The following is a 57,671-nucleotide window of genomic DNA, read 5'->3' as shown; positions in this document are numbered from 1 at the left end:
CGAGAGTCGCCGGTAGAGATCTCGCCATAGTTGGTGATCGTCGCATTGGCGCCGGTCTTCATGCCATCGCTGGCGTCCCCGCGAATCAACCCGCCCGCACGGTTAATGATTGTGGTTTTGACTCCCGCACTGCGCAGCGCATCCAGGTCCAGCCCTTGACCGGTAGTGGAGCGGATGATGCCGCTGTTGTCGATCAGCAAACTGCCGCTGGCGAAGTTGCTGTCGATGCGCAACGCGTCGTTGAAACCGAGGATCTGCCCGCCGGCTCGGTTGTAAATACTGTAGTTGCGCGCTTGCGTCAGGTCGCCGCTGCTGTCGATCGCCCGGCCGCCGGTCGAGATGATCTTGCCCGAGTTATCGATCACCACACCGGCGCCGCTGGTGCTGTCTTTGAGGCTCACAGTCTTGCCAGCGTTGGTGATGCTGCCCGGCGCGGAGATCGTCAGGGTATCGCCACCACCGAGGGTTTGAGCGGCGGTGGTCGGCGTGTCGATTTGCACATTTTTGAACGGGGCGGCGTGGGCGCCGGCGCTGATCAATAACGCAATGCTGAGTGCCAGGCGCTGGGGGGAGAAGGGCATTTGAGACGGCCTTTTTGTTATAAGCGGGCCGTCTTGTATAGCGGAGGGTTTTTACAGAATGATGTCCGTGCGTCACCTACATCTGCATTATTTTGCATTTTTTAGCTAACTAAAAATCCTACATCTGCATTTTAATGCGCTTAAGAAGATGTCTAGGGCATAACAAATGCACTATATTGCATTCAAGGTTTAAAAAATCTCCAAAGAATGCATTTAAATGCAGGTGATGACGGCATGTACAACCTGACTTTACAGATCTTCATTACCGGGAAATGGCACGACGCCATGGTGTTGAGCTTCGACAGCCCTGAAAAAGGATTCGAAAGCCGATGCAATTTCGGCTACGAAACACACTATCTCGTCGAAAATATTGAGGACATTGGTGCTCCATTTTCCAAGGCAGTGAGTGCCCGGTTTCCTCTGGAATGGGAGGGTAAGCGATCCAATGCACCAGCATTTCTTCACGACATTGCACCTGCCGGTGCCGCCAGGAAATTTCTGCTGACACACGTAGGTCGCGACAAACCTGCTGACGTCAGTGTCGACCTCTATTTACTGGCCAGAAGCACTCCGGCACCGATTGGCAATATGCGCATAAAGGAATCCGCTGAGGCAGTCGATCAGCGCGAGCCTATAGGGTTTAAACGCCAGGACGTCATTAGTCGTGATAACCGGTTTCTCGAATATGCCTATGAACAGGGCGCCGCAATTGGTGGGGCAACGGGGGCGGGTGGCGAGGCGCCCAAACTTTTGTTAGTTCAGGGTAAGGATGGAAATTTATACCCCGACGCAGTATTGGACGACGCAGACGTTACCCAACACTGGTTCGTGAAGTTCTCTCGCAACAAAGGGAGCAGGAACGATCAAGACATCCTCAGAAGCGAATACCACTACTACAAGGCACTACAAAAACTAGGCATCGAAACGGTGACAGAACAGGGTTTGGCATTGGAAGAGGCGACCAAACCCAGTCTTTGGATGCAGCGTTTTGATCGACAAGTGACCGCTCAGGGTGTCGAGCGTTTTGCCGTGGAGTCGATCTACTCTTTGGCACAAATAACTACGCCCGGTAGCTCAATGGACCACATGGAAGTTATCCGGCTACTTGCGAGACTCTGGCGTGATGCGGGGCAGGCGGACCAAATCCCGAATCTTGTTGCTGACTACCTGCGTCGGGATCTGCTCAATAAAATCCTCGGCAACTCAGATAACCATGGCCGCAACACCGCAATCATTCGGGACACCGCTTCGTTTCGTTTAGCACCGATCTATGATCTGGCGCCTATGGTGATGGACGACGAAGGTGTGACACGCACTACCAAGTGGCCAAAAGAGCTGGAGAGAGCAGGTGACGTTGATTGGCGTGGCGTATGTCGAGCATTGGCCGACATTGCCGATCCGAATGATCCATTAGCAGCGTTGAGGGGTGCGCCGAACTCTTTCGAACGATTGCGCGAGGATGCCGAACGTCTGGCAGCACTTCCCGACATTTTGACCGCTAGTGGTTTGCCTGACGCGACAATGAATCACCCACGAATTGGCTTGAAAAATCTGGAGCAGCGTTTGAAAGAGTGGGACTTGAAATGAGCATGACCGTTGCTGAGCGCACTGTACTCATCGAAAGCATCCAGGAAGCGCTGGCTCAAGGCACTCTTGAGATAAGCGAGGCGGTCCGTCGATTGCGAGTCGAGGTCACAGGACTTCACCAGACCCAATTCGCAAAAATGTGCAAAATTTCGGTGCGCACGCTGGTGCATATCGAGCATGGCGAAGGGAATCAGACGCTGAAATCCCTGAATGCAGTGTTCAGACCGTTTGGATTGAAGATGGGCGTGGTGCGGATTCGACGCGATTTGAGCTGATTCTGCACCGTGTACGGGCGCTCCATTAAAGATGGCATCTACAGGGATTTACGGTTATTCGGAGGCAGCGATTGTTCACTGACTCCGACTCACATACGCCTTCCCATAATGCCGCTCCATCCTTGCCTGAATCAGCTCCAGCCCAATCGACATTACCCAGTAAATAATCGCCGCCGTCGTCAGCATCTCGATATACCGATAGCTCGAGCGTCCATACGATTGCGCCAGGAACATCACCTCCCAAACCCCCATCACCGAGATCAGCGAGGAGTCTTTGAGCATCGAGATGAATTGGTTGGTGGTCGGCGGGATGATCGTGCGCATGGCTTGGGGCAGGGTGACGCGCCAGAAGATCACGGTTTCGCGCAGACCCAGTGCCAGGGAGGCTTCGCGTTGTCCGTGGGGGACGCCGAGGATGCCGGCACGGAAGATTTCGCTCAGGTATGCGCCGTAGTTCAGTGACAGGGCGATGATGCCGGCGGTGACTGCGCCGGGGACGACGCCCAGTTGTGGCAAACCGAGGTAGATCAGCAGGATCTGGATCAGCAGCGGCGTGCCGCGAAAAAAGGAAGCATAGAAACTCGCGATGCCGAAGGCCACGGCGCTTTTCGACAGCCGCGCCAGGGCGGTGATGAAACCCAGTAGCGACGACGCCACAATCGAACACAGGCACAGAAACAGCGTCAGTGCCGCGCCTTGCAGAAAACCGTTCGGTGCCAAGTGCAGGCCGATCAGGTTGGGCAGTTTGTCGAGGATGATCGAGAACTTCAGGTCGAAGCTCAGAAAGAAACTGGCGAACAAACCAAGCATCGCCGCCCACGTAAGGTACAGCCGCGTGCGGAAACCGAAGATGCGTTGCAGTCTCGACTCAGCCACCGGTTGCGGCGGCTGTGGAGGTTTCGGGAAAGAAGTCATTGACTGATGTCGGCGCCGATCCATTTTTGCGAGAGCTTGCTCAGGGTGCCGTCCTGTTTCAATTGAGCGAAGACGTCACGTACCTTGGCGTCCCATTGCGCGTCGCCTTTTTCAATGGCGACCGAGTTCGGCTCCGAGTACAGCGGTTCGCCGGCCAGCTTGAAGCGTTTGTCTTCGGTCAGGCGCGGTTGCGCGGTGACGAGGTTGGTGAGGATCGCATCCAGGCGCACGCCGGCGCCCAGGCCCAGGTCCTGAAACGCCACGTTATCGGTGTCATACGGCGCGATTTGCACTTCCTCGAACGGGTACTGCAGTTGGGTGTCTTCAGCACCTTCGATCACCAGGTTTTTGTTCAAGTAGCTTTCGTAGCTGGAGGCGCTGGTGAGGCCGACTTTCTTGCCGCTCAGGTCCTTGGCGCTGTGAATGCGATCATCCTTGGCATTGACCACGATCACGGCTGGCGAGGCGTAGTACTCCACCGGGAAATCGAAGACTTCGGCGCGTGCCTTGCTCGGCGTCATCGAGCAGACGCAGATGTCGTAGCGGCCACTCCAGCGACCGGCGGCGATGACGTCCCAGGACGGCGTTTCCAGACGCAGTTTGACGCCCAATTTGTCTGCCACGGCTTTGGCCACATCAACGTCAAAACCGTCGAGCTGGTTCTGGTCGTTGAGGAACGAGAACGGTGGATAGCTTTCCATCAACACGCCCACCAGTTCTTTCTTTTGCTCGATGCGGTCCAGGGTGGCGCCGCCAAAGGCTTGGGTGGAGGCAGCCAGAATCGTCAGGCCCAAGGCCAGAAGCGGTTGAATTTTCACAGTCGATCCCTGATAAAAAAGTGGTTGTTATTAACCGGATGGTGCGTATTAAATAGTTATAAGAACTACGTTGGTAGTGAGTTATTTTCATAAGCATATGAGTGAAAAGCATATGAGCGCAGGAAGCACAGTAATTCTGGATGGCGGCATGGGTCGTGAGCTGCAGCGCGCAGGAGCGCCGTTCAGGCAGCCCGAGTGGTCGGCGCTGGCCTTGAGCGAAGCGCCCCGAGCCGTAGAGGCGGTACACACGGCTTATATCGACAGTGGCGCCAACGTGATCACCACCAACAGTTACGCGGTGGTGCCGTTTCACATCGGCGAAGAGCGTTTTGCAGCAGAAGGGCAGGCGCTCGCTTCGCTGGCCGGCGAGTTGGCGCGACGGGCGGTGGATGCTACGGGCAAGGCCGTGCGTGTTGCCGGTTCTTTGCCACCTTTGTTCGGCTCCTATCGTCCAGACCTGTTTGACGCTGCTCGGGTGACTGAATTGCTGACGCCGCTGGTCAACGGGCTGGCGCCTCATGTCGACCTGTGGCTGGCCGAAACACAGAGTTCAATCGTTGAGGCGCGGGCGATTCACGCCGGTCTGCCAAAGGACGGGAAGCCGTTCTGGCTGTCATTTACCTTGAAGGATGAAGACACGGACGAAGTGCCGCGTTTGCGTTCCGGTGAGCCTGTGGCCGAGGCCGCTGCAGTGGCTGCTGAACTGGGTGTCGAGGCGTTGCTGTTCAACTGCAGCCAGCCAGAAGTGATCGGCGCTGCTATTGATGCAGCGCGGGAAACCTTCCGGCGTTTGGGGGTGACGGTTCACATCGGCGCGTACGCCAATGCGTTCCCGCCACAACCGAAAGAGGCCACGGCCAACGACGGGCTGGACCCGTTGCGTGAGGACCTTGATCCGCCGGGCTATCTGCAGTGGGCAGCCGACTGGAAAGCGCGCGGCGCCAGTCATTTGGGCGGGTGCTGTGGGATTGGGCCGGAGCATATTGCGGTGCTTGCCCAGACATTAGCGTGAAGCCAATCGCGAGCAAGCTCGCTCCCACACGGTTTATGTGTTGATCACAAACAGTGTGGTCAACCGAAAACCTGTGGGAGCGAGCCTGCTCGCGATGGCGTCCACCCAGGCAGCGATGATTTACCCGCGGCACTCAGCCAGTGTTTTCACCTGCCCGGAATCTGTATGGTTTTCATCGGATAGCCACCGCTCAAACCCCGCGCCAATCGCCGGCCATTCCGAATCCAGAATCGAATACCACGCGGTATCCCGGTTCTGCCCCTTGACCACCATGTGCTGACGGAATACGCCCTCAAAACTGAACCCCAAGCGCTCTGCCGCATACTTGGAGCGGGCGTTGCCGTTGTTGCACTTCCACTCCAGACGCCGGTAGCCCAGCGCAAAGGATTCCTTGGCCAGCAAGTAAACCGCCTCGGTACTTTTTGGCGAACGCTGCATCGGCGCGCCGAAGGTCACGTGGCCGATCTCGATACGGCCTTGCGCGGGGACGATCGACATCAGGCTGAGAATGCCCTGCACCTCACCGCTGGCACGGTCGATCACGCTGAAGAAATACGGGTCGTTGTTGGCTGCATGGTTGTTCAGCCAATCGTTGAAAGCGCTGCGCTCCGGGAAAGGACCGTACGGCAAATAGTCCCAGAGTTTCGGGTCCGATCCCGGGCCTTGCAGGGCTTTCCACAAACCCTCGGCGTGACGCGCCGGGTCGAGTTTTTCCAGGCGGATGAAACGCCCTTCGATGGTTTCAACCGAAGGCGCCGGGACGCCTTTCCAGTCTGCGAGTGAAGTCGACATGCTGTTCTCCTTGAACTTTAAAGGGCTTTGCGAAACTGGATGAAACCGGGGTGTTCGGCGATGCGCTCGTAGAGCTGGATCGCGGTGGCGTTGGTTTCGTGGGTCAGCCAGTGGACCTTGCAGCAGCCGTCCGCTTTGGCGGTGGCATACACGTATTCGATGAGCTTGCGGCCGATGCCTGTGCCGCGAGTTTCTGGCGTTACCAACAAGTCTTGAAGGTAGCAGGAGTTTTCGATGCTCCAGTTCGAGCGATGGTAGATGAAATTCACCATGCCGACCGCGTTGCCATCGACCCACGCCAACGCCGAATGAGTCGGTTCATTGCGGTCGAGCATGCGCTGCCAGGTGCTGTCAGTGACAGCCTCGGGCAACTCGGTGTTGTAGAAGCGCAGGTAGGCTTGCCACAGCGGCAACCAGGCCGCGTGATCGTCGGCCGTGACCTGGCGGATTCCAATCTGACTCATGTTCATTCCTTAACGCATCAAGTGGGCGAGGGCCTGGTCGTGCACATCCGGGCTGGCGGCAAGCCCCTCGCGCACACCGGCGATATCTGCAGTGCTGCGGTTCTGGCTGAGCTTGCGTTTACCTTCCAGGCGCTGGATCGGCAGGGCGAATCCGACGATGGCTTTGAGCATGCCGTCGATGTAGTCGGCGGGCGCATCAGCAACTTTCCACGGTTGCGCGCGGCCGGCTTCATGACGATCGGTCAAAGCGCTGACCAGGTTGAGCAGGCGATCGGCATCGGTGAACACTTCGGCTGTTCCGTAAGCGTGCACCGCGACGTAGTTCCAGGTCGGCACGACTTTGCCGTGCTCGGCTTTGCTTGGATAAAACCCCGGGCTGACGTAGGCATCGGCACCGGCAAAAATCACCAGGGCTTCGGCACCGTTTTGCAGTTCCTTCCACTGGGGATTGCCCCGGGCGAAATGGCCGTAGAGGGTGCCATTCGGGCCCTGCTCAGGATCGAACAACAAAGGCAGATGACTGGCTTGCAGCCCTTGCTCGCCGTGGGTAACCACCATGGCGAGACGGGTGCCCATTATCTGCTCGTGCAGTTCATGCAAATCTTTGATGGCAAAGCCACTGGGGTTGTACATGGAAAAACTCCTTGGCGAATGCCTTCATCCTAGGCAGGCTATTGGTCTGTTGTAAGAGCCATTAATGACCAATTTCATAGGTCCATTGCCATGAGCGAAGCGCCGCTTTCCCTGTCATTCAACCCAGCCGGAATCGAACTCGACCGTCGCCAGGGCCTGAGTCGTCAGCTGTATCAGGCATTGCGCCTGCGGGTGCTCGACGGACGATTGGCCAGCGGCACGCGGCTACCGGCCAGCCGGGATCTGGCTGCCGCGTTGGCGATTTCCCGCAACAGCGTGGTACGGGCCTACGATCAACTTTACGCCGAGGGGTTCATCGAGGGGCGTGTCGGCGACGGTACGTACGTGGCGCAATTGCCCCAGACCGTGCTGCCGGCGAAAAAATTATCCACAAAAGTGTCCACAGGGTTATCAACAGGGTTACCCACAACCTTATCCACAAATTGGCTCGATTTGCCTGTGGTTTCATCCAGTAAAGTTATCCACAGGGGTGCGTTGGGGCGGGTTGAGAATAACCATTTGCCAACGCCGCCAAGTGGTCCGCCGCGAGCGTTTCGGGTGGGTGTTCCGGCGTTTGATCTGTTTCCTTTCGAGGTCTGGGCCAAGCTGAATGCGGCTTTCTGGCGCAAACCGGATTTACAGCACCTGTGTTATGGCGATCCGGCGGGTGACCAGCGTTTACGCGGCATGATCGCGGCGTATTTGCGCAGTTCGCGAGGAATGCAGTGTTCGGCTGAGCAAATAGTGATCACCAGTGGCGCGCAGCAGGGGATTAGCCTTTGTGCACAGCTGCTGGTGGAGCCGGGCGACGGGGTGGCGATTGAGAATCCGGGGTATCGGGCGGCAGGTCATGCGTTCGCCGTGGCCGGTGCGCAATTGCATGGCGTGGCGGTGGACAGTGAGGGCATCGACTGCAACGAATTGAACGGCCTCAGCGATTGTCGGCTGGCGTATGTCACGCCGTCCCATCAATACCCGACCGGGGTGGTGATGAGCCTGGCGCGACGCCTCGAATTGCTGGCCTGGGCCGAACGCACCCAGGGCTGGATCGTCGAGGACGACTACGACGGCGAATACCGTTACAGCGGCGCGCCATTGGCGCCGTTGGCCGCACTCGACCGGCAGGGGCGGGTTTTGTACGTCGGGACATTTGGCAAAGTTGCCTTCCCGGCGCTGCGTCTGGGTTATCTGGTGTTACCGCCAACCCTGGTGCAGGCGTTCTCGCAACGTCGAGCGGTGGACGTTCGGCATTCCGAGGTGAGCACCCAAGCGGTCATGGCCGAGTTCATGGCCGCCGGGCATTTCCAGCGGCATATCCGCCGCATGCGCCGCGCAGCCCTGAGCCGACGCAATACCTTGCTGGCCGGTTGGCCGCAGAACATTCCCGGCATCGGCAGCCTGCCAAGTGTCGCCGCCGGGCTGCACCTGACGGTGGCGGTCGACTCACAGGCCCGCGAGCGCGAACTGGTGGAGCAGGCGGACAGCGTCGATGTCGAGATCAATGCGCTGAGCAGCTACTGGTTGCCGGACTCGACAAAACCTGTGGACCAGCGCGCCGGGCTGGTCCTGGGTTTCGCGGCGGTGCCCGAAGCGGCCATCAGCGCCGCGCTCGGGCGACTGGAAAAGGTCTGGCGTCGTTAAGGGTTCGATGCGGCTTCTGCCTGTGGTTCCAGGTCCAGAAACAGTCTGCGTAACCCGGGATCTTCGATCTTTCGGAACACCCCATCGATGGGCTCGAAGGTCGTCAACGCCTGTTGAAGTTCGGGTGTCAGCGTTTTCAGATAGTCATCTGAAACCTTCAAATGGGCCGCGGTGGGCGTGCTCGCCGGGCTCGTCAGGGTCTCATAGTGAAAATGCGCAACCCATAACGGCTTATTGTGGGTCTTGTCGAAAATCCGGTATTCCTGGAAGAAGTCGCCGAGCCCCTTGGTCTGGATGCGCCCTCGTTTATCGCGACTGATGACGAGCTGCCCGTTTTCATGCATCCATTTGAAAATACTCTGGGTGGGTTTGCGCCGCGTGTACAGGTCGGCTCGAACGCTGACACCTTCCCTGCGCATACGGCTGGCCGCTTCGCGTAGTTCATCGCTCAGCGAGGCAACCGGGATCGGGGTTCCTGTGGCCTTCCTGCTGTTGATCACGGCTTGATCAACGCTGCTGGCAACCTGTTCCAGTTTCAGTGCCCGCTGATCAAACACATCTTGTATGTCGGCAGGGATGCGTCTTGGGAGCAAAGCGTCTTTACGGGTGCGTATGATGAACGCGTTTGTGTCCAGGCTCAGCTCTATGCCGGCCTCGACCGTTTCTGGATCGTCCAGCACTGGAACGGGTTCCTGGTAAACGGCAGGGGTAAATGGCTTGAGAGGATCCACTGTGGTTTTTTCGGGTTCATTTTTGCCAGGGTCGCGTGGCCGGGTCTTGCGCACTTTGATCGGTTGTCGTGACGTGCCCGGTTGCACGCGTTCTACTGAGGGCTGCGCGGAAATGGGCTCTGGCGCTGGCAGCAACGCCTGTAACCGGTTTTGTGCCAGTTGCGCGAACTCGTTGATGAGCGATTGCAGATGTTCGAGTCTGGATGGCTTGACCAGGCCGGGGTACGTGCCGGGCAACTCCTGAATGCGCTGGTCGGCGTCGGCGAATGTCTCTACGAGGCTGTTCAATTCCTCGACATGCTGCATATCGGCGTGTTCACCGCCGACGTGCATCATTTCCGCCACTTGAATCGCGGCCTTCGCGGCGCTCACAACGATATTTCCCACAGCAGTACGAGCCTGCTGCATCAGGGGGCTGGCCTGTTCATCAAGGCACAGCTCCTGCGCCATGCCGATCTCGTTGGCCTTGATATCCAGCGCGGTAAAAGAAGGCGCCAGTTTTCTGATTTCCATCGCGCGTTCAATGCCGGGTCGTCCGGCCATGTGCATGCCATCAAGTGTCGAAGCCGACAGGGTCAGCTTTTCAACCATCTCCTCACCGATGTCGGACGCTTTCTGGACATCGTCGACGAAAGTCTGCCTCGGGACGGGTTCGTTCTGTCCGGCCTTGGTCATGCCACGGGTGGCCTGCGTATACTCGGATCGTTTCAGGACAAACCACAAAGACAGATTCTTCTGCAGCACCACGCTCATGCGAAGCAGGTCTTCCCTGTAGTTTTCCGTCCCGCCAAGGGTTCGCCATTCGCGTAATTGTTCCAGCGCGTGGCGATATTCGTCGATCGTGGCATCCAGTTTTTCCATGTACGCCGCCGTTCGCTGATCGTAGTTTTCAGCGCTGGCCTGCCGGAGGCTGTCATGAAACTTTGTCAGCTCGGTTTCCTTTGCCTTTTCGAGGCTTTTGAAGGATTTCAGTGCATCCCCCAGATTGACCCTGCGCTGCTCGTTAGCCGCCTCCTGGTGGCGGCTGAACGCATTCCCGGCACCGCCTCGCAAGCGCAGACGCAGGTCGAGCACCCATTGCCCATGGCCGTTATCCATCACCAACGGACCGTTTCGCTCAGGCTGATCCGGGTAAACGATATGAACCTCTTCGTCGCCTTTCACGTCGACGTAAAACCACCGATCACCCACCTGTGCATAGTTTCTGAGGTTCTGTTGGTAAAGATGCGGAGGCGCTTCTTTTACCTTCGTCACGCTGGCGCTGGAAATATCCGGGGCCGTGACTTTGAGCGTGTCCAGGTAGACGCCCAGCGCTGTCGGTGTTCGGCGTGGAACCGAGCCGGCCAGCTCCAGCGAGGAAAGGTGACTGGGCGGAAGATCCGGGGCCAGCGGGTCAGGATTGAGCGTGACAGTTACGGGCTCGACGACGGCGTCTGGGGCTTTCTCCCTCCACACCTGCTCAATTCGAGGTTTGCTCGAAACCCTTTTACGTCGCATCACCGCGTGATGGCTGAGGACAATGCCGATCGCCAGCAGAATATCCGACACCGACGTCCATTCGATGAAGCGGTCATCCCGGTCATGGGCATCAAGGGCCTGTTGAATCTGATTGATGGTTTGCCAGACCCACACGGCTGTGCCGACCGCACCGCTGAGGAAATTTGAGGCAACGTTGAAGAGCGCCCAGCCACTGTCCTTCAAAACACTCCAGCGCCGTTCGGCATTGGATTGCGATTGGCGGTCGGCGAGGTTGACCAGCATCCGCGCGTTGCTTTTGAACAGTGCAGACAGAATGTCACCGGTGATCTCGACACTTTCGAAAACCACGCGCCCGAACTTGTCTGCCCGCTGCAATGGATTGACGACTTGTTCCGCGATCAGCCACGGAGAGGGCAGTCCGGTGGGGAACACATACTGGGCATATTCAAAGCTCAGGTTTTTCTCGGGCAGCCAGGCCAGTACCGAATCCCTGAGGTTGCCGGGTTGATGCAACGCGTACAAAAGGTTTTGCCTTGAAGGGTATTGCAGCAGCGGTTCATCTAGCATCGGCCGATAGAGCAGGCAAGGCCCGCTGTGGGCTTCTCGGGGGCTGATGATGAACATGTTATCGACGGTGTCGCTGCTGCTGATCAAACGATATTGCGGCGTCATCGTCAGCGGGTAGAGGGCGATGGTTTTGTTTAAGACATCGGGATCGAGTAGCTCGCAGACGTATTGATAACCGCGTTCGTCCACACCGGTTTCAGGCTTGAATCTGGCCTCTAATGCCTGAAGTGGCAGCAAAGAACGCAGTTGGTCACGATAGAAGTTTTCCTGACGTCGGGAGGCGACCGGATCCTCCAGCAGCTTGGGCTTGATCAGTTCGGGATACGTTTTGCCAACGTCCACTCGCGCTGACACGGTGGTGAGAAATTCAGCTGTGAGCCAATCCGGCACCGTCTCCCCACCCTTGAAAAACACGCTCGCCATATAGGGCGTCTGGTTCTCGAGAGCGAAGTCGGCCAGCGTTTCAATGCGTTGATCGAGGGGGTTGGGAAGCGTGAAATTGTCGGCGGAAAAACTGTTGGTGATTTTGATCCGCAGATCATCCAGCGCAAGAGTCGCGACGCCTACCGCCAGTGGATCCGCGATGATCGCTTCACGCATCCGCCGCTGAGCGTAATCGGTAAGCGAGGGAATCTCGGTTCTGGCCAGTTCGCTGTCCGGTTGACGATACAACTTGCCGAGCGCCCTGATGTAACGGCCGTAGTCATGAATATCCTCGGGGGATGCGTTGCGCAACCAATCGGGAATCGCTTTGTTCAGTTGCAGGAATCGGGCTTTTTCGTTGATGTCGAGCCCGGCTTCAGGCTCGACATCGTCTGGCGGTGACTCCAGAAACTGCAATGAGTTGATCGCATCCATTTGTGACGACACCAACGCCCAGGCCATGTGATCGAAGACGTTGCCTTCCGGCTCGTAAAGCCGCCACGTCAGACCGCTTCCTGACAATTGTTCTTCCAGCCGTGTGGGGAGCGAGTTACCCAGTTCTACCAGCGAACTGAACGACTCGTATGCGCGCTCGATGGTGTACATCACCAGCAGTTGGCGCTTGCGGTACGTAGCCTTGAGCACCAGCGCGCCGCCGATCAATAGATGGTGAGTGATGTCATTCTCGGCGGTATCGATGTCGAGCAGGCACGCCTGAATGACGGAAAATTCGCTGTTCACATTTTTACGGGTGGTTTTGTCCGGGGCGCTGAAGACTTCTCGGGCCATCGCGCATTCATCGGCGTCCCAGCCTTTGACCGCCTGCACGTTCAACGCATTGCGCAGGGTGTCTGAAAGCTCCTGCCAGCGGGGAATCGCATGCCCCTTGGCATTCCAGAACGCCAGTTGCTGTGCTTGAGCCTCGACAAACAGTATCGACGCCGAGCCATTGAGCATCTGTGCGATGTCCTCAATGCTGACGGCGAGGTGAAACGGGTTTTTGCTGTCCGGCTCGAGGGTCAGGAAATGCTCGCCTTCGAGATAATTGGCCGTTGTTCCATACAGGCCCTGGCGCATCAATGCCAAGGTCAATGATTCGAATCCGGTCGGGCCAGCCTCGACGTGGTCGTCCACGATGAGCCATTGAGGCGTGGCGACGAAGGCTTTGTCAGGATCGATTTGCAACTCTGGCCAGGACTTTTCCAGCGTCTGGCGCAACAGGTGCGAAGCCACTTCGCTGAGCGCCGGGCCGTGGCTGGTCAGACTCACCAAGTCACTGGTCTCCAATAAGGGTGTCGAATCAATCTGCGGCGATGAAGTGTTGTTGGTCATGGCGAATACCCGGGGCAATGACGAGGCCAGAAAGCCTCTTGGTGCACCGAAGGTAATCAGGCGTCCGCCCCCTGGGGTGGTAGATATATATCGCGGAAAAAAAGACCCGCGAATGCGGGTCTCGGGTTCGGCACAACGTACGGCTTACGATCCTGAGGCCGAGGCCGGCACTTTTGCGAAGAACAGGGTGGTTGCCAGTTGCGGACTGATCTCGCTGCGGTAGATCGAAATCGCCTGGAGATCGTCATTTGCGCCGCGGGCTTCGGACGCGCCGCCCAACAACCGTTGCTCCGCGGTTTTCAGGTGCGCCGCCGTGAAGGTTTGTGCAGGCGATGCGGACTCTGAGTAGTGGAAATGGGCATACCACAACACTTTTTTTGTGCTGTGATCACGGACCTCATATTCCTCGAGGTAGTCTCTTTTACGGCTTTTGAGCAAGCGGCGGCCGGGGTTCTTGACGATGTCGACCTGACCCTCGCTTTGCAGCCAACGGACGCGCTCCGCTGTCGGTGGTTGCAGTTTGGTCATGCTGATTCGGGTCACGCGTCCCTGGTTGTAAAGTCGGGTTGCCCCGTCGTTCAGTTGTTTCGCCAGTGTGACGGCGGAACCCGGACCGCTTTCGGTGGCATTAACGGTAGTCAGCGCTTCTTCGATTGCGTTGGCAGCCTCCTGTAGGCGATGGGCATGCTGATGAAACATTTCCTCTATTTCCACGGGAATTCGCCGCGTCCCTTTTGAATGGGCCTCTGTTCGACGAATGAACGCATCCAGCCCGTTCAGCAATGCCTGGGCTTGAGCAGTGCTTGCACTCAAGTCGGGTCGGACGACGGGGGAGTCCGGTTTCGGGGCCACTCTTTCAACCCAGACACCCGGGGTTTTCTCATGAAAGGTCGAGATGACTTTGCCGGTCAACGCCGAGGTCACGTCGATCAGATCAGACCCTTGCGTCACGGAGTCCGCACGTAGCTGGCCCACGACGGTACCTTTGTAACGAGTCTTGATGATTCGCTTGGCGGGAGCGGTCGGCAGGCGGGAAGGGCCGGGTTGCGGTTCCAACGCCTGGCGTTCCCGCAGCAAGCTCGCCAGATGCTTCACGGTGCGCTGTTGAAAACCATCGAGACGCTGGCGCATCGAGTCGAGCGCTGGTTGCAGGAACTGACCGGGAAATTCGGTGGGCAGATCGACGATGTGCTGGTCGGTGATCGTGAGGCGCTCCACCAGATCGCTGAGCCCATCGATCCGCTCCGGTAGCCGCCGTACCTCTTCGTCAGCGGCCAGGTCCAGTGAAGCCTGAATGGCGAGGGCTGCGTTTTCGACAACGTTCTCCAATGCCTGGCGGGCTCCAGGCGTGGACGCAAAGCTGTCGTCGAGGCACAACTCTTGCCCCAGTGTGATCTGGAACAGTTTGAGGTCCTGTAAGTTGAACGATGGCATGTGAGCCTTGACGTCGCGGATCACTTCGACGGCTTCCTTGCCAAGCAGGTTCAGTTGCTCGAAGCGCGAATGCGCAAACTCGATTTTGCTGACGTAGCCTCCGGTCAAATCGCTCGTGAGTTGATGGGTTTGCCGGGCGGCCTGGGTGTTTTCCGTGGGCGGGTTGTCGAGAAGATCGAGGGAAAGGCGCATCTGAGTGCCGAAAACCGGCTGCTGGTGTTCGAACCATTTTTGCAGCAGCGAAAGCTGGAAATCCAGGCGACTGATCATCGCCTTTCGGTAATTGGGAATGGCCTCGCGAGCATTGAAGGCTTTCATTTGCTCCATGTTGGTGCTGATGAGTGACATCTGCGCGTCGAGCATTTCAAGGTACAAGCGGCGATGGGTGTCGGTCGCTGTTGCTGCCTTCGCGTTTTTTTCTGCTTCCTTGAGTTCGGTCTCCCGACTGCTGGCTTGGCGTTCGAACGCTGTCATTTGCTGTTTCAGATCTGCCTGGCGCTGCCGGTTTTGTTGTTCCAGCCGTTTTTTCTCCTTGCCCCCGGCCTTTAGCCTCAGCCGCGTATCGATGAACCATTCACCCCTGGCGTTCTTGATCAGCAACGGCCCGGTGCGTGCGGGAGACTGGCGTGAGTCAATGATCTGTACATCGTTATTGTCGTTGAGGGTGACTTCGAACCATCGCTGATCGACCTTCGCGTACCATTTTTCCTTGAGTGAACGGAGGTGTTGGTGAGGGCCGGGTTCGTTGGCGGCGGCTGCCAATCCCTTGGGTTCGGCGATGGCGAGTTCATCGAGCAAGACGCCCAGGGACGTAGGCGGCAACGTAGCGATGGCGTGCAGCGACGTCTCATGGGAGGGGGGGAGCAGACTGAGTTCGGGCAGACCGGTGACCGTGATTTTGTGAGCCGGTTTGCTTTCGGGTGTTACGGATGGCGGCTCGACCTTTTCGGGCAATCGCGAGACAGGCTTGTTGCGCGTGGCAGCCCGATGGGCCAGCACCATGCCGAGCGTCAACAGCAGATCGGTCAGGGCGGACCAGGCGAGTTGGCTGTGGTCGTTCTCTGCGGCATCGGTAATGTCCTGCAAGTCATCCATGATCTGCCAGATCCACGCGGCAACCCCGGCAGTGCGACCGAGGAAGGGCAACGCGACGTTGAACAGCATCCATGTGCCTTGCTTGAGCGTTGCCCAGCGAGCTTGTGCATTGGACACCGATTGACGATCCGCCAGGTTGATCATCGCGTTGGCGTTGGCTTTGAACAGGGTCGCCAGCGGCGCGTCATCAAGGGTTGTCGCACTGAACGTCACCGCGCCCATCTTGCCCAGGGCTGAAGTGGGATCGACCAGCAATTGAGTCAGCGTCCAGACCGAAGGCAGTTCCCCGGAAAATACATATTGGGAGTAGTTGAAGCGCACATCGTCGGACAGCCAGGCCAGGATCGATTGGCGAAAGGGTTTTTCGTGCTTGATCGCATACAGCAGATTGGCCTCGCTTGGGTACTGCGTCAGCGAGGGGGAGAGCAATGGCCGATAGAGCAGGCACGGTCCTTTTTCGGTGAGCCGCGGACCGATGACGAACATGTTGGCGACTTCATCGCCTTTGCTGTCGTTGTTGTCACCGGTAATAAAGGCCAAGGGTCGAATGACAATTTCCTGTCCGTTCACCCAGCGGTCGGCAGCGTTTTCCTGCATGACTGCATTGACGTATTGATACCCGCTTTCATCAATCGCGGCCTCGCCGCGCATCTTGTGCTGCAGCGCCTGCAAGGGCAGCTGGACGCGCAGATGGCGGGTGTAGAGCGCCTGCCGTCGTAACGATTCTTGCGGATCTTCAACCAGCTTGCGCTTGATCAGCGCCGGGAACACCGCACCGATATCGACTTGCGTGACGAGCGTCTCCAGATAGGCGGGGGTCATCCACGCAGGCACCGCGTCGCCGTTTTTGAAGCGCACCGTCTTGTTGCCCAGCGGAACGGCAATCAGGTTTTGCAACGCCAGTTCGATCAGCGACAGCGTGCTGGTTTGCGTCTTGCCGGGTACCACGACTGCGCCCAGCACCACGACGCTGGTGATGCTGATTTCAATGTCTTTCAGGTCCAGGTTCGCTGCCGCCGGGTGATCCTTGACCATCTGCTCTTGCAGGGTTTGCAGCGCAAATTGCGGCAGTGACGAGATACCTTCGTCGAAGGTTTTTCCCGCGTCCTGTTCCCGCAGCTGCGCCAGGTCCATCAAGTGTCGGCTGTAACGGGTGAGGTCCGCTGACGAAGCTTCTTTCAACCAGCCTGTCAGTAACCCCTGAACCTTGTTGAAGCGAGACGACGGCAGGGCTTCGAATTCAGTGAAGCTTTTTGCGGCGGCACTGATTTGGGGTGAAAGACTCGTAAAAGAAGCGCGCTGAAACGTGTTGAACGTACCGATGGCTTCGACTTCGAGTGCAATCAGCGCGCAGGCCTGATGGTGAAAGAAGTTGCCTTCGGGTTCATACAGACGCCATTGCAGAGTCAGCTCGATGCTTGACGATCCCGGCTGGGCGAACAATGTTTTACCCAGGGCCTCAACAGAGTCGTAACGCCTGAACCCTTCGGCGATCGAGTGCGTCAGCACCAGGGTGCGTGTGCCCAACGTGCCCACGAACACGGCGATATCCAGGATCCGCAGATGTTCGCTCACCGCGTTTTCAACCCGATCGGTGTCAATCAGGCAGGCCTTGGTCAGGTATTTGTCCTGTGACCGCCGGGTTGCGCGATCCGGATGATTGAACACGGCTTGGGCCATTGCTTTTTCATCCGCATCCCAGGTAGAGGCGGGATCGGGGCTCCAGATGTCCTGCAGCGATTGCGAGAGCGAATGCCAGCGCGGGGTCGAAGGGCTTGTCTCGTGGTTCCAGTAATCAAGCTGCTGTTGCTGATAGTCGATGAACAGTTGCGGTGCGAGGGTGTTGAGCAGGCAGCCGATGGCGTCGATTTTCACCGGCAATTGAGCCAGCGGTTCAGCGCCCGGTTGCAGGGTCAGGAAATGTTCGCCATCGATGAGCGTTACCGTCGATCCCGACCAGCCGAGCCGCACCAGCACATCGGTGAGCGACTCATACAAATTATGGCCAGGCACGACCTCGGTGCCGGTATCGACCCAGGTCGGGGTGACGACCGTGGCGAGCGTGGGATCAATCTTCAACTGCGGATAAAGCGCATTGAGCGCAGGACTCAATGCGTTCGCTGCGACCTCCCTGATCGAGGGGCCGGTGACCAGTTGGGTCAGTACCTCTTCTGCACTCGGGGCAACGGTTTCGGGCATGATCGTCTCCTGACTGAGGACGCGCCGCTGTTGAGTGCGCAGCGCTGGATCAGGAAAAGGTATCGGGCGGCCGAACGTGCCTGGCGGTACATATATATCGCAGGCAAAAAAAAGACCCGCACTCGCGGATAAAGCCAGTCAGTTAAGCTGTAACGCGATCTGTAGCAGCTGGCGAAGCCTGCGTTCGGCTGCGCAGCAGTCGTGAAATCAGACGATGCGGTGTTTCAGGAAGACCGCAAATTCAGGTTTTACGACTGCTGCGCAGCCGAACGCAGGCTTCGCCAGCTGCTACAAAAAATGCGTAAGCAACTTATCGGCATTACCCGCAAGAGCGGGTCTTTTTTTCAGGCGTGGTTTCAGGTCCCTGATTTGATCTTGGTCCAGGCTCGGGTCCGCGCACGTTCGGCATCCCGTGGCAACGGTTGCAGGGTGTACAGCGTGCCCATCGCCGTCTCGGTCGGGTACAGGTTCGGGTTGTTGCGGATCGCCGGGTCTACCAATTCCGTGGCGTCCTTGTTCGGGTTCGGGTAGCCGACGAAGTCGCTGACCGGCGCGATGACTTGCGGTTGCAGCAGGTAGTTGATGAAGGTGTAGGCGTCTTCCGGGTTCTTCGCGCCTTTCGGAATCGCGAGCATGTCGAACCAGATCGGCGCGCCTTCTTTCGGCAAGCGCATGTCGACGATCACACCGTTCTTGGCTTCCTTGGCGCGGTTGGCGGCCTGGGAGAAGCTGCCGGAATAGCCGACCGCGACGCAAATGTCGCCGTTGGCAATGTCGGCCATGTATTTGGAGGAGTGGAAGTAGGTGATGTACGGGCGGATTTTCATCAACAGCGCTTCAGCCTTGTCGTAATCCGCAGGCTTCTTGCTGTTGGGGTCCAGGCCGAGGTGTTGCAGAGCCAGCGGCAGGATCTCCGACGGCGAATCGAGCAGGGCGACGCCGCACTGCTTGAGCTTGCTGATGTTCTCTTCCTTGAAGATCAAATCCCAGCTGTCCACTGGCGCGTTGTCGCCCAGCGCGGCTTTGACCTTGTCCGGATTGAAGCCGATCAGGATGGTCCCGTACATGTACGGCACGGCGAATTTGTTACCCGGATCGTTGCCTTCGAGCAGCTTCATCAGCTTCGGATCGAGGTGGTTCCAGTTCGGCAATTTGCTGCGGTCCAGCGGCTGGAAAACACCGGCTTCGATCTGCTTGGCGAGGAATACGTTGGACGGCACCACCACGTCATAGCCGGAGTTGCCGGTCAGCAGCTTGGCCTCGAGTGCTTCGTTGGTGTCGAAGATGTCGTAGACCAGTTTGGTCTGGGTGTTCTGCGCCTTGAAGTCTTCCAGCGCTTTGGGGGTGATGTAGTCGAACCAGTTGTAGACGCGCAACGTTCGCTCTTCAGCGTGGGCGGCGCCACCGAGCACCGTGGCGCATAGCACCGGTGCGATAAAACGCTTGAGTCTGTTCATTGTTTTAATTCCTCATTGGGCGCTTTCAAAACCTTCGAGAACGTTCACGGCATTGATGCCGATTTCCTCTACCGCGTAACCGCCTTCCATCACGAACAGCGTCGGTTTGCCGAGCTTCGCGATGCGCTCGCCCATGGCCAGGTAATCCGGGCTGTCGAGCTTGAACTGGGAGATGGGATCGTCCTTGAACGTATCGACGCCCAGGGAGACGACGATGATGTCGGCGCCGTATTTCTCGATCTCGTTGCAGGCTTGATCCAGCGCAGCGCTCCAACTGTCCCAGCCGCTGCCGGCCGGCAAAGGGTAGTTGAAGTTGCAGCCTTCGCCGGCCCCTTCGCCGAGCTCGTCTTCATAGCCAAGGAAAAACGGAAACTCGGCTTCCGGATGGCCGTGGATCGAGGTGAACAGCACGTCGCTGCGTTCGTAGAAAATCGATTGAGTGCCGTTACCGTGGTGGTAATCGACGTCGAGGATCGCGACTTTTTTGTGACCCTGATCAAGGAACGCCTGAGCGGCGATGGCGGCGTTGTTGAGGTAGCAATAACCGCCCATCAAATCGCTGGCGGCGTGGTGTCCCGGTGGACGGCACAGGGCGAAGGCACTGCGGGCGCCGCGCTGGATCGCGGCTTGCGCGGTGAGGGCCACTTGCGCTGCGCTGTACGCCGCTTGCCAAGTGCCGGCGGTGATCGGTGCGCCGCCGTCGAAGCTGTAATAGCCGAGCTGGCCGTGCAGGCTGGTGGGAATGATCCGACGCAGAGTACGGGCCGGCCAGGTGTAGGGCAGCAAGTCGCCGTCGGTATTGAACTCGGTCCAGCGTGCCCAGGCACCTTTGAAGAAGTCCAGGTAGTCGCGGCTGTGGATGCGCGCGATCGGGTCCAGGCCGAAATCCTGCGGCGCTTCGACCGGGCCGAGATTCTGCGTTTGCACACGCTGCAACACATGGTCGGCCCGCGAGGGCATTTCGAAGCAGGGCATCAATTGCCCGTCCATCAATTCACAACGGCCGTGGTGCAGGTGGTGATCGTCCGAGTAGATCGTCAGCATTTCTTGTTCTCCGCAGGCTGATTCGGTTGAACACAGTCTTGCGGGAGGCGGCGTTTGGGAGAACGGCAGGAAAGGCCAAAAGGGGATTAATGCGGCCAAAAGGTTTGACCGAAAATCGCCCCAGGTTGGCGGATAGCACGCGGATTCGGGCGCGTGGGCAGGCACGCTAGTGCCGTTCTTTTCCCCCTGCGTTAGCTTCATGACCTCATACTAAACAGATTGCGCCCGGTAACCTTGTTGTTTGTCATTTAATAGTTGTAATTAGTTGTATGTATTAATTGGTCAGAAACTTCCGTTTGGTTAGGGTAAAACAATCAGACCCGGCTGGCTACTGTCAGAAATAACAGGTTTTAATCATTGGAATAACCATTTGTCGGATATTTTGTGTTGATCTAATCAGGCAGAAAAATCTGGGTTTAAAGTTTGACGTGCCCTTTTTTTAGATCTAGTTTTCCATCGTTGTTGACTAAATATATCGAAATAAATCGAAATAAACGGAGAGGTTTTTTTATGGAACAGTCAAAGGACAAAACACAGCAAAATAACACCCTGACTGCACCCGCCGCCCAAGGGTTGAAGGCGAAAGTGAACGGCGTGGCTACCGAATTTCCTGCATTCAGATTGTCGGACGGATTCATGATCAACGCTTTTTTTGGTTCCGGTGATGATGGCGTTTTCCTGAATGGCGTGTCATTTATTGTTTCAGAAGACGACATTGGTAAGCCTGTGGTTCCAGGCGAAGGCTTAGTAAATGTAAATTTTTTTAAAGATGGCGAACTCCATGATTGGAGTGTCGGTAAACTAACGGTGCACAAGGATGCCGTGGGTGGTCTTTACTATGGGGATTTGACGGCTGAATTTAAAGTTGGTGATTATCCCTACAGCCTCACAGAAGGTATTTTTAGTATCGCTAAGCAATGATGGCTCTTCCTCCTCCAATCTATTGTTAGAAAGGGGGGGGACCCAGGACATTAGGGATCGTAAATAAGATTCGCACACTTTATCGGGTTGTCTACTCGCCCATTTGTACTTCATGGGGATTGAGTTTAATCGTCACGGTCTGAAGCGACTCGGCGCCACACCACTCCAGCGCACAAACGCATGGCGGAAACTCGCGGTTTCGCTGAAGCCCAACGCTTCGGCGATGCGGTAGATCGGCAGCTGATCTTTGCAAAGCATTTGCTTGGCCTGCTCGAAGCGTAATTCGTCGAGCAACTCCTGATAACTGCACCCCAAGTCCTTGAGATGTCGGCGCAAGGTGCGCGCCGAGCAGTTCATCTGTAGCGCCAAACCGTCCAGCCCAGGCGCCGCATTCAATTGCGAACGGAGCAATTCTCGAATCCGCCCCAACCACGCCTGGCGCCCGGTGAATTCGGTGTTCTGCTTGCGACAGCGTTCGACCATGGCCTGATGGGTGATGACATCGGCCAGCGGCAAGGGTTGGTCGAGCCAGCGCTTGTCGAACGCAAAGGCGTTATCCCGCGCGCCGAAGTGCAATGGGCAGTTGAAGTGTTCGGCGTAGGTCGCCTGGTAGTCCGGCGCGGCATGTTCCAGACGCGCTGCGAGTAAGGGCAGCGGGTGCCCGAGCAGGTCATCGCAGATGACTTTCAACGACACCAGACAGAACTCGGCGTTGAACACGGCCAGCGCCGGGTTCTCCCGGTAATCGGCGGCCACGAACCAGATGCGCTCGCCGTCGTCCTCAAGGCTCAACTCGAAAAGTGTTCCCAACAGCGCCGGATAACGCATCGCCAGCCGCAAAGCGTCACCGAAGGTGGCACAGGTGAGCAGTGCATAACCGAGCATGCCGTAGGACGAAACGTGCATCCGCCGCCCCAGTTCCAGGCCGATATCACGCTTGAGCGCAACCGCGTTGGCGCAGACCTGCATCTCCTGATTGGTGGTAATGCGCGTGTCCGCCCGGCTCAGATCCGCCGCGCTGATGCCACTTCCCGCCAACAGCGCTTCGCTCGACAAGCCTTCGGCCTTGAAGGTGTTGAGCACCAGGGAGACGGCGTTGAGGGTGGTGAGGTGGGAGTGGAGCATGGCGGCGTCCGGGTTTTGGATATATCTGAATGAGGCAAGTTGTGTGCCGGGTTGGGTTGATGTGCCAATCCGGTTCAGTAACTTCGGGTAAGAGTGTAGAAGCTTGCGGGGTATGGGGTGTAAATGAAGTTTATGGCTCCCGCCTATTTAACTTAGAGCGTTTTAATGGGTGTGTCTACTGTCAGAAATGTCAGGTTTTTAGTAAGTTTGCTGCCATCTGTCGGTTAGTTTTCTAAATAAAGAAAAGTTTGAGTTTCACGGTGTTTTTGTTTGACCTGTCTCTTGTCAAGGACTAGCGTTGAAGTGAGCATTAAGCGGTTTGATGTCTTTTTATAATGGATAGAGGGTGATTATATGGATCGGCAGGAACTAAAAGAAACTCTGAGAAAGTCGTCGCGCAAGGCAGGCTTGACAGGAGAACTAAAAGTTTCAAAGGATGAAAAACCGATTACCATTCTGCCTCCAGATTGGTTCGAACATGGTCCTGGTGGACTTGCTATGGCTTTTGGTGAACGCGCATCTTCTGGTGCGCTTGAAAATGGGATTGCATTCGTGATTAGCAGGAATGACTTTGGGAAGGAAATTACATTCCCTAATGGGGGTTCTTTTTCCTCATTGGAACTGATTTATAACAATGAATATTATGGAGTGAAAAGCGGGAAGTTAACAGTCTATTACGATGAGGCTCAAAAACAAGCTAATGGAATTTTTGAAGTGGAAATGGAACCTGGGTCCCCAATTGCCACATTAACCAAAGGAACTTTTCTTGCCCGTGAAGCCTGAGTAGGTTATGAAAGCCCTCTCTTTTAGGGAGGGCATCTATTAGTAACGGATTAGGCAAGATTGTTATCTTTATAAACGCCCGTGCTTAACTCCCCGCAGAGGTCAAGTTCCACTAACTGTCGAACCTGAATATTGTCAAGGCTCGCACCCAACAGCGCATGCAGTTTGCCAAACGCCGCTTCACGCGTCATCCCGCCACCGGACAACACGCCAACACCACGCAACCGGCTACCGGCCTCGTACACATCCAGCTCAACACCACCTTCATGGCACTGCGTAACCGCCACCACCACAACACCCTTGCCCCGCGCCCGTTCCAGGCTGGCGAGAAACTCAGGGTTGTCACTCGGCCCGGTGCCGCTGCCGTAGCACTCGAGGACCAAGCCTTGGATGCCGCTGTTCAGCACGCCATCCAGTTGCTCGGCGCCGATGCCGGGGAACAACGGCAACACCGCGACTTTCGCCAGTTGCTTACTCTGGTTGTAATTCAATTGAGCTGGCAGCGAAGTGGCCTTCACACCACCGCCCTGACGCTCCAGCCGCTTGAATGGATGACGGCCGAAGCTGCGGACTTTCGCGCAACGGGTCGGGTCCAGCAGTTCACCGTGGAAGTACAGATGAACGCCCGGCGCCAAGCCATGGCCCAACGCAACCAGCGCACCGCTGAGATTTTCCCAGGCATCGCTGTCGGTCACGCCGGCCGGCAGCATGGAACCGGTGAACACCACGCGGGCCTGCAGGCCGAGCAGTTGAAAGCTCATGGCTGCCGCGCTGTAGGCGAGGGTGTCGGTGCCGTGCAGAATCAGCACGCTGTCGCAGCCCTGAACATCAACGGCGTCGACCACCGCTTCACGCAGTTGCTGCCAGTACGCCGGGCTCATGTTGGCGCTGTCGATCAGCGGCGACATTTCGCGAAAGCGCCACTGTGGCACCACCAAGTCAGGTTGGCTGTGCAGGTATTCGCGCATCCGCGCTTCGAAACCGGACGCCGGGGCCAGGCCGTGAGCACTGGCTTGCATACCGATGGTCCCGCCGGTGTAGAGCACCATGACGTGCTGGGCGGCAGGAAAGGAATTGGGAACCATGGGAAAGTCTCCGCAAGAGATGACATGTGGGAGCGAGCCTGCTCGAGATGGCGGTCAATCATTCAACATTGATGTCGACTGGTTCACCGTCATCGCGAGCAGGCTCGCTCCTACAAGTTGTGCACTTTAACTGACGGGCGCAGGGGATGCGCCCGTCATTCACCCATCAGCGTTGCGCTGCGGGTACGCCTTGCGGCTCAGCTTCGGCCTTGGGGGCGGCGGCTGGCGGATTGGCTGGCCAGGCTTTCAGGTCCAGGTCCAGATCCGGGAACTTGCTCGAATCGAACACCGGGGTCTTGATCCCGGCAGCACGCTGGTCATCGTAGTCACGCAGGATGCGCATGCCGACCTTGAACAGCAGGAATAGCGCGATCAGGTTCACGAACGCAAGCAGGGTCATGGTGATGTCGGCGAACGCGAACACCGTACCCAGGTTTTCGATCGCACCCCAGAAGATCAGCACCAGCACCAGCGCGCGGTAGCCGATCAGCGCCTTGCGGTTTTCACCGATCAGGAAGCGCAGGTTGCTCTCGCCCAGGTAGTAGTTGTAGAGGATCGAGGTGAACACGAACAACGACAGGGCCACGGAGATGAAACTGCGGCCCCAGTCACCGACCACGGCGGCCAGGGAGTTCTGGGTCAGGGCAATGCCGTCGCCTTCGAAGCCCGGGGTGTAGAAGCCCGAGAGCAGGATCAGCAACGCGGTGCAGGTGCAGATCACGAAGGTGTCGAGGAACACGCTGAACGCCTGAACCACGCCCTGTGCCACCGGGTGCTCGACCGAGGCGACTGCGGCCACGTTCGGCGCACTGCCCAGGCCCGCTTCGTTGGCGAACACGCCACGCTTCACGCCCATGACGATGGCGCTGCCGATAAGGCCGCCGAAGGCTTGATCCAGACCGAAAGCGCTTTTGACGATGGTCATCAGCATGGCTGGAACGTGGTCGAATTGCAGCACGATCACGTAGATGGTCACGCCGATGTACACCAGGGTTTTGACCGGCACCAGAAGGTCAGCGACCTTGGCGATGCGCTTGATCCCGCCGATGAACACCATACCCAGCAACACCGCCAGGGCCAGGCCCGTGTAGGTGGTGTCGAGGCCGAACGCGTTGTTCAACGAGTGAGTCACGGCGTGGGCTTGCAGGCCGTTGAAGGCGAAGCCGAAGGTCACCAGCAGCAGGAACGCCATGACCATACCCAACCAGCGCTTCTGCAGGCCGTGCTGGATGTAGTAGGACGGGCCGCCACGGTAGGTGCCGTCGGCATCCGTACGTTTATAGAGCTGACCAAGGGAGCATTCGAAGAAGCTGCTGGACATGCCGACCAGCGCGGTCACCCACATCCAGAACACCGCACCCGGGCCACCCAGGGTCACGGCGATACCGACACCGGCAATGTTACCCGCGCCGACACGGCCGGCGAGGCTGAGCATCAACGCCTGGAACGAACTGAGTTGCCCGGCGCTGCTTTTCAGGCTGTCGCGGAACACCGCGAACATGTGGAAAAAGTGGCGCAATTGAACGAAACGCGAGCGGATCGTGAAGTAGCTACCGAGCCCGACAATGAGCACGATCAGTACTTTCCCTGAGAGGAAGTCGTTAATGACTTCGAGCATGGATTATTCCTCGCTGTTTTTTGTGTAGGCAAATACTGGGCAGGTAGAAACATCGCGTTACACCGGTGTGCACGTGGCACAACAGTGAGGCGAGTGTTCGTCCCGGGCCCATATCGCAGGTTTGTTATTAGTTCGGGTTTCGCATGGGTTTGGGCCTCGTTACCGACGACCGCCCACGCGAAGAGGGGCGGCACTATACCTAGGAGAGTGCCGTCCGTCTGCACAGTTGTGGTGCATTCGGTGAAACGAAGCCTTTGAAACACCCGGCGTTGATGGCGTCGGGCTCTTGTGGGAGCGAGCCTGCTCGCGATGCAGGCACCGCGGTTTTTCAGGTAGACCGCGTTATCGTTTATCGCGAGCAGGCTCGCTCCCACAGGGTCGGTGTTGTCGCTAAATGAGTTAAAAAAAAGGGCCTGGGGATAAATCCCCAGGCCCTCAAAAGGTGAGAGGTGTCTAGTCCCTCGACCTGGTGAGCGGTGCTACAAGTAACGCGTCGGATCAGGCTTTAAGCGGAACCAGACGCGGAGCAATCATGTTTTCCGGGCGCAGGATGTCGGCGAGCATTTCGTCGTCGAGCAAGCCTTCTTCGCGCACCAGCTCCAGCACGCCGCGGCCGCTTTCCAGCGCGATACGAGCGATGCGGGTGGCGTTTTCATAGCCGATGTACGGGTTCAGCGCGGTGACCAGGCCGATCGAGTGCTCGACCAGTTCACGGCAGCGCTCTTCGTTGGCGGTGATGCCGACGATGCAGTGCTCGCGCAGCATGTCCATGGCGCGTTGCAGCAGGCGGATCGAGTCGAAAATCTTGAACGCGATCAGCGGCTCCATCACGTTCAGTTGCAACTGGCCGCCTTCGGCCGCGATGGTCAGGGCCAGGTCGTTGCCGATGATCTGGAACGCCACCTGGTTAACCGCTTCCGGGATTACCGGGTTGACCTTGCCGGGCATGATCGAGCTGCCTGGCTGACGCGCCGGCAGGTTGATTTCGTTGATGCCGGTGCGTGGGCCGCTGGACAGCAGGCGCAGGTCGTTGCAGATCTTCGACAGCTTGACCGCGGTGCGCTTGAGCATGCCGGAGAACAATACGAAGGCGCCCATGTCGGACGTGGCTTCGATCAGGTCGGCGGCTGGAACCAGCGGTTGACCGCTGATCAGTGCCAGACGTTGAACGGCCAGGAGCTGATAGCGCGGGTCGGCGTTGATGCCGGTGCCGATCGCGGTGCCGCCGAGGTTCACTTCGGTCAGCAGTTCAGGTGCCAGTGTTTTCAGGCGCGCCAGGTCTTCGCTCAGGGTGGTAGCGAAGGCACGGAATTCTTGACCCAGGGTCATCGGCACGGCGTCTTGCAGCTGGGTACGGCCCATCTTCAATACGTGGCTGAACTCGACACCTTTGGCGGCGAACGACTGGATCAGGCTGTCGAGGCTGGCCAGCAGCGCATCGTGACCCAGCAGCAGACCCAGACGGATCGCGGTCGGGTAGGCGTCGTTGGTCGACTGCGCCATGTTCACGTCGTTGTTCGGGTGCAGGTATTGGTATTCGCCTTTCTGGTGACCCATGGCCTCCAGCGCGATGTTGGCGATGACTTCGTTGGCATTCATGTTGGTCGAAGTGCCAGCGCCGCCCTGAATCATGTCCACCACGAATTCTTCGTGGAAATCGCCGCGGATCAAACGTGCACAGGCTTCGCTGATGGCAGCGTGCTTGGCTTCGCTCAGGTGACCCAGCTCGCGGTTGGCGTCAGCGGCGGCCTGTTTGACCATCGCCAGACCGACAACCAGCTTCGGGTAATGCGAAATCGGAACGCCGGAGAGACGGAAGTTGTTCACCGCTCGCAGGGTCTGGATGCCGTAATACGCTTGAGCAGGTACTTCGAGTACGCCAAGCAGGTCTTTTTCTGTGCGGAAAGATGCAGCGGAGGACATGATAGAAATCATCTCGATATGGACCCGGTCTGTGCCGGAACACTGCAAATGCTAGGCTTGTGGAGAATTTTCGGCCAATGCTGTTAAACACTGGCCTATGCACATTCGGCATAATGCCCATGTGACGCCGTGTGTGCGGCGAGCGTGTGACCTAAATTGGTGCGTGTCCGGGAGGACGTGATGAATCTGGAAAGTAAATGGCTCGAGGACTTCAGCGCCTTGGCCGCCACCCGCAGCTTCTCCCAGGCTGCGGAACGACGTTTCGTAACCCAGCCCGCGTTCAGTCGCCGAATCCGCAGCCTGGAAGCGGCGCTGGGGTTGCAACTGGTCAATCGCTCGCGCACGCCGATCGAGCTGACGGCGGCAGGGCAGTTGTTCCTGGTAACCGCGCGGACCGTGGTCGAACAGCTCGGCGAAGTGCTGCGCCACCTTCATCATCTGGAAGGCGGGCAGGGCGAAGTGATGCAGGTTGCCGCCGCTCACTCGCTGGCGTTGGGTTTCTTTCCGCGCTGGATCGCGCAGTTGCGTAACGAAGGCCTGAACATTGCCACGCGGTTGGTGGCGACTAACGTCGGCGACGCGGTGCATGCGCTGCGTGAAGGCGGCTGCGACTTGATGCTGGCGTTCTATGACCCGGACGCGGCCTTGCAGATGGACCCGGAAATCTTCCCGTCGCTGCACCTCGGCCACACCGAGATGCTGCCGGTGTGCGCGGCGGATGCCGATGGCAAGCCGTTGTTCGACCTGGAGGGCGAAGGCAGCGTGCCTCTGCTCGCGTACAGCGCCGGTGCGTTTCTCGGGCGTTCGGTGAACATGTTGCTGCGCCAGCGTGCGCTGCGATTCACCACCATCTATGAAACTGCCATGGCCGACAGCCTGAAAAGCATGGCGCTGGAGGGATTGGGGATTGCCTGGGTGCCGCAACTCAGCGTTCGCGCCGAACTGGCGCGCGGTGAACTGGTGGTCTGCGGCGGCCCGCAATGGCATGTACCGCTGGAGATTCGCCTGTATCGCTGCGCGCTGGTGCGCAAGGCGAATGTGCGGTTGTTGTGGCGCAAGCTCGAAGGCGGAGCGGCCCAGACACCCACCGGACTGTAGGAGCCGGCTTGCTGGCGATCCAGTCGATGCGGTCCGTCTGATACACCGCGTTGACTGGATCGCCAGCAAGCCGGCTCCTACAGGGGATTGGTGGTGTATTTGCTTGACCTTCAAGTCAATAAAACCGGGACTTTACGCCGTATGACAGATGGTCGTTTCAGGGGCTGTTTATCTGCTTCATTGAGGTATACTGCGCGGCCTTCGGCCGGTTCGACTGGCCATAATTCGTACAATCAAGCCACGCATTTGCGTGGCTTGTTGTTTTTTGACGCGCCTGCGGGCGCCCAGAGAGAAGAGGCACGACGATGAGTGCACTGGTTGGCGTGATCATGGGCTCCAAGTCCGATTGGTCCACCCTTAGCCACACCGCCGATATGCTGGAAAAGCTCGGCATCCCTTACGAGGTGAAAGTGGTCTCTGCCCACCGCACCCCGGACCTGCTGTTCCAGTACGCCGAAGAGGCCGAGGCGCGTGGCATCGAGGTGATCATCGCCGGTGCCGGTGGCGCGGCCCACCTGCCTGGCATGTGCGCGGCCAAGACCCACCTGCCAGTACTGGGCGTTCCGGTGCAGTCGTCGATGCTCTCGGGCGTCGATTCGCTGCTCTCGATCGTGCAGATGCCAGCGGGCATCCCGGTAGCCACCCTGGCCATCGGCAAGGCCGGCGCGATCAACGCCGCCTTGTTGTCGGCGAGTATCCTCGGCGCCAAGCACCCGCAGTTCCACGCGGTGCTGAAAAAATTCCGCGCTGAGCAGACAGACAGCGTCCTGGAAAATCCAGACCCACGCATCGCCTGAGGTTGTTGACGATGAAGATCGGTGTAATCGGTGGCGGCCAGTTGGGTCGCATGTTGGCGTTGGCGGGCACTCCGCTGGGCATGAACTTCGCTTTCCTGGACCCGGCACCGGATGCTTGCGCAGCCGCGTTGGGCGAACACCTGCGGGCTGATTATGGCGATCAGGATCACCTGCGTCAGCTCGCCGATGAAGTCGATCTGGTGACCTTCGAGTTCGAAAGCGTCCCGGCCGAAACCGTGGCGTTCCTGTCGCAATTCGTCCCGGTCTACCCGAGCGCCGAGGCCCTGCGCATCGCCCGTGATCGCTGGTTCGAGAAGAGCATGTTCAAGGACTTGGGGATTCCAACCCCGGCGTTCGCCGACATTCAATCGCAAGCCGATCTGGATGCTGCTGTCGCTTCGATCGGTCTGCCTGCCGTGCTGAAAACCCGCACCCTGGGTTACGACGGCAAGGGCCAGAAAGTCCTGCGCAAACCGGAAGATGTGGTTGGCACGTTCGCCGAGCTGGGTAGCGTGGCCTGCCTGCTGGAAGGCTTCGTGCCGTTCACCGGTGAAGTTTCGCTGATCGCCGTGCGTGCTCGTGACGGTGAAACGAAGTTCTATCCGCTGGTTCACAACACCCACGACAGCGGCATCCTCAAGCTGTCCGTGGCCAGCACCGATCACCCGCTGCAAGCACTGGCCGAAGACTATTCCAGCCGCGTGCTTAAACAGTTGGAATACGTCGGCGTGATGGCGTTCGAGTTCTTCGAAGTCGACGGTGGCCTCAAGGCCAACGAAATCGCCCCGCGCGTACACAATTCCGGGCACTGGACCACTGAAGGTGCCGAGTGCAGCCAGTTCGAAAACCACCTGCGGGCCGTTGCTGGCCTGCCGCTGGGGTCGACGGCCAAGGTCGGCGAGAGCGCGATGCTCAACTTCATCGGTAAAGTGCCGGAGACCGACAAAGTCCTGGCCATCGCCGATTGCCATCTGCACCACTATGGCAAGGCGTTCAAGGTCGGCCGCAAGGTCGGTCACGCCAACCTGCGTTGTGCCGACAAGGCCACGCTGGAGCAGCAGATCCTCAAGGTCGAAGCGCTCATCGCCGAATAAACAGTTTCATGTGGCAGCGGCGGAACCATTCGGTTGCCGCCGTTCTCTGATGGCAGGATGCCAAAGTCTGACTAGGCTTTGGGCATTGCCATTCAATCAGAGGGAAATGCCATGGGAATTATCGGAACCATCTTTATCGGCTTGATCGTCGGCCTGCTGGCTCGGTTCCTGAAACCGGGCGATGACAGCATGGGCTGGATCATGACCATCCTGCTCGGTATCGGCGGTTCGCTGGCGGCCACTTACGGCGGTCAGGCTCTGGGCATCTATCGCGCGGGCGAAGGTGCAGGCTTCATCGGTGCGCTGGTTGGCGCGGTGGTGTTGCTGGTGATCTACGGCTTGATCAGAAAGAACTGATTCAAGCGACAAAGTCCTCTCTGCGGCGCACGCGGGGAGGGCTAGAATGCTCGGCGTTACACGTCCTTTCCTTACCGAGCACCTCCATGCGCCGTCTTTTATTGACTCTCTTCCTGTTGGCCAGTGGTTTGGCCCATGCCGGCGAACTGCCGGAAACCGACTGGCTCGAACTGATGCCCAAGTCGGACCAGAAGGCCCTTGAGGCCATGCCCGAAATCGACCACAACTCCCCTGAAGGCGATGGCACCTTTACCGAAAAAGGTGGCATGAAGCAGAGCAAGGGCTTGCCGGCGGTGATGTATTCGACCAAAACCGTGCCGTCGATGAACGACAAGAACATCCGCATCGGTGGTTATCCGGTGCCGCTGGAGTCCGACGCCAAGGGCCGCAGTACGCTGTTCTTCCTCGTGCCGTACCCGGGCGCCTGCATCCACGTGCCGCCACCGCCACCGAATCAGCTGGTGCTGGTGCGTTATCCGAAAGGCTTGAAGCTGGACGATATCTACACGCCGCTGTGGGTGACCGGCACGCTGAAGATCGAGAAGGTCAACAATGACCTGGCCGATGCGGCGTATGCGCTGGATGCGGCGAAAGTGCGGGTAGTGCAGGAGTCCGATCTCTAACAGGCACTCGAAATAACTGTGGGAGCCAGCCTGCTGGCGATAGCGGTGGGTCAGATACTTTCAAGTTGACTGACACGACGCCATCGCCAGCAGGCTGGCTCCCACATTTCGTATTGCGGTATGGTTTAGAGCGGTTTTGCGCCGACGCTGACACCCAAGGTATGACTCGCACCCGGCGCCAATGTCACCACATCGTCCATCACATTCGCCGTTTCGATGCACAGCATCCGCTGCCAGCCATCGTCCGCCATGTCACTGAACGCCGCCGCGCGATCAATCCAAGGATTCCAGATCACTGCCGAGCGTGAACCGCTGCTGGTCAGCTCGATGCGCCGTTCCCATGCCGGGTCGACAATGCTCAGCTTCTGCGGAGGATTGAGGTAGATGCGATCAGTCTCGCCGGTAAAACGCAGTTCACCGGTCTGAGTCCTGGTTTTCCAGTCATCCAGGGTTTCGATGTAGCTCAAGCCATCCAGCCCTTCGACATGCACATTGCGCACATCACTGACCGCGAAATAGCTGTGCAGCGCCTGGCTGATGGTGACTTTGTCAGTGCCGCGATTGTGGCTGGTCAGGTTAATGTGCAGTTGCTCATCCAGACGAATGCTCAGCTTCAAATCCACCTGATGCGGCCAGCCAGGGAAGCCGCCTTCAGGGTAGGGCAGGATGAATTCCACCTTCAGGCTCTCGCCCTCGGCTTCGATACCGCCCAGCTCCCAATCCATCGCCCGGACAAAACCGTGGGCGGATGGCGGTTCGGTGCTCACGCGCATCGCCTGGACGCTTTGCGGGTTGCGCGAAAAGTTGCCGAACCACGGCCAGCACACCGGCACACCGGCGCGAATGCTCTTGCCGGTCTTGAACACAGCCTCGTCGTTAAGCCAGATCAGCGGCGGTTGGCCGGCCAATTGATAACTGAGGATGTGCGCGCCTTGCTGGGCTACCAGCAGGTCGGCCTGGCCGTGGCGGATGCGCCAGCAGTTCAGTTCATCCAGTTTCACGGCTTCAACGTTGGGCGTGCTCATGGGGTAACTCTCGATCAGGAACAATGACTGCAATGGACCGCAGAAAGGTCGCGGTGTTTAACGCGCGCGCGGAGGAACCGAACGGGTACGGCCGCTGCCATCAATCGCGACAAACACAAACACGGCCTCAGTCACTTTACGCCACTCGCTGGACAGCGGATCGTCGCTCCAGACTTCGACCATCATCTGAATCGAGCTGCGGCCGATTTCCAGCGCCTGGGTATAGAAGGAGAGCTGAGCGCCCACCGCTACCGGGACCAGGAACGCCATGCGATCAATCGCGACGGTCGCCACGCGTCCGCCAGCGACTTTGCTGGCCATTGCGGTGCCGGCCAAATCCATCTGTGCCACCAGCCAGCCGCCGAAGATATCGCCGAAGCCGTTGGTTTCACGCGGAAGCGCGGTGATTTGCAGGGCCAGATCGCCTTGCGGGATTGGATCTTCTTGTTCGAGCTCTATCATGCCGGGGGTGCCTCTGACCCGTGACTCATCGTAGGTGTAGCGGGGTGAATAGCCGTCTCAAGGAAAAACGATTCAGCCCGAACATACTATGTCCGTCACGTTTTTCGTAAGGCGCCTAAAGGGAAGCTCTGCGAAAGCGACTGAGCCAAGCAATTACCTTGCCCGACAGCCAGCGCGTTTTCGCACAGCAACCCCTTACAAATGCTGCAACGCAGCGAGTATATCGATCGGTAGACTCCGAGACGACCGTCCGGTTCTCATTTTGACCGTCAAATACGCACCTCCATGTGCTTTTTCGAACAATTTGCTATCGTGCCGGTCCTGCCCAAGCCCCCGCCAGCGTTGTTGGGGTTGCAGATCCGCCTATAAAGAGAAGCCCTTGCCATGACCACAGCGCCCTCTAGCATCGCGCAGCCGACCCAGCCCGCACGTCCGTTGACCCGCAATGACTACAAGACTTTATCGCTGTCTGCCCTGGGCGGTGCGCTGGAGTTTTACGACTTCATCATCTTTGTGTTCTTCGCCACGGTGGTGGGCAAACTGTTCTTCCCGGCGGACATGCCCGAGTGGCTGCGCCTGATGCAGACGTTCGGCATCTTCGCCGCCGGCTACCTCGCTCGCCCGCTGGGCGGCATTGTCATGGCGCACTTCGGTGATCTGCTGGGCCGCAAGAAGATGTTCACCTTGAGCATTTTCATGATGGCGGTACCGACCCTGATCATGGGCTTGCTGCCGACCTATGCGCAGATCGGCATGTGGGCGCCGATCCTGTTGCTGCTGATGCGGGTGATCCAGGGCGCGGCAATCGGGGGTGAAGTGCCGGGCGCGTGGGTATTCGTTTCCGAACACGTCCCTGCGCGTCATATCGGTTATGCCTGCGGCACTCTGACGAGCGGTCTGACGGCCGGCATCCTCCTGGGTTCATTGGTCGCCACCGCGATCAACAGCATTTATACCCCGGTAGAAGTGTCCGATTACGCCTGGCGGATCCCGTTCCTGCTGGGCGGTGTGTTCGGATTGTTCTCGGTCTACCTGCGCCGCTGGTTGCACGAGACCCCGGTGTTTGCCGAACTGCAACTGCGCAAAGCCCTGGCCGAGGAAGTGCCGCTGCGTGCGGTGCTGCGTGACCATCGCGGGGCGATCCTGATTTCGATGCTGCTGACCTGGTTGCTGTCCGCCGCCATTGTGGTGTTGATCCTGATGACGCCGACCGTGCTGCAGACGGTGTACCACTTCTCGCCGACCACGGCGCTGCAAGCCAATAGCCTGGCGATCGTGTTCCTGAGCTTTGGCTGCATCATTGCTGGCGCACTGTCGGACCGGTTCGGCGCAGGGCGGGTCTTCGTGTTCGGCTGTGCGGCGCTGTTGCTCAGCTCCTGGACTTTCTACCACAGCCTGGCCGCGCATCCCGACTGGCTGTTCCCGCTGTATGCCTTGACTGGCCTGCTGGTCGGCACCATCGGCGCCGTGCCCTACGTGATGGTCAAGGCTTTCCCGCCCGTGGTGCGCTTCAGTGGCCTGTCGTTTTCCTACAACGTCGCCTACGCCATCTTTGGCGGCCTGACGCCGATGATCGTCAGCCTGTTGCTCAAGGAAAGCCCGATGGGGCCGTCGTATTATGTGGCGGTTCTTTGCGGTGTCGGGATTCTGGTGGGTGCTTATCTTTGGAAGAAGGGGCGCTGATCCCGAAATTGTCTGTAGCTGTACCGGCCCCAATCGCCAGCAGGCTAGCTCCCACATTGGACTGTATTTCAATGTGGGAGCTAGCCTGCTGGCGATTGGGGAGCATGAATCATCCTGCAAAAGATCGAATGCTGGCCTTTCATCCAATTGTCATATTTCAGCCATAGAGTGTTCACACGGCCTGCTAATACTTGGCCCCGACTTAACACACCCTATCTGCTAGGAGTAAGGCATGAAACTGAAGCGTTTGATGGCGGCAATGACTTTTGTCGCTGCTGGCGTTGCGACTGCCAACGCGGTTGCCGCTGTTGACCCTGCTATCCCGAGCTACACCAAGACCACTGGTGTGTCGGGCAACCTGTCCAGCGTCGGCTCCGATACTCTGGCCAACCTCATGACCCTGTGGGCTGAGAACTACAAAAAAGAATACCCGAACGTAAACATCCAGATTCAGGCCGCCGGTTCCTCGACCGCGCCACCTGCACTGACTGAAGGCACCGCTAACCTGGGCCCGATGAGCCGCAAGATGAAGGACAACGAGCTGCAGGCCTTCGAAACCAAATATGGCTACAAGCCAACCGCAATCCCGGTTGCTGTGGATGCCCTGGCAGTGTTCGTGCACAAGGACAACCCGATCCAGCACATGACCATGGAACAGGTCGATGCGATCTTCTCGTCCACTCGTCTGTGCGGCGCTAAAACCGACGTGAAAACCTGGGGTGATCTGGGTGTGACCGGCGACCTGGCGAACAAGCCGGTTCAACTGTTCGGTCGTAACTCGGTATCGGGCACCTATGGCTACTTCAAAGAAGAAGCCTTGTGCAAAGGTGACTACAAGCCAAACGTCAACGAGCAACCAGGTTCGGCTTCGGTCGTGCAGTCGATCAGCTCCTCGCTGAACGGCGTTGGTTACTCGGGTATCGGCTACAAGACCGCTAGCGTGAAAACGGTAGCTCTGGCCAAGAAAGGCAGCACCGAGTTCATCGAGGACACCGAAGAAAACGCCCTGAACGGCAAGTACCCGCTGTCGCGCTTCCTCTACGTTTACGTCAACAAAGCCCCGAACAAGCCTCTGGCCCCGCTGGAAGCTGAGTTCGTGAAGCTGATTCTGTCCAAACAGGGTCAGGAAGTTGTAGTGAAAGACGGCTACATCCCACTGCCGGCCAAGGTTGCTGCAAAAGCACTGGCTGACTTGGGTCTGCAGGAAGGCGGCAGCGTAGCAAAAAAGTAAAACCCTAGGCCCGGGGCACGCCCCGGACCTGTAGGAGCCGGCTTGCTGGCGATCCTGTCGACTAGGTCTGACAGGTCACCGCGGTGATGCCATCGCCAGCAAGCCGGCTCCTACACCCCCAAATTTCCGGTCCACTGCCAGTTCCCGCTGGCGGCGGATTTGTTGCGTCACTGCATTGTCATCTTTCTGTCATACAGGATCGCTAGGGTGTGCGCATGAATGATCTGGCCAATTCCACCATGACTACTAATCCTCCCAAGCGAATTGATTTCAATACGCCTGAGCTGCAACGCAAGCGCCGCATCCGCGCGCTCAAAGATCGCCTGACCCGCTGGTACGTCCTCGTGGGCGGCCTTGCCGTTCTCGGCGCGATCACGCTGATCTTCTTCTTCCTCGCCTACGTTGTCTTTCCTCTGTTCCAGGGTGCCGACCTGACGACCAAGGACACCATCACGCCGGCCTGGATGCAAGACGCCGGCAAGCCGCTGATGATCTCCCTGGAAGAACAGAACCAGGTCGCCATGCGCGTTTCCGACAAGGGCCAGGCGCTGTTCTTCGACATCGACAGTGGCGCCGAACTCAAGCGCGTCGATCTGCCGGTTCCGGCGGGTGCCAGCGTCACGTCCATCGGCGAAGACCAGCCCGGCCATCCGCTGGTAGCGGTGGGTTTCTCCAACGGCCAGGCCTTGGTGTTCCGTCACACGTATAAAGTCAGCTACCCGGACGGCAAGAAAACCATCTCGCCAGCCATTGAATACCCGTACGGCGAAACGCCGGTTGCGCTGAACGAGACGGGTGGCGCGCTGGAGCACGTCAGCCTCAACGCCACCGACACCACCCTGATGCTGGTCGGTTCCACCGGTTCACAACTCAATGTCCTGTCGCTGACCAGCGAAGAAAACATGATGACCGGCGAAATCACCAACGAGCAGAAGCGCATCGATCTGCCTCAGATGACCGAGCCTGTGAAGAACATCTTCGTCGACCCGCGTCAGCAATGGCTGTACGTGATCAACGGTCGTGCTCAGGCCGACGTGTTCAGCCTGCGCGACAAGAGCCTCAACGGTCGCTACAAACTGCTTGAAAACGGCGATGCCGAAATCACTGCCAGTACTCAATTGGTGGGCGGCATCTCGCTGATCCTCGGCGACTCCAAAGGTGGCCTGGCCCAGTGGTTCATGGCCCGCGACCCGGATGGCGAGCAGCGTCTGAAGCAGATCCGCACCTTCCAGATGGGCACTACGCCAATCGTTGAAATCACCGCCGAAGAACGTCGCAAAGGTTTTATCGCCCTTGATGCGTCCGGCAAGCTCGGTGTGTTCCACAGTACAGCGCACCGTACCTTGCTGGTGGATCAGGTTGTGGAAGGCCAAGGCCTTTTCGGCCTGTCGCCACGGGCCAACCGAATCATCGTGGAACAGGGCGGCAAGCTGCAACCGCTGCTTCTCGACAACCCGCACCCGGAGGTCTCCTGGAGCGCGTTATGGAGCAAGGTCTGGTACGAGAACTACGACGAGCCTAAATACGTCTGGCAATCGACCGCCGCCAACACCGACTTCGAGCCCAAACTGAGTCTGTCGCCGTTGACGTTCGGCACCCTGAAAGCCGCGTTCTACGCCATGCTGCTGGCTGCACCACTGGCCGTCGCTGCTGCAATCTACACCGCGTATTTCATGGCCCCGAGCCTGCGCCGCAAGGTCAAACCGGTGATCGAGCTGATGGAAGCGATGCCGACGGTGATCCTCGGTTTCTTCGCCGGCCTGTTCCTCGCGCCGTATGTCGAAGGGCATTTGCCGGGCATCTTCAGCCTGCTGATGCTCTTGCCGATTGGCATCCTGGTGGCCGGTTTCGTCTTCAGTCGCCTGCCTGAGTCGATTCGCCTGAAAGTGCCGGACGGCTGGGAAAGCGCGATCCTGATCCCGGTGATCCTGTTTGTGGGCTGGCTCTCGCTGTACATGAGCCCGTACATGGAAGCCTGGTTCTTCGGCGGCGACATGCGCATGTGGATCTCCCACGACCTGGGCATCACCTACGACCAGCGCAACGCACTGGTAGTCGGTCTGGCCATGGGTTTTGCGGTCATCCCGAACATCTACTCCATCGCCGAAGACGCCGTGTTCAGCGTACCTCGTGGCCTGACCCTCGGTTCTCTGGCCCTCGGCGCCACGCCGTGGCAGACCATGACCCGCGTGGTGATCCTCACCGCCAGCCCGGGCATCTTCTCGGCATTGATGATCGGCATGGGCCGTGCGGTCGGTGAAACGATGATCGTGCTGATGGCCACCGGTAACACTCCGGTCATGGAAATGAACCTGTTCGAAGGTCTGCGAACGCTGGCCGCCAACGTCGCGGTGGAAATGCCCGAATCGGAAGTCGGCGGCAGCCACTACCGCGTGCTGTTCCTCTCGGCGCTGGTGCTGCTGTTGTTCACCTTCGTCATGAACACCCTCGCGGAACTGATTCGTCAGCGTCTGCGCAAGAAATACTCGTCGCTTTAAGAAAGGTAGAAGTCTGTGAAACAGAACTCCCTGAATGGATGGTTCAAGAGCGGCGCCCCAGGCGTCTGGATCAGCGGTGGCGCGGTGTCCATCGCGGTCATCATGACCATTGGCTTGCTGGCGGTGATTGCCGTGCGCGGTCTGGGTCACTTCTGGCCGGCGGATTTGATTCACGCCAGCTACGACGTGCCGGGCCAGGCCAATCACCTGGTCATCGGCGAAATCGTGCAGAAAGAAGAAGTGCCGCGCGAGCGCCTGAAAAGTGCCGGTCTGCCAGTGCCCGACGTGGGCCCGGAGTTCATGACCCGGGAGCTGATCAAGGTCGGCAACCGTGACTTGAACGGCAACGACTTCACCTGGATCGTCGGCGAGTGGCTGACCAACCAGAAGACGCCGCCGGAGCTGATGGCCATCGAGCGCCGCGAGTGGGGCAATTTCTACGGCTACCTGGTCAACGTCAAACAGGAAGGCAAGGTTATTGCTGAAGGCGAAGCCGCGTGGCCTGAGTTGCAGGCTCGCGTTGCCCGCGTCAACGAGCTCGCTGCACAGCTCAAGACCCTGGAAAAAGTCGACATCGGCGCGATCAACGCCGGCCTCGAACGCATCCGCTTGCACGGTCGCAAGCTGGAACTGGCCGGCACCCTCGACGCCGCCGCACAAGCGGACATGGAATCCGAGCGCGCCGAACTGAACGCACGTTATCAGGACATCGAAGCACGTCTTGCCGATCTGCACGCCCAGTTCAACCGCGACAGCCTGACGGCCCGCGATGCCAACGGCAAAGAAGTCGTCATCGACATCGGCAAAGTGGTTCACGCTTATCAGCCGAACGCCATGGGCACGATGACCAAGATCGGTTTCTACTTCAGCAAGGTTTGGGAGTTCCTCAGCGACGACCCGCGTGAAGCGAACACCGAAGGCGGGATCTTCCCGGCGATTTTTGGCACCGTGATGATGACCCTGATCATGGCGATGATCGTGACCCCGTTCGGTGTACTGGCAGCGGTTTACCTGCGTGAATACGCCAAGCAGAACGCGTTGACCCGGATTATCCGCATCGCGGTGAACAACCTGGCGGGCGTTCCGGCCATCGTTTACGGCGTGTTCGGTCTGGGCTTCTTCGTCTATGTACTCGGCGGCTCGGTTGACCGGTTGTTCTTCCCTGAAGCGTTGCCGGCGCCGACCTTCGGTACGCCGGGCCTGCTCTGGGCGTCCTTGACTCTGGCGCTGCTGGCGGTGCCGGTGGTGATTGTGGCCACCGAAGAAGGCCTGGCGCGGATTCCCCGCACCGTACGTGAAGGCTCGTTGGCCCTCGGTGCGACCAAGGCTGAAACCTTGTGGAAGATCGTGCTGCCGATGGCCAGCCCGGCCATGATGACCGGCATGATCCTCGCCGTGGCACGCGCCGCCGGTGAAGTGGCGCCGCTGATGCTGGTGGGTGTGGTGAAACTGGCGCCGTCGCTGCCACTGGATGGCAACTACCCGTACCTTCACCTGGACCAGAAGATCATGCACTTGGGCTTCCACATCTATGACGTCGGCTTCCAGAGCCCGAACGTCGAAGCTGCGCGGCCGCTGGTGTACGCCACGGCGCTGCTGCTGGTGCTGGTGATCGCGACATTGAACCTGTCGGCCGTTTATATCCGTAACCACCTGCGCGAAAAATACAAAGCGCTGGATAGCTAACCAACACCGAACTGTAGGAGCCGGCTTGCTGGCGAAGGCATCACCGCGGTGAGCCTGCGGGACCGAGTTGTCTGCATCGCCAGCAAGCCGGCTCCTACAAAGAATTGCGTAACCGCAGGCCTGGCCTGCGGCCCCGAACCGAATTTGTCAGCACAGGGAGCCTCCCATGCAGCACGAAGCACATACCCACGGCATCAACATGTCTGCGCTGGGTCGTGACAAGCAGAGCCTGAGTCTTGAACAGGAAACCGTGGCCATCGAAGTGCCGGGCCTGAATCTGTTCTATGGCGACAAACAAGCGCTGTACGACGTCAACCTGAACATCCCGAAACAGCGCGTGACTGCCTTCATCGGCCCGTCCGGCTGCGGCAAGTCCACCCTGCTGCGGACCTTCAACCGCATGAACGACCTGGTCGACGGCTGCCGCGTAGAAGGTGAAATCAACCTGTACGGCAACAACATCTATCGCAAGGGCGAAGACGTGGCTGAACTGCGTCGTCGCGTCGGCATGGTGTTCCAGAAGCCGAACCCGTTCCCGAAAACCATCTACGAAAACGTGGTATACGGCCTGCGCATCCAGGGCATCAACAAAAAACGCATCCTCGACGAAGCCGTCGAGTGGGCGTTGAAAGGCGCGGCGCTGTGGGACGAAGTCAAAGACCGTCTGCATGAATCGGCTCTCGGCCTGTCCGGTGGTCAGCAGCAACGTCTGGTGATCGCTCGCACCATCGCCGTAGAGCCGGAAGTGCTGCTGCTCGACGAACCGTGCTCGGCACTCGACCCGATCTCGACGTTGAAAGTCGAAGAGCTGATCTACGAATTGAAATCGAAGTTCACCATCGTCATCGTGACCCACAACATGCAACAGGCCGCGCGGGTTTCCGACTACACGGCATTCATGTACATGGGCAAACTGGTGGAATTCGGCGACACCGACACCCTGTTCACCAATCCGGCTAAGAAGCAGACCGAGGACTACATCACCGGTCGTTACGGCTAGGAAGCTGTTGTTGCTCACTGAACTGACGCTGCGGTCCACCGCACCTTACCGGACGCTCCAAGGACGCCAACATGATTAGTAAAGAAGGCCTTACCCATCACATCTCCGCGCAGTTCAACGCTGAGCTGGAGGAAGTTCGCAGCCACCTCCTGGCCATGGGCGGTCTGGTGGAAAAGCAGGTTAATGACGCGGTGACCGCGCTGATCGAGGCCGACTCCGGCCTGGCGCAGCAGGTTCGCGAGATCGACGACCAGATCAACCAGATGGAACGCAACATCGACGAAGAATGCCTGCGCATTCTGGCCCGCCGTCAGCCGGCAGCGTCGGACTTGCGTCTGATCATCAGCATCTCCAAATCGGTGATCGACCTGGAGCGTATCGGTGACGAAGCGACCAAGATCGCCCGTCGCGCCATTCAGTTGTGCGAAGAAGGCGAGGCCCCGCGCGGTTACGTCGAGGTCCGCCACATCGGTGACCAGGTGCGCAACATGGTCCGTGACGCCCTGGACGCCTTTGCCCGTTTCGACGCCGACCTGGCGTTGTCGGTGGCCCAGTACGACAAGATCATCGACCGCGAATACAAGACCGCACTGCGCGAGCTCGCGACCTACATGATGGAAGACCCGCGCTCTATTTCGCGGGTGTTGAGCATCATCTGGGTGCTGCGTTCGCTGGAACGCATCGGCGACCACGCGCGCAACATTTCGGAGCTGGTGATTTATCTGGTGCGCGGCACCGACGTCCGTCACCTGGGCCTCAAGCGCATGAAAGAAGAAGTTGAAGGCACAAGTGGCGAAACCGCTAATGTTCCGGGCAAAGCTGACGATAAGTAAGACTGCCCAAGAAAAACGCCCGGTCCTTTGGCCGGGCGTTTTTTTGTGTGGTTTTCGACTTCAAAAGCAGCACCCGCGAACGAAAAGTCCCGGCGTGACTGAAGGTTTTTGGCAATGTGCCATCAGCAAAACGGTATGCTTGCCGGGATTTTTTCGAGGGGTGGTGGATGAGCAAGATCAGTGTGTTGGTGGTGGACGATGCGGCGTTCATTCGTGACCTGGTAAAGAAGTGCCTGCGTAACTACTTCCCGGGTATCCGGACAGAAGATGCCATCAACGGCAAAAAGGCTCAGGCCATGCTGGCCAGGGAAGCGTTCGACCTGGTGCTGTGTGACTGGGAAATGCCGGAAATGTCTGGCCTGGAATTGCTGACCTGGTGCCGCGAGCAGGACAACCTCAAGACCATGCCCTTCGTGATGGTGACCAGCCGTGGCGATAAAGAGAACGTGGTCCAGGCGATTCAGGCCGGCGTTTCCGGCTACGTCAGCAAGCCCTTCACCAACGAACAACTGCTAACCAAGGTCAAGCAGGCGCTGAACAAGGTCGGCAAGCTCGACGCCTTGATGAACGGTGCACCGACCAAAATGAATTCGGCCTTCGGCAACGATTCCCTGAGCGCATTGACCGGTGGCAAGGCTGCCGTGGTCGCCGCTCCGGCACCGGCGGCTGCACCTTCACGCGGTTTGCTCAATAGCCCACCGGTCAAGGCACCCGCCGCTGCTTCCGCACCGGCCAGCGGTCGGGGTCAAGGTCAGCTGCGTTTGCCGAGCGGCATTCAGCAATGCGTGATCAAAGCCTTGAGCATCAAGGAAGCGCTGCTGGTGGTGAAGCGCACCGACACGCTGCCACAAATCCTCGACAGCGCCGTGCTCGACCTGGAGCAGGGCGACAACGCTGAAGTCGCCCGCCTCAATGGCTACCTGCATGCCATCGTCGCGTTTGAACCGAAACCCGACAGCGACTGGCTGCAACTGACCTTCCGCTTTGTGGATCAGGATGCGCAGAAGCTCGACTACATCTCCCGCCTGATTGCCCGTGGTACAGCGCAGAAGCATTTCGTTCCAGGCGCGTAATCTTCATCGCCTGACAGTCCGCTATCGCTAGCAGGCTAGCTCCCACAATTGGAATGCATTCCCCTGTGGGAGCTAGCCTGCTAGCGATGGGGCCCTCGAATTCACCACACATCCGCTGAACAGCCCATTTTGAAACATCTGCCGACTACCCGGGTCCATTGCAGCTGCTAGGCTCCTCCCCAGGCCTTACTCGACAGATTCTTGCCCATGCTCGCGCGCCTGCTGTTTTTCTGTGGTCTTTTCATGGCCTCCACCTCGGCTGTGGCCATGACGATCTACAAATCCAAAGACGCCAATGGCGTGGTCTCCTACAGCGACCGCCCCACGAAAGGCTCCCAGGTGTTCGTTTTTCGAGATCGCATGGTCGAGCACCTTGAGCGCCAGGTGTACTTGGAGATCAAGAAGCAGAAAGGCGTGGACAACGTGTACGTGCGCAATGACCTGTATGCGCCGGTCGAGATCGAGCTGAGTTTTGCAGGATTGCAGAATGTCAGCGGCGCGCCGAGCCGGCCGATCCGCCGGGTGATGCCGGCGCGCAGCAACATTCGTCTGGCGCTGCTCACGGCGACGAAGCCAGGAAGGCCGCTGGCGTACACCCCAAGGTTCGAATATTCCCTGGGCGACCCTTCAGGGGCCGCCATGGCCTATCGGTATCCGTTGCCCTGGCGTGGTGGGCCGTTTCGCCTGAGTCAGGGCGCCAACGGTCAATACAGCCATTTCGGCGCCAAGAACCGTTACGCCATGGACATCGCCATGCCCGAAGGCACACCGATCATTGCGGCGCGTGGTGGGGTGGTGGTGAAAACCGAGAATGCCCAGACCGGGCGCGGCACAGATCCGTCGGGCAATTTCGTGCGGGTGCTGCACGATGACGGCACCATGGGCGTGTACCTGCACCTCAAGCAAGGTTCGGTCAGCGTTCGCGAGGGGCAACGGGTAGCAGTGGGGAGTGCGCTGGCACTGTCGGGCAATACCGGTAACAGCAGCGGGCCGCATTTGCACTTTGTGGTGCAGCGCAATACGGGGCTGGGGCTGGTGTCGATTCCTTACCAGTTCAATCAACAGGTGGGGAGTCTGCCGAACTTTGCGCTCGGCAAACAATGAAGGCTACGCAGATCACCTGTGGCGAGGGGATTTATCCCCGTTGGACGGCGAAGCCGTCCCAAAGCCTGTCAATACGGTGTACCTGATAGTCCACGGATGGAAGGGAACGGGGTCGCTTCGCGACCCAACGGGGATAAATCCCCTCGCCACAGATTAATCCCTCACCAAAAGAGCGCGCGCTCCACAGGTATCGCGCTTAATCCAGCATCAACACCTTGGCCAGAATAATCTTCGGCCCTTTCATCTTCTTGATGATGATCCGCAAGCCTTCGACTTCCAGCACTTCTTCCTCTTCCGGCACCCGTTTCAGGGTTTCGTAGATCAGCCCGGCGAGGGTTTCCGCTTCGATGTGATCCAGGTCGATGCCCAGCAGGCGTTCAACCTTGAACAGCGGCGTGTCGCCCCGCACCAGCAGCTTGCCCGGCTGGTAAGCGAGGATGCCGCGTTCAGCCTTGCGGTGTTCGTCCTGAATATCGCCGACCAGCACCTCAAGCACGTCTTCCATGGTCAGGTAGCCGATGATGTTGCCATCGGCTTCTTCAACCAGGGCGAAGTGCGAGCCGCCCTTGCGGAACTGCTCCAGCAGCTGCGACAGCGGCATGTGCCGCGACACTCGTTCCAGCGGCCGGGTCAGTTCGGCGAGGTTGAACGACTCGGGGATGTGGTCCAGGGCTGCCAATTCGAGCAGCAGGTCCTTGATGTGCAGCAGGCCGACGAACTCCTGACTGTCGCTGTCATACACCGGATAACGGCTGAACTTGTGGCGACGGAACATCGCCAGGATTTCCTTGAGCGGCGCGTTGAACTCCAGCGTCACCAGGTCTTCCCGGGAGTTGGCCCAGTCGACCACTTCCAGTTCGCCCATTTCCACGGCGGAAGCCAACACACGCATGCCTTGGTCGCTCGGGTCCTGGCCACGGCTGGAGTGCAGGATCAGTTTCAGTTCTTCACGGCTGTAATGGTGCTCGTGATGCGGGCCGGGTTCGCCCTGGCCGGCGATCCGCAGGATCGTGTTGGCGCTGGCGTTGAGCAGGTAAATCGCCGGGTACATCGCCCAGTAAAACAGGTACAGCGGCACCGCGGTCCAGAGCGACAGCAGCTCGGGTTTGCGGATGGCCCAGGATTTCGGCGCCAGTTCACCGACCACGATGTGCAGGTACGAGATGACGAAGAACGCAGCGAAGAACGATACGCCTTTGATCACTTCGGGTGACTGCACGCCGACGGCTTCCAGCAGCGGCTCGAGGATGTGCGCAAACGCCGGTTCACCGACCCAGCCAAGGCCCAGGGAGGCGAGGGTGATACCCAATTGGCACGCCGAAAGGTACGCATCGAGCTGACTGTGAACAGTGCGCAGGATGTGTCCGCGCCAGCCGTTTTTTTCAGCGATGGCCTCGACCCGGGTTGAGCGCAATTTGACCATGGCAAATTCCGCCGCAACGAAAAAGCCGTTGAGCAAAACCAGGATCAGAGCAAAAAGAATCATGCCGAAATCGGCGAAGAGTGTCGCGAGGGTCAAGCCAGGGGAAGGGTCCATGATGGAGTTTTGCGGGTTCCGTGTATTCGAAAAGGGGGTCGATGCGGTGCCTGAAAGGCAGGCACAAGTCAGCCAATGTAGCGGCTGACTTGATGATTGCCTAGTGGCGAGTGCTGGCCGGTATCAGTCGGCGGTGCTGATGACCCGGGTTTTCGTGACTTGGGCCGGTGCGAAGTGGCAGGTAAACGTGCTGCCATGCCCCGGCACACTGCTGATTTCCATCCGCGCGCGATGTCGTAGCAATACGTGTTTGACGATCGCCAGGCCGAGGCCAGTGCCACCGGTGTTGGAGTTGCGGCTGGAGTCGACGCGGTAGAAACGTTCGGTCAGGCGCGGCAGGTGTTTGCTGTCGATGCCGATTCCGGAGTCCTGCACGCTCAGGTGTGCGCCTTGCTCATCGCCCCACCAGCGAATGCGGATATTGCCTTCGGCCGGGGTGTATTTCACCGCGTTGAACACCAGATTGGAAAACGCGCTGCGCAACTCGGCTTCGCTGCCCTTGAGCAGAATCGTCGGATCGGCTTCCAGGGTGATGTGCTGGTTTTTCTGGCCGGACAACTGCTGGGCATCGCCGGTGATCGATTGCAGCAAGCCGTCGATGACCACGGGCTGGTTGTCCGAGGGGTAATCGGTAGCTTCCAGTTTGGCCAGCAACAGCAAGTCGTTGAGCAAGGTCTGCATGCGCCCGCCTTGCTGCTGCATTTGCTGCAAGGCACGGGTCCAGCGCGGGTTCACTTCCTCGACGTTGTCGAGCAGGGTTTCCAGGTAGCCGCAGATCACCGTCAGCGGTGTGCGCAATTCGTGGGACACGTTGGCGATGAAGTCTTTGCGCATCTGTTCCAGCTGATGGATGCGCGTCACGTCGCGCACCAGCATCAAGTGTTCGTTGTTGCCGTAGCGGGTGATGTACAGCTGAATGCGTACGCGATCATTGGTCGGCGACGGGATTTCCAGCGGTTCGGCGTAGTTGTTCTGCTCGAAATATTCCTTGAAACGCGGATGGCGCACCAGGTTGGTGACCGGCTGACCGCTGTCTTGCGGTGTCTTGAGGCCGAGCAGGGTTTCGGCGGCGCGGTTCCACCATTCCAGGTTGCCATCGCTGTCGAGCATGATGACGGCGTCTTTCAGCGCGGCGGTGGATTCCTGAACCCGATCGATCACCGCTTGCAGGCGTCCGCGCACACGTTGGTCACGGCGTTGCAGGTGGTAGATGCTGTCGAACACTTCACCCCACAGGCCATAGCCGTCGGGTGGTGCTTCGTCGGGTTTGTGCAGTCGCAGCCATTCGTGCAGCCGCAGCAATTGCTTGAGGGTCCAGGCCAGGTAAAGGCCCAGGCCCGCGGCGAGGCTCCAGCCGTAGTAGCCGGTAATCAGGCCGATCACCAAACAGCCGGTCACCAGCAACAGCATGTGGCGGATCAGGGTGCCATGCCAGTTTTGGTTCAATTGAACACGCGTCCTTGTCAGCTTGTCGGGCGGGAAAGGTCTTGGTCAGGCTTTGGTAGAAAAGCGGTAACCGGTGCCGCGCACGGTTTGTACCAGATTTTCGTAGGCATCACCGAGGGCTTTGCGCAGACGGCGGATGTGCACGTCGACGGTGCGCTCTTCGACATACACATTGCCGCCCCAGACCTGATCCAGCAACTGGCCACGGGTGTAGGCGCGTTCCTGGTGAGTCATGAAAAATTGCAGCAGACGGTATTCGGTCGGGCCCATCTCGGCGGGTTTGCCGTCGATGGTCACGCGGTGGCTGATCGGGTCGAGCAGCAGGCCGCCGACTTCGATTGGCGTTTCTCCGTCGGTCGGGCCGGCACGGCGCAGCACGGCTTTGAGGCGCGCCACCAGCTCACGGGGGGAAAACGGCTTGGTGATGTAGTCGTCGGCACCGACTTCCAGGCCCTGGATCTTGTTGTCCTCTTCGCCCTTGGCGGTGAGCATGATGATCGGGATGTCCCCGGTCAGCTCATCGCGCTTGAGACGACGTGCCAGCTCGATACCGGACGTGCCGGGCAGCATCCAGTCGAGCAGGATCAGGTCCGGCTTGCGGTCGACGATGATGGCATGGGCCTGCTGCGAGTTCTCAGCCTCCAGGCAGTCATAGCCGGCCATTTCCAACGCCACGGCGATCATTTCGCGAATGGGCGCTTCGTCGTCGACGATCAGAATGCTCCTGCCAACCATGCCTTAATCCTCTTGTCATTTAACTGTCTTGCGCCGCATTAGATAACGGAATTATTGCAGTCGTGTGACAGTATTTTAGTCGACCGGCGATTGTCACGAACCTGAACTAAGCTCTAAGTCCGAATCCTGACAACCACAAAAGGAAGGTTTCCATGAAGCACATCGCTCAATCCTGGAAGGCTCTGCTGGTCACTGCTGCGCTGACGCTGCCGACAATGGCCTTCGCTGAAGACCCGGGCATGGTTAAAGACGGCATGATGGTCGACCACAAAGGCATGACGTTGTACACCTTCGACAACGACACTGGCGGCAAGTCGGCGTGCACCGGCAAGTGCGCAGAAAACTGGCCGCCATTGATGGCCAAGGCGACTGACAAGGATGAAGGCAAGTGGACCATCATCAAGCGTGACGACGGCACGATGCAGTGGGCCTTCGACGGCAAGCCGCTGTACTACTTCGTTCAAGACAAGAAGCCAGGAGACATGACGGGCGACAAGAAGATGGACAAGTGGCACATCCTCCAAGGGCCGAAAATGTAAGCCTGTAGCAACTGGCTAAGCCCGTGGCGAGGGAGCTTGCTCCCGCTCGAGTGCGCAGCACTCGCAGATTTTTGGGTCCGCTTCGCGGCCCAGCGGGAGCAAGCTCCCTCGCCACAGGACGCTGTGTATTTCTTCAGCGCGTCGCGTAATCCAGCACAATCCCCACGAAAATCGCCAACCCGGCCCAGTGGTTGTGCAAGAACGCCTTGAAGCACCGCATCCGGTCCTTGCCACGGGTGTACCAGAACTCCCACGCAAAACAGCCCGCCGCCGCCAGCAGTCCCAAGTGGAACCAGCCACCCAGCTCGAATTTCGATCCCGCCAGCAACAGGCAGCCCAGCGCCAACCCTTGCAGCGTCAGAATGATCACCCGGTCTGCATCGCCAAACAGAATGGCCGTGGATTTCACGCCGATCTTCAAGTCGTCGTCGCGGTCGGTCATCGCGTAATAGGTGTCGTAGCCTACGGTCCAGAGCAGGTTGGCGATCCACAGCAACCACGCGGCTGCGGGCAGTTCACCGGTTTCGGCGGTGAACGCCATCGGCATGCCCCAGGAGAACGCCGCGCCCAATACCACTTGCGGGTAATAGGTGTAGCGCTTCATGAACGGGTAGCTGAAGGCCAGCGCCAGACCGCCGAACGACAACCACACCGTGGCCGCATTGGTGCACAGCACCAGCAGGAAACTCACGCCCATCAGTAGCGCGAAAAACACCAGGGCTTCTCTGGAGCTGATCTTGCCGCTCACCAAAGGACGCTGTTCGGTGCGTTTGACGTGGCCGTCGACCTTGCGATCTGCCCAGTCGTTGATCACGCAGCCGCCGGCACGGGTCAGCACCACGCCAAGGACGAAAATCACAATGTTGGCCAGGGATGGCGAACCTTTGCCGGCAATCCAAAGCGCCCACAGCGTCGGCCACAGCAGCAGATAAATGCCGATCGGCTTGTCCATGCGGGTCAGTTGAATGAAGTCCCAGGCCCGCGGGTTCAAGCGGTTCAGGGACTTGAGCAGGCTCTGGTACATCAGCAGTTCTCCGGGTGGGCGCGGGTGGCGAGCCACAAGGTCGGCAAGAAGATCTCGGCCACCAGCACACTCAAGGCGCCACGGTCGAAACGCGAGCGCCGGCCCCACAGCTCCGGTGCCCGGGACGCCAGCGGTAGCCAGTCCTGAGGATAGTGACAAACCTCGATGGCGCGCCTCTGGAATGCTTGATCGCAAAACAGCAATTCGCCCAACGAGCGGCTACCCAGTTCGTCCATGTGCAAGCCGTCGCCCTGCAAGGCACTGCGCGCCGCCACGCTGCGGGCAAACACCCACGCTTCGCCGTGACCGCGCAAATACACCTCGCGCACCCAGCCTTCGCTGCCTTCTTCCAGCTCCAGCGCGGCACATTCGTCGGCGCGCAGCGGTTGCCAGCCTTCAAACAGCGGCGTGACGCTGAAGCCGTCATTCGACAAGCGGATCAGTCGTCGGGTCAGGGAGCCTTCGTCGAACAGCCAGTCGAGGGTAGACGTGTCGGGGAGGGGCGTCAGTTGGCTTTGAGGGAGCCACAGCGGGGTTGCGGAGGGGGATTTTGAGTGCGGCACAGTGAGTCATTATTGGCAGCAAATGAGGCGGCGAGCTTACCATGTCAGCCAGCGATTTTGAGTGATCCGGGCCGTCGTCGCGCCGAACAGGCTTGCATCTGCCGGGCCCGATCAGTACAAAACGCCCCTGAGCCGGACGGCATCGCTCCACCTGGCGACCGTCCGCGCCGGCAATAAGCCTGAATCCTGAGGAAGTACTTGAATGAAAAAGTGGCAATGTGTGGTCTGCGGCCTGATCTATAACGAAGCCGACGGCTGGCCGGACGACGGCATTGCGCCGGGCACGCTGTGGCAAGACGTACCGGAAGACTGGCTATGCCCGGACTGCGGCGTCGGCAAGATGGATTTTGAAATGATCGAAATCAACTAACAAAAAACCGAGGAGTAAGGAATGAACGCACCTGTCGTGATCGTGGGCACTGGGCTGGCCGGCTACAACCTGGCCCGCGAGTTTCGCAAGCTCGATGGCGAAACCCCGCTGCTGCTGATTACCGCCGATGACGGACGCTCCTACTCCAAGCCGATGCTCTCCACCGGTTTCGGCAAGAACAAGGACGCCGACGGCCTGAGCATGGCCGAGCCGGGCACCATGGCCGAGCAATTGAAGGCCGAAGTGCGTACTCATACGCGTATTAGCGGCATCGATCCGGGCCACAAACGCCTGTGGATCGGTGAGGAAGCGGTAATTTACCGCGACCTGATCCTGGCCTGGGGCGCGGAAACCGTGCGGGTGCCCATCGAAGGCGACGCGGCTGATGCGGTGTTCCCGATCAACGACCTGGAAGATTACGCACGCTTCCGAGCCGCTGCCGCCGGCAAGCGTCGGGTGTTGCTGCTCGGTGCGGGCCTGATCGGTTGCGAGTTCGCCAATGACTTGATGCTCGGTGGTTACGAGGTGCAACTGGTTGCACCGTGCGAGCAAGTCATGCCGACCCTGCTGCACCCAGCGGCGGCCGCTGCGGTTCAGGCCGGGCTGGAAAGCCTGGGCGCACGTTTCCACCTAGGGCCGGTACTCAACCGCTTGCAGCGCGTCGAAGACGGCCTGGAAGCGCATCTGTCCGATGGTCAGGTGATTCCGTGCGACGTGGTGGTCTCGGCCATTGGCCTGCGTCCCCGTATCGATCTGGCGGCAGCGGCCGGCGTACAGGTCAATCGCGGCGTGGTGGTCGACCGCCACCTGAAAACCTCCCACGCCAATATCTACGCGCTGGGCGACTGCGCCGAGGTTGATGGCTGAACTTGTTGTACGTAATGCCCCTGACGAGCTGTGCGAGGGCGCTGGCGCAAACCCTCGCGGGCAACCCCACCGCCGTGAGTTATGGCCCGATGCCGATCACCGTGAAAACCCCGGTCTGTCCGTTGGTGGTTTCGCCACCACCACGGGGCGCCGAGGGCGTCTGGACCGTCGAAGGGCAGGGCGCGGACATCAAAGTATTGTGCCGCGATGCCAGTGGAAAACTGCTCGGTTATGCCCTGACAGGCGCGGCGGTGATGGAAAAACTGGCCCTCAACAAAGAGCTTCCGGCACTGCTGGCGTAAATACCGGTCGTTCTGTCGGAATCACCCCGCTTTTGCCCCTACAAAGGTCGCGCCGAGACTGGCGCGGCTCTTCCGTGCGTGCCATTCTCACTCCCGTCTGCCGCAGAGTAGAGCATCTGCGGCGCCTTGGGCGCTGTTCCAACGAGAACAGCACGGACATAACAACAAAAAACCGTCAAAGGGGCTTCACTAATGCGTAAACCAGAACTCGCCGCCGCCATCGCGGAAAAAGCAGATCTCACCAAAGAGCAGGCCAACCGCGTTCTCAACGCCGTTCTCGAAGAAATTACCGGCGCTCTGCACCGCAAAGACAGCGTCACGCTGGTGGGCTTCGGTACCTTCCTGCAACGCCACCGCGGTGCCCGCACCGGCAAAAACCCGCAAACCGGTGAGCCTGTCAAAATCAAGGCCAGCAACACCGTTGCCTTCAAGCCAGGCAAGTCGTTGAAAGACAGCGTTAATCCGTAATTGCGGCGAACTCCCTGAATAACGGGGAGAACCGTATTGAAAAATGGGCACACCGATTGAATCGGGTGCCCATTTTTTATGGGCGGTTTTAAGTTCTGTATATGTTTCCTGGACTGATTAATACAGGTTGGAAAATAACTGTCCACACCTCCAATGGTTCGCGGCCGTCCTTACAGAAGTATTGCTTATATAAGGTGCCATCATAAGGATGGCACTTTCTCGATTGTCTGTTGTCACCCTTCGTTTGTTCGCAGATGAGCGCAATCTTTCGGACAGTTCCTACATTCATCCTCCTTTATTGTTGGCATGCTTCACGCCTGCCTTCGCGCAGGAGCCATTCACGATCTTACGTTTCACCAGCCGCTCTGGCTCAGCGGTTTCAGAGCTGTCAGCTAAAGGGGGAAATATTAAATCGACATCAGGGGATTCCCTTACACATATAGGGAGATCTCCTACACGTAATAAACAACAGTTCGTCTTGTTGTTTAATCGGATGCTTGCTAGTGGCCATCATTGTGATTACGATGCGCCCACTTGAAAGAGCACGAACTCAATTGGATGAGATTCATCGCAGCTCTTTGATACTGTCCCGCGCCGCTGCAACTGCAATTGGCGTTCGACCGTAATCCTAAATAAAGGCCATGGATGTCCTACTCAAGCAAACTTTCTGCTCATTACCTTGAACTCGCAAAAGCCTCTGTTTCCAAAGAGAATTTCGCGGGCGAGGATGTTCGCTTTTCGAGCGAATATGAGGCATTGGAAAGCGAGCTGGCGAAAGCCTCGTCCATGCACGAAAGCGGTCAGATCGACTGGCTGAAAATCCGCGAAAACAGCGAAAACCTGCTGCGTACCCAGTCCAAGGATTTGCGCGTTGGCGCCTGGCTGACGTGGGCCTTGTACCAGCGTGAATCCTTTCAAGGCCTATTGGCCGGCCTCGGTTTGTTGCACCACCTGTGCGAAAACCACTGGGCCGAAGTTCACCCGAACAAGGCCCGTACCCGCTCCGCTGCGATCAGTTGGCTGGTGCCGCGCCTCGAGCAGGTGCTGACCGAAAACGTTGCGATCAAAGAGCAGTTGCCGATGTTCCGGCGGCTGGTCGAACACCTGGAAGGGCTCGATGCCGCTTGCACCGAGCACTTGGGCGACGATGCACCACTGCTGCTGCCGATCTCCCGCCGCCTGAAAAACATGGTGCAGCGCGCCGCTGACAACCAGCCGGAACCCGGCGTGGTGGGTGCCGCCGTGGCTCAGGTCAAACAGGCCGCTACGCAGCTGTTCACCCCCGGCGCACCGATCGACAACGAAAAAGAAGCCCACAAAGCCCTGCGCGCCCAGCAGGAAAGCGCCCGTCCGTTGTGTGCCTGGTGGCTCAAGCAGAAAGCCACCGACCTGCGCGCCCTGCGCCTCAATCGCACGCTGCTGTGGTTGCCTATCGACGCGGTGCCTGAGCGTAACGCCGAGCAAATCACCGTGCTGCGCGGCTTGCCCGCGGACAAGCTCAAGGCCTATCAGGACCGTTACGATCAGGCCAAATACGCCGACCTGCTGGTGGAACTGGAGGCGAGCCTGGCGAAGGCGCCGTTCTGGTTCGACGGCCAGCGAATGGTCTGGGAATGCCTCCAGGGCCTGAATGCCGAGATGGCAATGCGCGAAGTGGAAATCCACTTCGCGCTTTTGATTCAGCGCCTGCCCGGCATCGTCGAATTGCGTTTCCACGACGGCGCGCCGTTCGCCGATCCGGCCACCCGCGCCTGGATCAGCGCCAACGTCATGCCGCACCTGCAAAGCGCCAGTGCGCCGCGCAAGGTCGAAGTTGCCGACACCCAGCCGGCCTGGGAAGTGGCGCTGGAAGAAGTCCTGCCGATCCTGCGCAAGGACGGCCTCAAGGCTGCCGTGCAGATCCTCAAGCAGGGCCTGCAAAGCGCTCACGGCGGACGCGTCCGTTTCTTCTGGCAGTTCGCCCTCGCGCGGCTGTGCTTCATGGCCAAGAAATACGAACTGGCCAAGACCCAACTCGAAACCCTCGACCAAACATTACAGGACTCAGGCCTGAACGCCTGGGAGCCCGATCTTGCGCTGGAAGTGCTGCATTTACTGCATAGCTGCTGCGAGTTGTTGCCGCAGAATCATGCCGTACGTGAACGCAAGGAAGAGATTTATCGCAGGCTGTGCCACCTCGATCTCGAAGTGGTACTCGAATAGGCCCCAGGGCCACAACCGCAAGGAGAAAAGCCATGGCCAAAGAAGGCTCGGTAGCCCCCAAGGAACGCATCAACGTCACTTTCAAACCTGCCACCGGTGGTGCCCAGGAAGAGATCGAACTGCCGTTGAAACTACTGGCAATCGGTGACTACACCCACCGCAAGGACGAACGCAAAGTCGAAGATCGCAAGCCGATCAGCATCGACAAGATGACGTTTGACGAAGTGCTGGCCAAGCAAGAGCTGAGCCTGACACTGAGCGTGCCGAACCGTCTTCAGGAAGAAGGTGACACTGAAGAACTGGCCGTGAAACTGCGCGTCAACTCGATGAAGGACTTCAACCCGGCCTCGCTGGTCGAGCAAGTGCCCGAGCTGAAAAAACTGATGGAACTGCGCGACGCGCTGGTGGCCCTCAAAGGCCCGCTGGGTAACGCGCCTGCGTTCCGCAAAGCCATCGAAGGCGTTCTCGCCGACGACGAATCCCGCGGTCGCGTACTGGGTGAGCTGGGCCTGAACGCCGCAGCCCAGGACGCTTGAGTCTCCATCAGCCAAGGAAGCCAACACAATGAGCACTAGCGCAGCACAGCAAAAGAGCAAAGAGAACGGCGAATACAGCATTCTCGACAGCATCATCGCCGAGACCCGCCTGACGCCGGACGACGAAGCCTACGACATCGCCAAGCGCGGTGTGTCGGCCTTTATCGAAGAGCTGCTCAAGCCGCAGAACAACGGTGAGCCGGTCAAGAAAGCCATGGTTGACCGCATGATCGCCGAGATCGATGCCAAGCTCAGCCGTCAGATGGACGAAATCCTGCACCACCCTGACTTCCAGTCCCTGGAATCGTCGTGGCGTGGCCTGCAGTTGCTGGTCGATCGCACCAACTTCCGCGAAAACATCAAGATCGAAATCCTCAACGTCTCCAAAGAAGACCTGCTGGACGATTTCGACGATTCGCCGGAAGTGATGCAATCGGGTCTGTACAAGCACATCTACACCGCTGAATACGGCCAGTTCGGTGGTCAGCCGGTTGGCGCGATCATCGCCAACTACTTCATGTCCCCAAGCTCGCCGGACGTGAAACTGATGCAGTACGTGTCCAGCGTTGCCTGCATGTCCCACGCACCGTTCATTGCCGCCGCCGGCCCGAAATTCTTCGGCCTGGAAAGCTTCACCGGCCTGCCGGACCTGAAGGATCTGAAAGATCACTTCGAAGGCCCGCAATTCGCCAAATGGCAGAGCTTCCGCCAGTCGGAAGACTCCCGTTACGTTGGCCTGACCGTGCCGCGATTCCTGCTGCGCAACCCGTACGACCCGGAAGAAAACCCGGTCAAATCGTTCGTGTACAAAGAAACCGTCGCCAACAGCCACGAGCACTACCTGTGGGGCAACACCGCCTACGCGTTCGGCACCAAGCTGACCGACAGCTTCGCCAAATTCCGCTGGTGCCCGAACATCATCGGCCCGCAGAGCGGTGGCGCGGTTGAAGACCTGCCGTTGCACCACTTCGAAAGCATGGGCGAAATCGAAACCAAGATTCCTACGGAAGTATTGGTTAGCGACCGTCGTGAATACGAACTGGCCGAGGAAGGCTTCATCTCCCTGACCATGCGCAAAGGCTCCGACAACGCGGCGTTCTTCTCCGCGAGCTCGGTGCAGAAGCCGAAGTTCTTCGGCATCAGTGCAGAAGGCAAGGCTGCAGAGCTGAACTACAAGCTCGGCACCCAACTGCCGTACATGATGATCGTCAACCGCCTGGCTCACTACTTGAAAGTGCTGCAGCGCGAGCAACTCGGTTCGTGGAAAGAACGTACCGACCTCGAGCTGGAACTGAACAAGTGGATCCGCCAGTACGTGGCCGACCAGGAAAACCCAAGCGCCGAAGTCCGTGGCCGTCGTCCACTGCGCGCTGCCCAGATCATCGTCAGCGATGTTGAAGGCGAGCCTGGCTGGTACCGCGTCAGCCTGAACGTGCGCCCGCACTTCAAGTACATGGGTGCCGATTTCACCCTGTCGCTGGTTGGCAAGCTGGACAAAGAGTAAGAGGAGCCTGAGTCATGACTGGATACGGCAGCCTTTTCGAACGCCTGGGTGGCGACGCGGACAAACGCGTCGGCTGGAGCCGCGAAGTCTCCGCCATGGCGTCCGTGGCTGCCCATCTGGCCAAGATGCTCAGCACCCGTGCGGGCAGCGTGCAAACGCTGTCCGATTACGGGCTACCCGATCTCAATGACATGCGTCTGAGCCTGCACGACTCCCTGAGTCAGGCCCGTCTGGCCATCGAAAATTTCATCGAAGCCTACGAGCCACGCCTGAGCAATGTGCGTGTCATCTCCCTGCCGCGTGATCACGATCAGCTTCGCCTGTCCTTCAGCATCGAAGGCTTGCTGGAAGTTGATGGTTTCAAGCGTCAGGTCAGTTTCGCCGCGCGCCTGGATGGCAGCGGTCAAGTCAAGGTCAACTAAGGAGATTCGTATGTCCGGCAAACCCGCAGCCCGCGTATCCGACCCCACCGCTTGCCCGCTCCCCGGCCACGGCACCAACCCGATCGCCGCCGGTTCCGGCGACGTCTTCTTCGACGGCCTCGCGGCCGCCCGCCAAGGCGATGCCTCGGCGTGTGGTGGTGCGATGTCGGGCGGGTTGGCGACGACGGTTTTGATTAACGGCAAACCGGCTGCGACGGTGGATTCGGTCGGGACACATGGCAACAAGGTTACGGCCGGGTCCGGGACGGTGATTATCGGGAATTCGCATTCGCCGGTGCCGTTTGTTCCGCCGTTGCCTTTGATTCTTCCTGGGTTTGATGAGCAGTTTGTCCTGACTGACAAACGCGGAGCGCCTATGGCGAACCGTCGATATCTCTTGATCCGGGAAAATGGTCTTCAAGAGGAAGGCGTTTCCAGTGATACAGGCCTGACTCATCGAGTGGCACGGCACAGCAGCGCTGAAAACGTCGACATCTACGTTGCGTCAGAGGATTGATGTAAATGACGACTAACGTATTGGAAACATCAACAGGGATATTTAAAAAAATCGCTTCGGCCAGCAGTACTGCTACTGCGGACCGAACACCCAAAAAAATTGTGGTGGAAGATGGTCTTACTGTTTATCTCGGTGGCGCTG

The 57,671-nt window shown here is 58.8% G+C and carries 49 protein-coding genes and 1 pseudogene (2 of these 50 cut by a window edge); 29 read left to right on the top strand and 21 right to left on the bottom strand.

What is annotated here, in order from left to right:
• A protein-coding gene (locus tag ACA070_RS30760; protein ID WP_497449518.1) for an autotransporter outer membrane beta-barrel domain-containing protein crosses the window boundary here: on the bottom strand, positions 1-581 show its start. It extends 2,383 nt beyond the left edge of the window; the window shows 581 of its 2,964 coding nt (coding positions 1-581); it begins with the start codon at positions 579-581; its stop codon lies beyond the left edge, outside the window.
• 234 nt (positions 582-815) lie between these two features.
• On the opposite strand from ACA070_RS30760, the gene ACA070_RS30755 reads away from it, so the two are divergent.
• Both ACA070_RS30755 and ACA070_RS30750 read left to right on the top strand, forming a co-directional pair.
• On the top strand, positions 816-2,168 hold the full coding sequence (locus ACA070_RS30755; RefSeq protein ID WP_497449517.1) for a HipA domain-containing protein: 1,353 nt from the start codon (positions 816-818) through the stop codon (positions 2,166-2,168).
• The gene (locus tag ACA070_RS30750; protein WP_461956376.1) at positions 2,165-2,443 is read left to right on the top strand and encodes a helix-turn-helix domain-containing protein; all 279 of its coding nucleotides are present in this window, start codon (positions 2,165-2,167) and stop codon (positions 2,441-2,443) included. The genes ACA070_RS30755 and ACA070_RS30750 overlap by 4 nt, the downstream gene beginning before the upstream one ends.
• Before the next feature lie 75 nt (positions 2,444-2,518).
• Here the strand turns inward: ACA070_RS30750 and ACA070_RS30745 are convergent, their stop codons facing one another.
• Complete coding sequence (locus tag ACA070_RS30745; RefSeq protein ID WP_497449516.1) at positions 2,519-3,358, bottom strand: amino acid ABC transporter permease; 840 nt, start codon at positions 3,356-3,358, stop codon at positions 2,519-2,521.
• Positions 3,355-4,176 carry an ABC transporter substrate-binding protein gene (locus ACA070_RS30740; protein ID WP_497449515.1) on the bottom strand — a complete coding sequence of 274 codons (822 nt, stop codon included), beginning with the start codon at positions 4,174-4,176 and terminating at the stop codon, positions 3,355-3,357. Before ACA070_RS30740 ends, ACA070_RS30745 begins: the two co-directional genes overlap by 4 nt.
• Before the next feature lie 112 nt (positions 4,177-4,288).
• Between ACA070_RS30740 and ACA070_RS30735 the strand changes: the two genes are divergently transcribed.
• The gene (locus ACA070_RS30735) at positions 4,289-5,188 is read left to right on the top strand and encodes a homocysteine S-methyltransferase family protein (RefSeq protein ID WP_497449514.1); all 900 of its coding nucleotides are present in this window, start codon (positions 4,289-4,291) and stop codon (positions 5,186-5,188) included.
• Positions 5,189-5,308: 120 nt separating this feature from the next.
• Here ACA070_RS30735 and ACA070_RS30730 read toward each other — a convergent pair whose 3' ends face one another.
• The 3 genes from ACA070_RS30730 to ACA070_RS30720 are packed head-to-tail and all read right to left on the bottom strand — an operon-like array spanning position 5,309 to position 7,077.
• The gene (locus ACA070_RS30730; RefSeq protein WP_497449513.1) at positions 5,309-5,980 is read right to left on the bottom strand and encodes a GNAT family N-acetyltransferase; all 672 of its coding nucleotides are present in this window, start codon (positions 5,978-5,980) and stop codon (positions 5,309-5,311) included.
• A 17-nt stretch (positions 5,981-5,997) separates the two neighbouring features.
• Positions 5,998-6,444 (bottom strand): GNAT family N-acetyltransferase, encoded by a 447-nt coding sequence (locus tag ACA070_RS30725; protein ID WP_497449512.1) that lies wholly within the window; start codon positions 6,442-6,444, stop codon positions 5,998-6,000.
• Between the two features lie 9 nt (positions 6,445-6,453).
• Complete coding sequence (locus tag ACA070_RS30720) at positions 6,454-7,077, bottom strand: FMN-binding negative transcriptional regulator (protein ID WP_497449511.1); 624 nt, start codon at positions 7,075-7,077, stop codon at positions 6,454-6,456.
• 90 nt (positions 7,078-7,167) lie between these two features.
• Between ACA070_RS30720 and pdxR the strand changes: the two genes are divergently transcribed.
• Positions 7,168-8,718 carry a MocR-like pyridoxine biosynthesis transcription factor PdxR gene (pdxR, locus tag ACA070_RS30715; protein WP_497449510.1) on the top strand — a complete coding sequence of 517 codons (1,551 nt, stop codon included), beginning with the start codon at positions 7,168-7,170 and terminating at the stop codon, positions 8,716-8,718.
• On the opposite strand, the gene ACA070_RS30710 is transcribed toward pdxR, so the two are convergent.
• From ACA070_RS30710 to ACA070_RS30695, 4 genes are all read right to left on the bottom strand, one after another.
• Positions 8,715-13,250, bottom strand: coding sequence for a dermonecrotic toxin domain-containing protein (locus ACA070_RS30710; protein ID WP_497449509.1), 4,536 nt, complete (start codon positions 13,248-13,250; stop codon positions 8,715-8,717). The genes pdxR and ACA070_RS30710 overlap by 4 nt on opposite strands.
• Before the next feature lie 144 nt (positions 13,251-13,394).
• The gene (locus ACA070_RS30705; protein ID WP_497449508.1) at positions 13,395-17,978 is read right to left on the bottom strand and encodes a hypothetical protein; all 4,584 of its coding nucleotides are present in this window, start codon (positions 17,976-17,978) and stop codon (positions 13,395-13,397) included.
• A gap of 356 nt (positions 17,979-18,334) precedes the next feature.
• Positions 18,335-19,435 carry a polyamine ABC transporter substrate-binding protein gene (locus tag ACA070_RS30700; protein ID WP_497449507.1) on the bottom strand — a complete coding sequence of 367 codons (1,101 nt, stop codon included), beginning with the start codon at positions 19,433-19,435 and terminating at the stop codon, positions 18,335-18,337.
• Positions 19,436-19,447: 12 nt separating this feature from the next.
• The gene (locus tag ACA070_RS30695; protein ID WP_497449506.1) at positions 19,448-20,479 is read right to left on the bottom strand and encodes a histone deacetylase family protein; all 1,032 of its coding nucleotides are present in this window, start codon (positions 20,477-20,479) and stop codon (positions 19,448-19,450) included.
• A 510-nt stretch (positions 20,480-20,989) separates the two neighbouring features.
• On the opposite strand from ACA070_RS30695, the gene ACA070_RS30690 reads away from it, so the two are divergent.
• Positions 20,990-21,400, top strand: coding sequence for a hypothetical protein (locus tag ACA070_RS30690; RefSeq protein WP_497449505.1), 411 nt, complete (start codon positions 20,990-20,992; stop codon positions 21,398-21,400).
• Between the two features lie 132 nt (positions 21,401-21,532).
• Here the strand turns inward: ACA070_RS30690 and ACA070_RS30685 are convergent, their stop codons facing one another.
• On the bottom strand, positions 21,533-22,525 hold the full coding sequence (locus ACA070_RS30685) for an AraC family transcriptional regulator (protein WP_497449504.1): 993 nt from the start codon (positions 22,523-22,525) through the stop codon (positions 21,533-21,535).
• A 354-nt stretch (positions 22,526-22,879) separates the two neighbouring features.
• Here ACA070_RS30685 and ACA070_RS30680 point away from each other — a divergent pair, with 354 nt between their 5' ends.
• The gene (locus tag ACA070_RS30680; protein WP_497449503.1) at positions 22,880-23,308 is read left to right on the top strand and encodes a hypothetical protein; all 429 of its coding nucleotides are present in this window, start codon (positions 22,880-22,882) and stop codon (positions 23,306-23,308) included.
• 50 nt (positions 23,309-23,358) lie between these two features.
• On the opposite strand, the gene ACA070_RS30675 is transcribed toward ACA070_RS30680, so the two are convergent.
• The 3 genes from ACA070_RS30675 to aspA form a co-directional block, all read right to left on the bottom strand.
• Positions 23,359-24,393, bottom strand: a complete 1,035-nt coding sequence (locus ACA070_RS30675) for an asparaginase (protein ID WP_497449502.1) — start codon at positions 24,391-24,393, stop codon at positions 23,359-23,361.
• Positions 24,394-24,559: 166 nt separating this feature from the next.
• A complete protein-coding gene (locus ACA070_RS30670; RefSeq protein WP_462029293.1) occupies positions 24,560-26,011 on the bottom strand; it encodes an alanine/glycine:cation symporter family protein in 1,452 nt (483 codons plus the stop codon).
• Between the two features lie 498 nt (positions 26,012-26,509).
• A complete protein-coding gene (aspA, locus tag ACA070_RS30665) occupies positions 26,510-27,934 on the bottom strand; it encodes an aspartate ammonia-lyase (RefSeq protein ID WP_461956362.1) in 1,425 nt (474 codons plus the stop codon).
• 180 nt (positions 27,935-28,114) lie between these two features.
• Between aspA and ACA070_RS30660 the strand changes: the two genes are divergently transcribed.
• From ACA070_RS30660 to ACA070_RS30640, 5 genes are all read left to right on the top strand, one after another.
• On the top strand, positions 28,115-29,032 hold the full coding sequence (locus ACA070_RS30660) for a LysR substrate-binding domain-containing protein (protein WP_497449501.1): 918 nt from the start codon (positions 28,115-28,117) through the stop codon (positions 29,030-29,032).
• 305 nt (positions 29,033-29,337) lie between these two features.
• On the top strand, positions 29,338-29,829 hold the full coding sequence (gene purE, locus ACA070_RS30655; protein ID WP_008150032.1) for a 5-(carboxyamino)imidazole ribonucleotide mutase: 492 nt from the start codon (positions 29,338-29,340) through the stop codon (positions 29,827-29,829).
• Between the two features lie 11 nt (positions 29,830-29,840).
• Positions 29,841-30,923 (top strand): 5-(carboxyamino)imidazole ribonucleotide synthase, encoded by a 1,083-nt coding sequence (locus ACA070_RS30650; protein ID WP_497449500.1) that lies wholly within the window; start codon positions 29,841-29,843, stop codon positions 30,921-30,923.
• A 111-nt stretch (positions 30,924-31,034) separates the two neighbouring features.
• Positions 31,035-31,280, top strand: coding sequence for a GlsB/YeaQ/YmgE family stress response membrane protein (locus tag ACA070_RS30645; protein ID WP_131058957.1), 246 nt, complete (start codon positions 31,035-31,037; stop codon positions 31,278-31,280).
• Positions 31,281-31,366: 86 nt separating this feature from the next.
• Positions 31,367-31,903, top strand: coding sequence for a DUF3299 domain-containing protein (locus ACA070_RS30640; protein WP_497449499.1), 537 nt, complete (start codon positions 31,367-31,369; stop codon positions 31,901-31,903).
• Positions 31,904-32,028: 125 nt separating this feature from the next.
• On the opposite strand, the gene ACA070_RS30635 is transcribed toward ACA070_RS30640, so the two are convergent.
• Together ACA070_RS30635 and ACA070_RS30630 are read right to left on the bottom strand one after the other, a co-directional pair.
• A complete protein-coding gene (locus tag ACA070_RS30635; protein ID WP_497449498.1) occupies positions 32,029-32,928 on the bottom strand; it encodes a D-hexose-6-phosphate mutarotase in 900 nt (299 codons plus the stop codon).
• Positions 32,929-32,985: 57 nt separating this feature from the next.
• The gene (locus tag ACA070_RS30630; RefSeq protein WP_007896491.1) at positions 32,986-33,390 is read right to left on the bottom strand and encodes an acyl-CoA thioesterase; all 405 of its coding nucleotides are present in this window, start codon (positions 33,388-33,390) and stop codon (positions 32,986-32,988) included.
• Between the two features lie 384 nt (positions 33,391-33,774).
• On the opposite strand from ACA070_RS30630, the gene ACA070_RS30625 reads away from it, so the two are divergent.
• The 8 genes from ACA070_RS30625 to ACA070_RS30590 all read left to right on the top strand — a co-directional run bounded on the left by ACA070_RS30625 (position 33,775) and on the right by ACA070_RS30590 (position 44,498).
• Positions 33,775-35,073, top strand: coding sequence for an MFS transporter (locus tag ACA070_RS30625; RefSeq protein WP_497449497.1), 1,299 nt, complete (start codon positions 33,775-33,777; stop codon positions 35,071-35,073).
• A gap of 232 nt (positions 35,074-35,305) precedes the next feature.
• Positions 35,306-36,304 carry a phosphate ABC transporter substrate-binding protein PstS family protein gene (locus ACA070_RS30620; protein WP_497449496.1) on the top strand — a complete coding sequence of 333 codons (999 nt, stop codon included), beginning with the start codon at positions 35,306-35,308 and terminating at the stop codon, positions 36,302-36,304.
• A 215-nt stretch (positions 36,305-36,519) separates the two neighbouring features.
• Positions 36,520-38,802 (top strand): ABC transporter permease subunit, encoded by a 2,283-nt coding sequence (locus ACA070_RS30615; RefSeq protein ID WP_497449495.1) that lies wholly within the window; start codon positions 36,520-36,522, stop codon positions 38,800-38,802.
• Between the two features lie 15 nt (positions 38,803-38,817).
• The gene (gene pstA, locus ACA070_RS30610) at positions 38,818-40,488 is read left to right on the top strand and encodes a phosphate ABC transporter permease PstA (protein ID WP_497449494.1); all 1,671 of its coding nucleotides are present in this window, start codon (positions 38,818-38,820) and stop codon (positions 40,486-40,488) included.
• A gap of 166 nt (positions 40,489-40,654) precedes the next feature.
• Positions 40,655-41,488 carry a phosphate ABC transporter ATP-binding protein PstB gene (gene pstB, locus ACA070_RS30605; protein WP_461956351.1) on the top strand — a complete coding sequence of 278 codons (834 nt, stop codon included), beginning with the start codon at positions 40,655-40,657 and terminating at the stop codon, positions 41,486-41,488.
• Between the two features lie 71 nt (positions 41,489-41,559).
• Entirely contained in the window at positions 41,560-42,321 is a 762-nt protein-coding gene (gene phoU / locus ACA070_RS30600) for a phosphate signaling complex protein PhoU (RefSeq protein WP_008150055.1), read from the top strand.
• Positions 42,322-42,488: 167 nt separating this feature from the next.
• The gene (locus tag ACA070_RS30595; RefSeq protein WP_497449493.1) at positions 42,489-43,394 is read left to right on the top strand and encodes a response regulator; all 906 of its coding nucleotides are present in this window, start codon (positions 42,489-42,491) and stop codon (positions 43,392-43,394) included.
• Positions 43,395-43,601: 207 nt separating this feature from the next.
• Positions 43,602-44,498, top strand: a complete 897-nt coding sequence (locus tag ACA070_RS30590; protein WP_497449492.1) for a peptidoglycan DD-metalloendopeptidase family protein — start codon at positions 43,602-43,604, stop codon at positions 44,496-44,498.
• A 196-nt stretch (positions 44,499-44,694) separates the two neighbouring features.
• Here the strand turns inward: ACA070_RS30590 and ACA070_RS30585 are convergent, their stop codons facing one another.
• From ACA070_RS30585 to phoB, 3 genes are all read right to left on the bottom strand, one after another.
• Positions 44,695-46,035: a hemolysin family protein gene (locus tag ACA070_RS30585; protein WP_497306482.1), complete on the bottom strand. Its 1,341-nt coding sequence runs from the start codon at positions 46,033-46,035 to the stop codon at positions 44,695-44,697.
• A gap of 123 nt (positions 46,036-46,158) precedes the next feature.
• Entirely contained in the window at positions 46,159-47,445 is a 1,287-nt protein-coding gene (phoR, locus tag ACA070_RS30580) for a phosphate regulon sensor histidine kinase PhoR (protein WP_497452043.1), read from the bottom strand.
• 81 nt (positions 47,446-47,526) lie between these two features.
• Positions 47,527-48,216 (bottom strand): phosphate regulon transcriptional regulator PhoB, encoded by a 690-nt coding sequence (phoB, locus tag ACA070_RS30575; RefSeq protein ID WP_008150066.1) that lies wholly within the window; start codon positions 48,214-48,216, stop codon positions 47,527-47,529.
• A gap of 152 nt (positions 48,217-48,368) precedes the next feature.
• Here phoB and ACA070_RS30570 point away from each other — a divergent pair, with 152 nt between their 5' ends.
• Entirely contained in the window at positions 48,369-48,755 is a 387-nt protein-coding gene (locus ACA070_RS30570; RefSeq protein ID WP_461956346.1) for a COG4315 family predicted lipoprotein, read from the top strand.
• A 133-nt stretch (positions 48,756-48,888) separates the two neighbouring features.
• Here the strand turns inward: ACA070_RS30570 and ubiA are convergent, their stop codons facing one another.
• Both ubiA and ACA070_RS30560 read right to left on the bottom strand, forming a co-directional pair.
• Positions 48,889-49,779: a 4-hydroxybenzoate octaprenyltransferase gene (gene ubiA / locus ACA070_RS30565; protein WP_497449491.1), complete on the bottom strand. Its 891-nt coding sequence runs from the start codon at positions 49,777-49,779 to the stop codon at positions 48,889-48,891.
• A complete protein-coding gene (locus ACA070_RS30560) occupies positions 49,779-50,342 on the bottom strand; it encodes a chorismate--pyruvate lyase family protein (RefSeq protein ID WP_497449490.1) in 564 nt (187 codons plus the stop codon). Before ACA070_RS30560 ends, ubiA begins: the two co-directional genes overlap by 1 nt.
• A gap of 202 nt (positions 50,343-50,544) precedes the next feature.
• Between ACA070_RS30560 and ACA070_RS30555 the strand changes: the two genes are divergently transcribed.
• The 9 genes and pseudogenes from ACA070_RS30555 to ACA070_RS30515 form a co-directional block, all read left to right on the top strand.
• Positions 50,545-50,712, top strand: coding sequence for a rubredoxin (locus tag ACA070_RS30555; protein ID WP_007954349.1), 168 nt, complete (start codon positions 50,545-50,547; stop codon positions 50,710-50,712).
• A gap of 21 nt (positions 50,713-50,733) precedes the next feature.
• Positions 50,734-51,881: pseudogene (locus ACA070_RS30550) on the top strand (NAD(P)/FAD-dependent oxidoreductase).
• Between the two features lie 192 nt (positions 51,882-52,073).
• Complete coding sequence (locus ACA070_RS30545; protein ID WP_003213368.1) at positions 52,074-52,349, top strand: HU family DNA-binding protein; 276 nt, start codon at positions 52,074-52,076, stop codon at positions 52,347-52,349.
• A gap of 645 nt (positions 52,350-52,994) precedes the next feature.
• A complete protein-coding gene (gene tssA, locus ACA070_RS30540) occupies positions 52,995-54,551 on the top strand; it encodes a type VI secretion system protein TssA (protein ID WP_497449489.1) in 1,557 nt (518 codons plus the stop codon).
• A gap of 32 nt (positions 54,552-54,583) precedes the next feature.
• Entirely contained in the window at positions 54,584-55,087 is a 504-nt protein-coding gene (gene tssB, locus ACA070_RS30535) for a type VI secretion system contractile sheath small subunit (RefSeq protein WP_010465292.1), read from the top strand.
• A 28-nt stretch (positions 55,088-55,115) separates the two neighbouring features.
• Positions 55,116-56,591, top strand: coding sequence for a type VI secretion system contractile sheath large subunit (gene tssC, locus ACA070_RS30530; protein ID WP_109626782.1), 1,476 nt, complete (start codon positions 55,116-55,118; stop codon positions 56,589-56,591).
• 14 nt (positions 56,592-56,605) lie between these two features.
• Positions 56,606-57,013: a type VI secretion system baseplate subunit TssE gene (tssE, locus tag ACA070_RS30525; RefSeq protein WP_008150080.1), complete on the top strand. Its 408-nt coding sequence runs from the start codon at positions 56,606-56,608 to the stop codon at positions 57,011-57,013.
• Positions 57,014-57,023: 10 nt separating this feature from the next.
• A complete protein-coding gene (locus tag ACA070_RS30520) occupies positions 57,024-57,530 on the top strand; it encodes a PAAR domain-containing protein (RefSeq protein ID WP_497449488.1) in 507 nt (168 codons plus the stop codon).
• Positions 57,531-57,535: 5 nt separating this feature from the next.
• Positions 57,536-57,671, top strand: partial view of a hypothetical protein gene (locus ACA070_RS30515; protein ID WP_497449487.1) — the 5' end (the start) only. Its footprint extends 617 nt past the window's final position; only the first 136 of its 753 coding nucleotides appear in the window; it begins with the start codon at positions 57,536-57,538; the stop codon falls past the right edge of the window.

Source organism: Pseudomonas sp. LBUM1678 (assembly GCF_059695575.1).
This window is presented reverse-complemented; position numbering and strand designations above follow the sequence as displayed.

Coding starts and splice junctions, on each gene's coding strand:
- ACA070_RS30755 (WP_497449517.1), top strand. CDS start 816: ATGTACAACCTGACTTTACAGATCTTCATTACCGGGAAATGGCACGAC.
- ACA070_RS30750 (WP_461956376.1), top strand. CDS start 2,165: ATGAGCATGACCGTTGCTGAGCGCACTGTACTCATCGAAAGCATCCAG.
- ACA070_RS30745 (WP_497449516.1), bottom strand. CDS start 3,358: ATGACTTCTTTCCCGAAACCTCCACAGCCGCCGCAACCGGTGGCTGAG.
- ACA070_RS30735 (WP_497449514.1), top strand. CDS start 4,289: ATGAGCGCAGGAAGCACAGTAATTCTGGATGGCGGCATGGGTCGTGAG.
- ACA070_RS30730 (WP_497449513.1), bottom strand. CDS start 5,980: ATGTCGACTTCACTCGCAGACTGGAAAGGCGTCCCGGCGCCTTCGGTT.
- ACA070_RS30725 (WP_497449512.1), bottom strand. CDS start 6,444: ATGAGTCAGATTGGAATCCGCCAGGTCACGGCCGACGATCACGCGGCC.
- ACA070_RS30720 (WP_497449511.1), bottom strand. CDS start 7,077: ATGTACAACCCCAGTGGCTTTGCCATCAAAGATTTGCATGAACTGCAC.
- pdxR (WP_497449510.1), top strand. CDS start 7,168: ATGAGCGAAGCGCCGCTTTCCCTGTCATTCAACCCAGCCGGAATCGAA.
- ACA070_RS30710 (WP_497449509.1), bottom strand. CDS start 13,250: ATGACCAACAACACTTCATCGCCGCAGATTGATTCGACACCCTTATTG.
- ACA070_RS30705 (WP_497449508.1), bottom strand. CDS start 17,978: ATGCCCGAAACCGTTGCCCCGAGTGCAGAAGAGGTACTGACCCAACTG.
- ACA070_RS30700 (WP_497449507.1), bottom strand. CDS start 19,435: ATGAACAGACTCAAGCGTTTTATCGCACCGGTGCTATGCGCCACGGTG.
- ACA070_RS30695 (WP_497449506.1), bottom strand. CDS start 20,479: ATGCTGACGATCTACTCGGACGATCACCACCTGCACCACGGCCGTTGT.
- ACA070_RS30690 (WP_497449505.1), top strand. CDS start 20,990: ATGGAACAGTCAAAGGACAAAACACAGCAAAATAACACCCTGACTGCA.
- ACA070_RS30685 (WP_497449504.1), bottom strand. CDS start 22,525: ATGCTCCACTCCCACCTCACCACCCTCAACGCCGTCTCCCTGGTGCTC.
- ACA070_RS30680 (WP_497449503.1), top strand. CDS start 22,880: ATGGATCGGCAGGAACTAAAAGAAACTCTGAGAAAGTCGTCGCGCAAG.
- ACA070_RS30675 (WP_497449502.1), bottom strand. CDS start 24,393: ATGGTTCCCAATTCCTTTCCTGCCGCCCAGCACGTCATGGTGCTCTAC.
- ACA070_RS30670 (WP_462029293.1), bottom strand. CDS start 26,011: ATGCTCGAAGTCATTAACGACTTCCTCTCAGGGAAAGTACTGATCGTG.
- aspA (WP_461956362.1), bottom strand. CDS start 27,934: ATGTCCTCCGCTGCATCTTTCCGCACAGAAAAAGACCTGCTTGGCGTA.
- ACA070_RS30660 (WP_497449501.1), top strand. CDS start 28,115: ATGAATCTGGAAAGTAAATGGCTCGAGGACTTCAGCGCCTTGGCCGCC.
- purE (WP_008150032.1), top strand. CDS start 29,338: ATGAGTGCACTGGTTGGCGTGATCATGGGCTCCAAGTCCGATTGGTCC.
- ACA070_RS30650 (WP_497449500.1), top strand. CDS start 29,841: ATGAAGATCGGTGTAATCGGTGGCGGCCAGTTGGGTCGCATGTTGGCG.
- ACA070_RS30645 (WP_131058957.1), top strand. CDS start 31,035: ATGGGAATTATCGGAACCATCTTTATCGGCTTGATCGTCGGCCTGCTG.
- ACA070_RS30640 (WP_497449499.1), top strand. CDS start 31,367: ATGCGCCGTCTTTTATTGACTCTCTTCCTGTTGGCCAGTGGTTTGGCC.
- ACA070_RS30635 (WP_497449498.1), bottom strand. CDS start 32,928: ATGAGCACGCCCAACGTTGAAGCCGTGAAACTGGATGAACTGAACTGC.
- ACA070_RS30630 (WP_007896491.1), bottom strand. CDS start 33,390: ATGATAGAGCTCGAACAAGAAGATCCAATCCCGCAAGGCGATCTGGCC.
- ACA070_RS30625 (WP_497449497.1), top strand. CDS start 33,775: ATGACCACAGCGCCCTCTAGCATCGCGCAGCCGACCCAGCCCGCACGT.
- ACA070_RS30620 (WP_497449496.1), top strand. CDS start 35,306: ATGAAACTGAAGCGTTTGATGGCGGCAATGACTTTTGTCGCTGCTGGC.
- ACA070_RS30615 (WP_497449495.1), top strand. CDS start 36,520: ATGAATGATCTGGCCAATTCCACCATGACTACTAATCCTCCCAAGCGA.
- pstB (WP_461956351.1), top strand. CDS start 40,655: ATGCAGCACGAAGCACATACCCACGGCATCAACATGTCTGCGCTGGGT.
- phoU (WP_008150055.1), top strand. CDS start 41,560: ATGATTAGTAAAGAAGGCCTTACCCATCACATCTCCGCGCAGTTCAAC.
- ACA070_RS30595 (WP_497449493.1), top strand. CDS start 42,489: ATGAGCAAGATCAGTGTGTTGGTGGTGGACGATGCGGCGTTCATTCGT.
- ACA070_RS30590 (WP_497449492.1), top strand. CDS start 43,602: ATGCTCGCGCGCCTGCTGTTTTTCTGTGGTCTTTTCATGGCCTCCACC.
- ACA070_RS30585 (WP_497306482.1), bottom strand. CDS start 46,035: ATGGACCCTTCCCCTGGCTTGACCCTCGCGACACTCTTCGCCGATTTC.
- phoR (WP_497452043.1), bottom strand. CDS start 47,445: ATGCTGTTGCTGGTGACCGGCTGTTTGGTGATCGGCCTGATTACCGGC.
- phoB (WP_008150066.1), bottom strand. CDS start 48,216: ATGGTTGGCAGGAGCATTCTGATCGTCGACGACGAAGCGCCCATTCGC.
- ACA070_RS30570 (WP_461956346.1), top strand. CDS start 48,369: ATGAAGCACATCGCTCAATCCTGGAAGGCTCTGCTGGTCACTGCTGCG.
- ubiA (WP_497449491.1), bottom strand. CDS start 49,779: ATGTACCAGAGCCTGCTCAAGTCCCTGAACCGCTTGAACCCGCGGGCC.
- ACA070_RS30555 (WP_007954349.1), top strand. CDS start 50,545: ATGAAAAAGTGGCAATGTGTGGTCTGCGGCCTGATCTATAACGAAGCC.
- ACA070_RS30545 (WP_003213368.1), top strand. CDS start 52,074: ATGCGTAAACCAGAACTCGCCGCCGCCATCGCGGAAAAAGCAGATCTC.
- tssA (WP_497449489.1), top strand. CDS start 52,995: ATGTCCTACTCAAGCAAACTTTCTGCTCATTACCTTGAACTCGCAAAA.
- tssB (WP_010465292.1), top strand. CDS start 54,584: ATGGCCAAAGAAGGCTCGGTAGCCCCCAAGGAACGCATCAACGTCACT.
- tssC (WP_109626782.1), top strand. CDS start 55,116: ATGAGCACTAGCGCAGCACAGCAAAAGAGCAAAGAGAACGGCGAATAC.
- tssE (WP_008150080.1), top strand. CDS start 56,606: ATGACTGGATACGGCAGCCTTTTCGAACGCCTGGGTGGCGACGCGGAC.
- ACA070_RS30520 (WP_497449488.1), top strand. CDS start 57,024: ATGTCCGGCAAACCCGCAGCCCGCGTATCCGACCCCACCGCTTGCCCG.